Annotated in this window: 50 protein-coding genes and 1 pseudogene (2 of these 51 cut by a window edge); 24 read left to right on the top strand and 27 right to left on the bottom strand. The window is 40.1% G+C overall.

All coding sequences use genetic code 11. The features are described from left to right. Positions 1-228, bottom strand: partial view of an urease accessory protein UreF gene (locus I8751_RS16005; RefSeq protein ID WP_214440133.1) — the 5' portion only. It extends 462 nt beyond the left edge of the window; the window shows 228 of its 690 coding nt (coding positions 1-228); the start codon lies at positions 226-228; the stop codon falls past the left edge of the window. Next, entirely contained in the window at positions 206-649 is a 444-nt protein-coding gene (gene ureE / locus I8751_RS16010; RefSeq protein WP_214440134.1) for an urease accessory protein UreE, read from the bottom strand. Before ureE ends, I8751_RS16005 begins: the two co-directional genes overlap by 23 nt. A 91-nt stretch (positions 650-740) precedes the next feature. Here ureE and I8751_RS16015 point away from each other — a divergent pair, with 91 nt between their 5' ends. From I8751_RS16015 to I8751_RS16030, 4 genes are all read left to right on the top strand, one after another. Continuing rightward, a complete protein-coding gene (locus I8751_RS16015) occupies positions 741-980 on the top strand; it encodes a hypothetical protein (protein WP_214440135.1) in 240 nt (79 codons plus the stop codon). Beyond that, positions 977-1,366, top strand: a complete 390-nt coding sequence (locus I8751_RS16020; protein ID WP_214440136.1) for a type II toxin-antitoxin system VapC family toxin — start codon at positions 977-979, stop codon at positions 1,364-1,366. The genes I8751_RS16015 and I8751_RS16020 overlap by 4 nt, the downstream gene beginning before the upstream one ends. 182 nt (positions 1,367-1,548) lie before the next feature. Beyond that, entirely contained in the window at positions 1,549-2,916 is a 1,368-nt protein-coding gene (locus I8751_RS16025) for an NAD-dependent succinate-semialdehyde dehydrogenase (protein ID WP_214440137.1), read from the top strand. A 164-nt stretch (positions 2,917-3,080) separates the two neighbouring features. Continuing rightward, a complete protein-coding gene (locus I8751_RS16030) occupies positions 3,081-4,724 on the top strand; it encodes an acetolactate synthase large subunit (protein WP_214440138.1) in 1,644 nt (547 codons plus the stop codon). Between the two features lie 305 nt (positions 4,725-5,029). Here I8751_RS16030 and I8751_RS16035 read toward each other — a convergent pair whose 3' ends face one another. Continuing rightward, positions 5,030-5,221 (bottom strand): hypothetical protein, encoded by a 192-nt coding sequence (locus I8751_RS16035; RefSeq protein ID WP_214440139.1) that lies wholly within the window; start codon positions 5,219-5,221, stop codon positions 5,030-5,032. A 380-nt stretch (positions 5,222-5,601) separates the two neighbouring features. Between I8751_RS16035 and thrC the strand changes: the two genes are divergently transcribed. From thrC to I8751_RS16050, 3 genes are all read left to right on the top strand, one after another. Further along, positions 5,602-6,693 (top strand): threonine synthase, encoded by a 1,092-nt coding sequence (gene thrC / locus I8751_RS16040; RefSeq protein WP_214440140.1) that lies wholly within the window; start codon positions 5,602-5,604, stop codon positions 6,691-6,693. Between the two features lie 192 nt (positions 6,694-6,885). Beyond that, the gene (locus tag I8751_RS16045) at positions 6,886-8,199 is read left to right on the top strand and encodes an ABC transporter substrate-binding protein (RefSeq protein ID WP_214440141.1); all 1,314 of its coding nucleotides are present in this window, start codon (positions 6,886-6,888) and stop codon (positions 8,197-8,199) included. A gap of 148 nt (positions 8,200-8,347) precedes the next feature. Then, positions 8,348-8,767, top strand: a complete 420-nt coding sequence (locus I8751_RS16050) for a helix-turn-helix domain-containing protein (RefSeq protein ID WP_214440142.1) — start codon at positions 8,348-8,350, stop codon at positions 8,765-8,767. A 110-nt stretch (positions 8,768-8,877) separates the two neighbouring features. On the opposite strand, the gene I8751_RS16055 is transcribed toward I8751_RS16050, so the two are convergent. The 3 genes from I8751_RS16055 to I8751_RS16065 form a co-directional block, all read right to left on the bottom strand. Further along, on the bottom strand, positions 8,878-9,645 hold the full coding sequence (locus I8751_RS16055) for a phycobilisome rod-core linker polypeptide (RefSeq protein ID WP_214440143.1): 768 nt from the start codon (positions 9,643-9,645) through the stop codon (positions 8,878-8,880). Positions 9,646-9,887: 242 nt separating this feature from the next. Then, positions 9,888-10,430 carry a hypothetical protein gene (locus tag I8751_RS16060; RefSeq protein ID WP_214440144.1) on the bottom strand — a complete coding sequence of 181 codons (543 nt, stop codon included), beginning with the start codon at positions 10,428-10,430 and terminating at the stop codon, positions 9,888-9,890. 1 nt (position 10,431) lies between these two features. Then, positions 10,432-11,055, bottom strand: a complete 624-nt coding sequence (locus tag I8751_RS16065; protein WP_214440145.1) for a phycobiliprotein lyase — start codon at positions 11,053-11,055, stop codon at positions 10,432-10,434. Between the two features lie 404 nt (positions 11,056-11,459). Here I8751_RS16065 and I8751_RS16070 point away from each other — a divergent pair, with 404 nt between their 5' ends. The 7 genes from I8751_RS16070 (at position 11,460) to I8751_RS16100 (ending at position 16,441) form a co-directional block, all read left to right on the top strand. Then, the gene (locus tag I8751_RS16070; protein ID WP_214440146.1) at positions 11,460-11,627 is read left to right on the top strand and encodes an NblA/ycf18 family protein; all 168 of its coding nucleotides are present in this window, start codon (positions 11,460-11,462) and stop codon (positions 11,625-11,627) included. A 234-nt stretch (positions 11,628-11,861) separates the two neighbouring features. Then, complete coding sequence (cpeB, locus tag I8751_RS16075; protein WP_214440147.1) at positions 11,862-12,416, top strand: globin family protein; 555 nt, start codon at positions 11,862-11,864, stop codon at positions 12,414-12,416. A gap of 92 nt (positions 12,417-12,508) precedes the next feature. Then, complete coding sequence (locus I8751_RS16080) at positions 12,509-13,003, top strand: globin family protein (RefSeq protein WP_214440148.1); 495 nt, start codon at positions 12,509-12,511, stop codon at positions 13,001-13,003. Positions 13,004-13,232: 229 nt separating this feature from the next. Then, a complete protein-coding gene (locus tag I8751_RS16085; protein ID WP_214440149.1) occupies positions 13,233-14,495 on the top strand; it encodes a HEAT repeat domain-containing protein in 1,263 nt (420 codons plus the stop codon). A 113-nt stretch (positions 14,496-14,608) separates the two neighbouring features. Beyond that, entirely contained in the window at positions 14,609-15,217 is a 609-nt protein-coding gene (locus I8751_RS16090) for a HEAT repeat domain-containing protein (protein ID WP_214440150.1), read from the top strand. A 100-nt stretch (positions 15,218-15,317) separates the two neighbouring features. Continuing rightward, positions 15,318-15,848, top strand: a complete 531-nt coding sequence (locus I8751_RS16095) for a globin family protein (protein WP_214440151.1) — start codon at positions 15,318-15,320, stop codon at positions 15,846-15,848. Positions 15,849-15,952: 104 nt separating this feature from the next. After that, a complete protein-coding gene (locus tag I8751_RS16100) occupies positions 15,953-16,441 on the top strand; it encodes a globin family protein (protein ID WP_214440152.1) in 489 nt (162 codons plus the stop codon). A 137-nt stretch (positions 16,442-16,578) separates the two neighbouring features. Here I8751_RS16100 and I8751_RS16105 read toward each other — a convergent pair whose 3' ends face one another. The 9 genes and pseudogenes from I8751_RS16105 to I8751_RS16140 all read right to left on the bottom strand — a co-directional run bounded on the left by I8751_RS16105 (position 16,579) and on the right by I8751_RS16140 (position 27,076). Next, complete coding sequence (locus I8751_RS16105) at positions 16,579-18,207, bottom strand: purple acid phosphatase family protein (RefSeq protein ID WP_225894188.1); 1,629 nt, start codon at positions 18,205-18,207, stop codon at positions 16,579-16,581. Between the two features lie 188 nt (positions 18,208-18,395). Continuing rightward, the gene (locus I8751_RS16110) at positions 18,396-18,941 is read right to left on the bottom strand and encodes a 5-formyltetrahydrofolate cyclo-ligase (RefSeq protein WP_214440154.1); all 546 of its coding nucleotides are present in this window, start codon (positions 18,939-18,941) and stop codon (positions 18,396-18,398) included. A 499-nt stretch (positions 18,942-19,440) separates the two neighbouring features. After that, entirely contained in the window at positions 19,441-20,532 is a 1,092-nt protein-coding gene (locus I8751_RS16115; protein ID WP_225894189.1) for a serine/threonine protein kinase, read from the bottom strand. 221 nt (positions 20,533-20,753) lie between these two features. Beyond that, a complete protein-coding gene (locus tag I8751_RS29680) occupies positions 20,754-21,302 on the bottom strand; it encodes an ankyrin repeat domain-containing protein (RefSeq protein ID WP_225894200.1) in 549 nt (182 codons plus the stop codon). Positions 21,303-21,485: 183 nt separating this feature from the next. Continuing rightward, a pseudogene (locus I8751_RS29685) lies at positions 21,486-22,184 on the bottom strand (serine/threonine protein kinase); the annotation flags it as partial. A gap of 305 nt (positions 22,185-22,489) precedes the next feature. Next, a complete protein-coding gene (locus I8751_RS16125) occupies positions 22,490-23,440 on the bottom strand; it encodes a GDP-L-fucose synthase family protein (protein ID WP_214440155.1) in 951 nt (316 codons plus the stop codon). A 23-nt stretch (positions 23,441-23,463) separates the two neighbouring features. Beyond that, positions 23,464-24,543, bottom strand: coding sequence for a GDP-mannose 4,6-dehydratase (gene gmd, locus I8751_RS16130; protein WP_214440156.1), 1,080 nt, complete (start codon positions 24,541-24,543; stop codon positions 23,464-23,466). Positions 24,544-25,089: 546 nt separating this feature from the next. Continuing rightward, positions 25,090-25,821 (bottom strand): sugar transferase, encoded by a 732-nt coding sequence (locus I8751_RS16135; protein WP_214440243.1) that lies wholly within the window; start codon positions 25,819-25,821, stop codon positions 25,090-25,092. 103 nt (positions 25,822-25,924) lie between these two features. Then, on the bottom strand, positions 25,925-27,076 hold the full coding sequence (locus I8751_RS16140; RefSeq protein WP_214440157.1) for a glycosyltransferase: 1,152 nt from the start codon (positions 27,074-27,076) through the stop codon (positions 25,925-25,927). Positions 27,077-27,359: 283 nt separating this feature from the next. Between I8751_RS16140 and I8751_RS16145 the strand changes: the two genes are divergently transcribed. After that, positions 27,360-28,298, top strand: coding sequence for an NAD-dependent epimerase/dehydratase family protein (locus I8751_RS16145; RefSeq protein ID WP_214440158.1), 939 nt, complete (start codon positions 27,360-27,362; stop codon positions 28,296-28,298). Here the strand turns inward: I8751_RS16145 and I8751_RS16150 are convergent. From I8751_RS16150 to I8751_RS16165, 4 genes are all read right to left on the bottom strand, one after another. After that, on the bottom strand, positions 28,295-29,713 hold the full coding sequence (locus tag I8751_RS16150) for an aldehyde dehydrogenase family protein (protein ID WP_214440159.1): 1,419 nt from the start codon (positions 29,711-29,713) through the stop codon (positions 28,295-28,297). The two genes, I8751_RS16145 and I8751_RS16150, sit on opposite strands and share 4 nt — an antisense overlap. A gap of 35 nt (positions 29,714-29,748) precedes the next feature. Then, positions 29,749-30,792 (bottom strand): nitrilase-related carbon-nitrogen hydrolase, encoded by a 1,044-nt coding sequence (locus I8751_RS16155; protein ID WP_214440160.1) that lies wholly within the window; start codon positions 30,790-30,792, stop codon positions 29,749-29,751. Between the two features lie 104 nt (positions 30,793-30,896). Beyond that, positions 30,897-33,575, bottom strand: coding sequence for an ATP-binding protein (locus I8751_RS16160; protein ID WP_214440161.1), 2,679 nt, complete (start codon positions 33,573-33,575; stop codon positions 30,897-30,899). Positions 33,576-33,810: 235 nt separating this feature from the next. Beyond that, a complete protein-coding gene (locus I8751_RS16165) occupies positions 33,811-34,248 on the bottom strand; it encodes a response regulator (protein ID WP_214440162.1) in 438 nt (145 codons plus the stop codon). A 741-nt stretch (positions 34,249-34,989) separates the two neighbouring features. Here I8751_RS16165 and I8751_RS16170 point away from each other — a divergent pair. Further along, a complete protein-coding gene (locus I8751_RS16170) occupies positions 34,990-37,398 on the top strand; it encodes an exo-alpha-sialidase (protein ID WP_225894191.1) in 2,409 nt (802 codons plus the stop codon). Here I8751_RS16170 and I8751_RS16175 read toward each other — a convergent pair. The 3 genes from I8751_RS16175 to I8751_RS16185 all read right to left on the bottom strand — a co-directional run bounded on the left by I8751_RS16175 (position 37,390) and on the right by I8751_RS16185 (position 41,387). Next, the gene (locus I8751_RS16175) at positions 37,390-38,730 is read right to left on the bottom strand and encodes an oligosaccharide flippase family protein (protein WP_214440164.1); all 1,341 of its coding nucleotides are present in this window, start codon (positions 38,728-38,730) and stop codon (positions 37,390-37,392) included. The two genes, I8751_RS16170 and I8751_RS16175, sit on opposite strands and share 9 nt — an antisense overlap. A 192-nt stretch (positions 38,731-38,922) precedes the next feature. Then, positions 38,923-39,978 (bottom strand): acyltransferase family protein, encoded by a 1,056-nt coding sequence (locus I8751_RS16180; RefSeq protein ID WP_214440165.1) that lies wholly within the window; start codon positions 39,976-39,978, stop codon positions 38,923-38,925. Between the two features lie 146 nt (positions 39,979-40,124). Next, positions 40,125-41,387 (bottom strand): glycosyltransferase family 4 protein, encoded by a 1,263-nt coding sequence (locus I8751_RS16185; RefSeq protein WP_214440166.1) that lies wholly within the window; start codon positions 41,385-41,387, stop codon positions 40,125-40,127. Positions 41,388-42,317: 930 nt separating this feature from the next. Between I8751_RS16185 and I8751_RS16190 the strand changes: the two genes are divergently transcribed. The 5 genes from I8751_RS16190 (at position 42,318) to I8751_RS16210 (ending at position 49,086) form a co-directional block, all read left to right on the top strand. Further along, positions 42,318-43,250 (top strand): WecB/TagA/CpsF family glycosyltransferase, encoded by a 933-nt coding sequence (locus tag I8751_RS16190; RefSeq protein WP_214440167.1) that lies wholly within the window; start codon positions 42,318-42,320, stop codon positions 43,248-43,250. Between the two features lie 456 nt (positions 43,251-43,706). After that, a complete protein-coding gene (locus tag I8751_RS16195) occupies positions 43,707-45,887 on the top strand; it encodes a GumC family protein (RefSeq protein WP_214440168.1) in 2,181 nt (726 codons plus the stop codon). Positions 45,888-45,916: 29 nt separating this feature from the next. Next, a complete protein-coding gene (locus I8751_RS16200) occupies positions 45,917-46,522 on the top strand; it encodes a serine O-acetyltransferase (RefSeq protein ID WP_214440169.1) in 606 nt (201 codons plus the stop codon). 57 nt (positions 46,523-46,579) lie between these two features. Further along, positions 46,580-47,803, top strand: a complete 1,224-nt coding sequence (locus tag I8751_RS16205) for a glycosyltransferase family 2 protein (RefSeq protein WP_214440170.1) — start codon at positions 46,580-46,582, stop codon at positions 47,801-47,803. An 8-nt stretch (positions 47,804-47,811) separates the two neighbouring features. Next, positions 47,812-49,086, top strand: a complete 1,275-nt coding sequence (locus I8751_RS16210) for a glycosyltransferase (protein WP_214440171.1) — start codon at positions 47,812-47,814, stop codon at positions 49,084-49,086. Positions 49,087-49,130: 44 nt separating this feature from the next. Here the strand turns inward: I8751_RS16210 and I8751_RS16215 are convergent, their stop codons facing one another. Continuing rightward, on the bottom strand, positions 49,131-49,997 hold the full coding sequence (locus I8751_RS16215; RefSeq protein WP_214440172.1) for a beta-1,6-N-acetylglucosaminyltransferase: 867 nt from the start codon (positions 49,995-49,997) through the stop codon (positions 49,131-49,133). 153 nt (positions 49,998-50,150) lie between these two features. Between I8751_RS16215 and I8751_RS16220 the strand changes: the two genes are divergently transcribed. Next, positions 50,151-51,341 carry an O-antigen ligase family protein gene (locus I8751_RS16220; protein WP_214440173.1) on the top strand — a complete coding sequence of 397 codons (1,191 nt, stop codon included), beginning with the start codon at positions 50,151-50,153 and terminating at the stop codon, positions 51,339-51,341. 162 nt (positions 51,342-51,503) lie between these two features. On the opposite strand, the gene I8751_RS16225 is transcribed toward I8751_RS16220, so the two are convergent. Next, positions 51,504-52,559 carry an acyltransferase family protein gene (locus tag I8751_RS16225; protein ID WP_225894192.1) on the bottom strand — a complete coding sequence of 352 codons (1,056 nt, stop codon included), beginning with the start codon at positions 52,557-52,559 and terminating at the stop codon, positions 51,504-51,506. Between the two features lie 632 nt (positions 52,560-53,191). Here I8751_RS16225 and I8751_RS16230 point away from each other — a divergent pair. After that, positions 53,192-54,193 carry a glycosyltransferase gene (locus tag I8751_RS16230; protein ID WP_214440175.1) on the top strand — a complete coding sequence of 334 codons (1,002 nt, stop codon included), beginning with the start codon at positions 53,192-53,194 and terminating at the stop codon, positions 54,191-54,193. Between the two features lie 75 nt (positions 54,194-54,268). Beyond that, positions 54,269-55,354, top strand: coding sequence for an acyltransferase family protein (locus I8751_RS16235; protein WP_214440176.1), 1,086 nt, complete (start codon positions 54,269-54,271; stop codon positions 55,352-55,354). A gap of 38 nt (positions 55,355-55,392) precedes the next feature. On the opposite strand, the gene I8751_RS30075 is transcribed toward I8751_RS16235, so the two are convergent. From I8751_RS30075 to I8751_RS16245, 3 genes are all read right to left on the bottom strand, one after another. Continuing rightward, on the bottom strand, positions 55,393-55,524 hold the full coding sequence (locus I8751_RS30075; RefSeq protein ID WP_263973511.1) for a hypothetical protein: 132 nt from the start codon (positions 55,522-55,524) through the stop codon (positions 55,393-55,395). A 558-nt stretch (positions 55,525-56,082) separates the two neighbouring features. Next, entirely contained in the window at positions 56,083-57,078 is a 996-nt protein-coding gene (gene ilvC / locus I8751_RS16240) for a ketol-acid reductoisomerase (RefSeq protein WP_214440177.1), read from the bottom strand. 464 nt (positions 57,079-57,542) lie between these two features. Next, on the bottom strand, positions 57,543-57,671 hold the final stretch of the coding sequence (locus I8751_RS16245; RefSeq protein WP_214440178.1) for a hybrid sensor histidine kinase/response regulator. 1,398 nt of this gene lie beyond the right edge of the window; 129 of the gene's 1,527 nt are visible here — the last part of the coding sequence; its start codon lies off the right edge, out of view; it ends in the stop codon at positions 57,543-57,545.

Raw genomic sequence — 57,671 nt, forward strand, 5'->3', positions numbered from 1 at the left:
TTTTGCAGATTCAGCGGCTCGTACCATCACCGCCGCTTCTAAGCGAATTGCTCCATAATGTAGTTCTGCTGCTAACCAGTGTTTGAGACTTTTTTGATTAGCGATCGCACCATTTTCTACCAGTGTTTCTAATCCTTCAGAATAACTATATGCTCCCACGGGTAAAGCTGGACTAGCCAACTGCAAAATACTTAAAAAATGGCTATCAGTGAGCATGATGTTGTCCATAAGCGCCTAATTCTGGCTGAAACGGTAAATTTTCTGCTGTGATTTCTAATCCCAATTGTTCCAGCATTGTTTGTAAAACAGCATCGTTTGCTAAACGTAAATAGCCGGGCGTAATTTCTAGAGGTACATGACGGTTTCCTAAATGGTATGCTGCCCGCATTAATAACAACGGTGTTTGGGCAAAGACAGTTAAAACGGGTTCTGGTTTGGCAATAATTCTAATTAAGCTGCTATTACTTTCATCTTGTAAAATATCGCCATCCCGTAAAACCGTTCCCCTCGGTAAACGCAAAAACACAACTTTACCATCCTCCGCCTCAAAGCGATGACGAGCGCGAGTCCGTTCTTCTGCTGTGAGTGCTAGGGTCAAAATAACCGATGCATTAGGGTTTGGTGGTTGACGTTGGGTCAAAGTCAGCATGATTGATAAGATTAAAATGGCAATTTGTGTATGGATGAATTTTAATCTACTTGTAGTGAAGACTGAAAACTCAGCCTATTTGTGTTGAAATATGAATGCTCATAAAATAGAAGTCGTTTTAACTGAAGATGGAACTTTGACGCTACAGGGCTTGCCCTTTCATGCGGGAGATGCTGTGGAAGTAATTATTCTGGACACTAAAACTCCACAGCATCCAAAAGCAGTGCCTAGCCAAGCAGAAAAAAATCTTTATCCAATGCGCGGTAAGGTAATCCGTTACGATGATCCAACAGAACCCGTTGCCTTATCAGATTGGGAAATTTTGCAATGATCATACTTGATACCCATATCTGGGTTTGGTGGGTTGACGATAACTCAAGACTGACTAAAAAGTATCGGGAGTGGATAGAAGAATATCAATCTCAAGGTTTGGGAGTAAATATTGTTTCTTGTTGGGAAGTCGCCAAATTAGTGGAAAAAAATCGACTGGTTTTTTCTTGTTCAATTAATGAATGGTTGGCAACAGCTTTGAATTATCCAGGAATACAATTATTAAATTTAACCCTGCCAATAGTAATTGATTCAACTCAATTAAGTGGATTTCATAGCGATCCTTTTGACCAAATTATTGTGGCTACAGCCAGATTTTATGATTGTCCTTTGTTAACTGTTGATGCGAAAATTCTTAACTATTCTGGCGTAGAAGCACTTTCATAGCGATTTTTTAGTAATATATACTTACATTTTTGTATAATTTAATTCAATTTAAATTGCGAAAATTTAATATTAAGAAACCAAGCCTTGTCCAAAAGACTAGAATTTGGATGGTAGCTTCCAAAATTAATGTGTGTAACACTAAGGAGCTACCTCAAGCTATTTTTTAACGGGAGGTCAGGGCAATGGCTATCGCCACCATTAATCCCGCCACTGGGGAGACGCTCAAAACCTTTGAGCCACTCAATGATACAGAAATTGCCGCTAAATTAGATTTGGCTGGTAAAACTTTTGCACAGTACCGCAAGACTAGTTTTTCTGAGCGATCGCAATGGCTGCAAACAGCAGCAAACATTTTAGAGCAAGAAAAGGCAGACTTTGCCGAAATCATGACTCTAGAAATGGGCAAGCCGTTTAAAGCAGCAATCTCAGAAGTAGAAAAATGCGCCCTCGTTTGTCGCTATTATGCCGAACATGCTCCTGGTTTCCTGGCTGATGCCAGTGTAAAGACGGATGCAAGTCATAGCTTTGTTCGCTATCAGCCACTAGGTGCAATTCTCGCAGTCATGCCGTGGAATTTTCCCTTTTGGCAAGTTTTCCGTTTTGCTGCACCAGCATTAATGGCGGGAAATGTCGGTTTACTAAAACATGCTTCTAATGTGCCGCAGTGTGCTTTAGCAATTGAAGACATTATCCAACGGGCAGGTTTTCCCAAAGGTGGATTTCAAACTTTGTTAATTGGTGCTGCCAAAGTTGCCGATTTAATGGCTGATGAGCGAATTAAAGCTGCCACCTTAACAGGAAGCGAACCAGCCGGTGCTTCTTTAGCTGCTGCTGCTGGTAAACAAATCAAAAAAACCGTTTTGGAATTGGGAGGAAGTGACCCTTTTATTGTGTTAGCAAGTGCTGATTTAGAAGCAGCAGTTGTCACAGCTACTACAGCAAGGATGTTGAATAACGGGCAATCTTGTATAGCAGCAAAACGTTTTATTGTCGAAGAGGCGATCGCTGATCAATTTGAAAAATTGCTTTTAAATAAATTTCTGGCGCTAAAAATTGGCGATCCCATGCAACCAGACACCGATTTAGGCCCACTAGCAACCCCTGATATTCTTCAGGATTTAGACCAACAAGTGCAATCTGCGGTTAATAGTGGGGGTAAAGTCCTCACAGGGGGACATTCTTTAACAGATCGTCCTGGGAACTTTTATCCACCGACCATCATCACAGATATTCCCCAGGATAGTGCCATTGCCCAAGAGGAATTTTTTGGCCCAGTGGCGCTATTATTCCGAGTTCCGGATATTGATGCTGCCATTAAACTCGCTAACGCCACACCCTTTGGCTTAGGTGCAAGTGCTTGGACAACTAATAACCAAGAACGCGATCGCCTAGTTGAAGAAATCGAAGCAGGCGCAGTATTTATCAACAGCATGGTTAAATCCGATCCCCGATTGCCCTTTGGTGGCATTAAACGTTCTGGATACGGCAGAGAGTTGAGTATTCAAGGCATACATGAATTTGTCAATGTTAAGACTGTGTGGGTGAAGTAATTTGGAGTTGTTAGTTGTTAGTTGTCAGTTGTTAGTTGTTAGTTGTTAGTTGTTAGTTGTCAGTTGTCAGTTGTTAGTTGTTTTTCTTCTGACCACTGACTACTGACCACTGGCTACTGACCACTGACCATTAACTACTAACTTGTCGTTAGTGAGAAAATCAAATGAATACAGCAGATTTACTAGTACAGTGTTTAGAAAATGAAGGGGTGCAATATGTTTTTGGACTCCCTGGCGAAGAAAACTTGCACGTTTTAGAAGCACTAAAACATTCTTCTATTCAATTTATTACTACTCGTCATGAACAGGGTGCAGCATTCATGGCGGATGTCTACGGTCGGCTCACAGGCAAAGCCGGAGTGTGTCTTTCTACTCTTGGCCCTGGAGCCACAAATTTAATGACTGGGGTTGCGGATGCCAACCTTGATGGTGCGCCTTTGGTGGCGATTACTGGGCAGGTGGGAACAGATAGAATGCACATCGAATCTCACCAATATTTAGATTTGGTAGCAATGTTTGCCCCTGTAACCAAGTGGAATAAGCAAATTGTTCGACCGAGTATTACACCAGAAGTTGTACGAAAAGCATTCAAGCGATCGCAATCCGAAAAACCAGGTGCAGTACACATCGATTTACCAGAAAATATTGCCGCTATGCCTGTAGAAGGCAAACCTTTGCTTAAGGATAATAGCGAAAAAACTTATGCATCTTTTGCTAGTATTCGGGCAGCATCAGCAGCAATTTCCCAGGCAGTTAACCCATTAATATTAGTAGGTAATGGAGCAATTCGCGCTCAAGCTAGTGATGCCGTGACGCAATTTGCTACCCAAATGAATATTCCTGTTGCCAATACTTTTATGGGCAAAGGTGTAATTCCCTACACTCATCAATTAGCTTTGTGGTCAGTAGGTTTACAGCAAAGAGACTTTATTACCTGTGGTTTTGATAATACAGATTTAGTAATCGCTATTGGCTATGATTTAATTGAATTTTCTCCGAAAAAATGGAATCCCGATGGTCAAATTCCCATAGTGCATATTGGGGTAAGTCCGGCAGAAATTGATAGTAGTTATATTCCCTACGCAGAAGTAGTGGGAGATATTTCTGATTCCCTCTATGAAATCTTAAAATTAGCAGACCGCCATGCTAAACCCAATCCTTATGCAATCAGCTTAAGAGCTAACATACGTGCTGATTACGAAGAACACGCTAATGATGATGGTTTTCCTATTAAGCCGCAAAAGTTAATTTACGACTTGCGGCAGGTGATGGGCCCTGATGATATTGTGATTTCTGATGTGGGCGCTCATAAAATGTGGATTGCCCGTCATTATCACTGCCATAGCCCTAATACTTGTATTATTTCTAACGGCTTTGCCGCGATGGGTATTGCGATTCCTGGCGCTTTAGCAGCAAAACTCGTTTATCCTAACCGTAAAGTTGTTGCTGTGACTGGTGATGGTGGCTTTATGATGAATTGTCAAGAATTAGAAACTGCCTTGCGTGTTGGAACTCCCTTTGTCACTTTGATTTTCAATGATGGAGGTTACGGTTTAATTGAATGGAAACAAGAAAATCAATTTGGTAAAGGAAACTCAGCATTTGTGCATTTTGGCAATCCTGATTTTGTCAAATTAGCCGAAAGTATGGGTCTAAAAGGCTATCGTGTCGAATCTGCTACTGATTTAATCCCCGTACTTAAAGAAGCTCTTGCTCAAGATGTACCTGCTGTCATCGATTGTCCGGTAGACTACCGCGAAAACCACCGCTTTACACAAAAAGCAGGGGAATTAAGTTGTGAAGTGTAGTCAGCACTAAGTGACTGACAATATCTGCAAGTCGCGACAATACAAAAAACCAAACCTAACCAAGTGGAAGTTGTTTGTGTTGCCGCGATTTTTAAACATTAAAATTATATTTAGTTTCTGATGTAATTACACAGATTTATTAAGTTAGCTTTCTACAAGTGTAGCGACCGCCAAGCTCACAGATAAACTGTGCTAATTATTACAGTCTTCAATGATGGTCAAACAAAACCAACATTTTGATATAGTAGTCCCCTACTAAAATTTAGACTGTAACAGCCCTGGCGATCGCGCTTTGAGAAATTAAATTATTTCTCTTCACTGATGGCAGCTAAGCGTTGCTCTTTGAGGTTTTGTAATTGCTGCAACAGAGAGTCTACCTCTGCTTGCAGGTGTCTCAGCTTAACTTGCTGATCGTCTTGATAACCAGAATTGGTCAGTTCATTTACCCAGAAAGTCTGGGATTGGCGTTCACAAACACTAGATGAATAAGTAGGCATCGCTCAATTAATCTACAACTCAACTCACACCATTAGTAAACATTATACTAATGCAAGTTTAAGACTCGTTAAATGATTGTATACTTTCAATCACTTACTCTAATAGGTTACGGGTGTTGTCATAAGTGACGGCGATTGTGTTGCTTGTGTTCCATTTGTAACCTCCTGTTGGTGAAAGTCAGTTCTGCTTAGCGATTATGATAAACTGACATTTTACACAAAATAAAAACTGCAAGTTAAGACACCTGCAATAAAAGAGATAATATTCTTCTGAAATGAAGAGCTTAGAAAATGGGAACAGAAAACAAGAAATTTACTTTCTTTAACTATTTCCCATCCTGCCCTAATCCCCAATCCTTAGTGAAAAACTGTTAAATACTGTGACTGTGAGCTTGTCTGTTGCTAAATCTTATCGCCAACCCTGGCCTGGGCTGATAGAAGCCTATCGCGAGTACTTACCTGTTAGTGAAAAAACGCCTGTTGTAACTCTGCTAGAGGGCAACACTCCTCTAATTCCGGTGCCAGCGATCGCAGAACGCATTGGCAGACAAGTAAGTGTGTTTGTGAAATACGATGGTCTTAACCCCACTGGTAGCTTCAAAGACCGGGGAATGACTATGGCGATTTCTAAAGCTAAAGAAGCTGGGGCAAAAGCAGTAATTTGTGCTAGCACAGGCAACACCTCAGCAGCCGCAGCAGCTTATGCTAGGCGTGGGGGCATGAATGCTTTTGTACTGATTCCCGATGGATATGTAGCCCTGGGCAAGTTGGCACAAGCCTTGTTATATGGCGCAGAGGTATTGGCAATCAAAGGTAATTTTGACCGAGCATTAGAAATTGTGTGCGAAATGGCTCAAAGCTATCCCATAACTTTGGTGAATTCAGTTAATCCCTACCGCCTAGAAGGGCAAAAAACTGGAGCCTTTGAAATTGTTGATGCCTTGGGTAATGCTCCAGACTGGTTGTGTATCCCGGTAGGTAATGCGGGAAATATCAGCGCATATTGGATGGGGTTTTGTCAATATCATCAATTAGGTAAATGCGATCGCCTACCCAAAATGATGGGATTCCAAGCAGCAGGTGCAGCCCCCATTGTGAATGGCAAACCGGTAGCTCATCCTGAAACTATAGCCACAGCGATTCGCATTGGCAACCCAGCCAGTTGGGAAAAAGCGATCGCAGCACAATCAGCAAGTCAGGGCAATTTTCACGCGGTGACTGACACAGAAATTCTAGATGCTTATAGGCTTTTAGCATCATCCGAAGGTATTTTTTGTGAACCTGCCAGTGCTGCTTCTGTCGCCGGATTGTTGCAAGTTAAAGACCAAATACCTACTGGAGCAACGGTGGTTTGTGTCCTCACAGGCAATGGTCTAAAAGACCCAGACACAGCCATTAAGTATAGTGAAAGTCAATTTCAGCAAGGTATTGAGGCGGAAATCAAAACAGTAGCCGCAGCAATGGGATTCTAAGAGTGTTATGGGCGAATTAATTAAATTACTTTCAAGGAGGAACAAGCGTCAGCCGTACCCCTGTGCTTAAGCAAGCTAACAAGAGCGTCTCCGACAGCACAAGGGCTACGCCGACTTGTAGCTTATGGCGTTGCTACCTAATTCATCCCTTTAACCTTTACCCTTGACCCTTTACCCCTCTTGTTTATGGGCATGGATATTATTGTTTTTCTATCCCAAATCAAAAGTTGGTTCCACTATGTTGGGCGTATTTTACTTTTAGGTTTACTCCTAAGCTCATGCTTACTATTTTTATCTGGTTGTCAAGTTACATCCCAAAAGGACAATGGAGTTATTCATCTGACACTTTGGCAGGGAATCAATCCCCCTGCAAATCGGGATGTCTTTCAAAAGCTGGTAGATAAATTCAATCAAACCCATCCGGACATCTATGTAGAATCTATCTATGCAGGTCAGCTTGACCAACAGTTGCCTAAAGTTTTAACAGCAGTTGTGGGTAATGTACCTCCAGATCTGTTGGCGTTTTACCCTCAAATTACAGGTCAGTTTGTAGAACTAGGAGCAATTAAACCCTTAGAAGATTGGCTGGAGAAATTACCAATTAAATCAGAAATTTTCCCTAATCTTTTTGACGAATTGAAATTTGATGATCATATTTGGTCAATCCCACTCTATACAGGTAATCTAGGTGTTTTTTACAGACCTAAGCTGTTCCAAGCAGCAGGTATTACACAAATACCTAAAACGTGGTCAGAATTGCGGGAAGCTGCTAAAAAACTAACTATAGATCGTGATGGTGATCATCGCCCCGAACAATATGGAATATTGCTACCTTTAGGTAAGGGAGAATGGACTGTTTTTTGTTGGTTTCCCTTTTTATTTAATGCTGGCGGAAACATATTAACCAACAACCAGCCGAATTTAATGGATAAAGGAGCGATCGCAGCTTTGCAATTTTGGCAAGACTTCCTACAAGATGGTTCAGCCATGCTTTCTGCTCCAGAGCGAGGTTATGAAGAAGATAGTTTTCTTGCAGGTCGAGTTGCTATGCAGATTACTGGCCCTTGGACATACATCATGAAGTCTAATGTTGATTATGATGTGTTTCCTATACCTGGAAATGTTGAACAATCCACAGTAACCGCTGGTGGAAATATTTATTTAATGAAGACCACGCCAGAAAGAGAGCAAGCAGCACTCAAATTTTTAGAGTATGTTTTGAGTCAGGAATTCCAAATAGAGTGGAGTGTAGGAACGGGTTTTTTACCAGTAAATACCAAAGCTGCTCAAAGTGATGCTTATCAACAATTCATCAACCAACACCCAGTTCTAAAAGTATTTTTAGACCAAATACCTATGGCACGCGCTCGACCAATCACTATTAAATATAACCGCTTATCTGATAGTCTTGGCAGAGCGATCGAGGCAACATTATTAGGTGAATCTCCCCAAAAAGCTCTTCAAACATCTCAAGAGCGTGCAGAGCTATTTTGGAGTGAAAATTAAGTAAGTGAGTAAAACTAAATTTAAAATATACTCATTGAGAGTTTAACTACCTGAAAATTACTGTAAATCCCGGAGGTATTTCTGTTATTGTAAATAAAATATTCGACAGCTTATCCTAGATACATCCGTATCCCATTGATACTGAACAATGCCAGCAAGGTTGCAAATAAAATCTGAAGATTGCTCCCCTTTGGGACGGTTAATTCTTCAACATTTAGAAGATGAGGCTATCAGCATGAACCGTCTAGCGGAGTTGTCTGGGATTCCTCAACCCAGGCTGAGAGGAGCCTGCTTTAAGGGAACCTGTCCCACACCTGAAACCTTGAGGAAACTGGCTAGAGCAATGGGTAAGCATCACTTAGAACTTTACACATTGGCTTATGAAGGAAGGATCGAAAATCTCCCGGAAGATGCCAATGATAACTCTCTGGATATGCTCATGAGGGAAATGTTTGAGACTGCTAGAGAGATGGGATTAACTCCTCCTACAATCCGCCCTTCTAAAGCCAAAATTCGCAAAGCACTTATGGAGTTAGGGTTTCGCTCTAAGAATGAAGAAACTGCCTGATCCACTAAAGTGAGGATTTAATACAATTGGAGCTTGGAGGTGGGAAATCATTGACTTCTCACTTCCAAGCTCCAAATTCTAAGGTTTACCCTTAAACTAATAAAGATTGCCTAGTTTACTCCAGACAACTTGCGATAAGGTACAGATTGCGCGATATCAATGTTTAGCGCTGAAATCTGTTGAGGTGGGTTAACTCGTGGGTTGATACTCTGTGCCATATCGAGGAACAGAGATGGATTACCCGCTTTAGGCTGCTTGTCTTGAGGGACGTAGCTGCGAACGATGGTTTGCCATACAATCTGTGGGAAGCCAAACTTGCCACGATAGTATTCGTCGTAGCGTGGAGACTTGATGTTGAAAGGTCTTTCACCCTCAGTCCGTCCAGGTAAAACTCGACGGCGCTGGTAGGGAAGGGTGTCATAACCGAAGGCTTCTAGGTATTCATCGCTGTTAAGTAAGTCATCGACAAAACCTTTAAGACCTTTTGTGGCAACGACGATAGACCAAGCAAGTTTTTCCCGGTTATCGTAAACGTCACGACCAAGTACTCGTTGTACTGTCTGCTCTACAAAACGATAGTTACTGTTAAGATCGTAGAAACTACGCTTATAGGTATTAGACAGTAACAAGCCACGAATAAAGTCTCTAACAGTGATTTGACCACTGCGAAGTTGGGACTCTAGAAAACGTTCGCGATCCGCAGCAAAGGCATGGAAGAAAATCTGACGATATGCCGCTTCAATCAGATCGTCCAATTCAGTAGGGGAAAGCAGGTTTTCTGTGGAGTAGACCCTGGGTTGTTCTTCCCCTGGAACTTCGTACCCGACAACACGCTGATTCTGAGAGGATGGGGAATACTCTAAAAGAGGAATTGCCACGCCGAAAAAACTCCCTTTCCTTACAAATTTTTTAGATAATTAATCACAATCATAAGGTTAAGAGGTACTTTCATTCGATTTGGTTTAATGAAGCGTTACATAAGTTAATTTGAGTTTCATCTTTGAGGGCATGGGGCATTGGGAAAAAGGGGTAAGGGGGAAAGGGTTAAAGAGTTTGTTTTTTCATCCCTTACCCTTTACCCTTTACCCCTCTTGTTGCTCCCCTGCTCCCCTCTACTTCTTCATCCCCGCCAAAACGCCAGTGGATCTTGGGTAGGACGACAGTAGGGATAAGACCGTAAGCTAGCTTCCATATCAGGTTGATAAGAGGGGGGTGCGATCGCTAGCCCCAAACACAGGTGTGCTAAAGATTTAGCGAACTCTTGGTGATGACCAGGAAAACCAGCGTGAGCATGGGCATATTCGTGCATAACCAGCCCTAACCAGTCTTCTGGTATTACTCTTCCCACATCAATCAGGATGGTAATTGGGTCTGTTTTAAGATTACAAAGACCATCAATTCCAAAAGATTGCGCCAGGGGAGCCGCAAAAATTTGAATTGCACACTGTTGCCAAGGATGAAAACAGTCGTGGCACGCCTGAAGACAGGCGTTGAGTTCGGCGTTAACTGCATCTATATGATTAGCAATCCAGGTACAGATGGGAATGCGTTTGTCTAGGTCATAAACTACATCCACCATCTCTGGATCTAAAGCCAAGCTACGAGCGCCATATAGGTAATCTAACCCACGGGTAAAAGGATCGGCACTGGTTGTGATCAGCAAATTACCAGCCAAAGAAGGACAATGATTTTGTCGGTTCAGCAGATTTCTGAATCTGCTCAGGGGTTAGGTTTGAGAGTTCAGCTTCATTCTCAGCACCGGAATCATCTGCAATCCGGAATTCAGTGCAGAATGTGGCGGTACTGAAACCTCCAAATCGTTTAACTGTGCTAGTTCGCATCCGTAAACTTGGGCTAGCAAACCAGAACCGTTCGATGGAACTCATGGTTTCGTACTCGGTCGTTAACACTAACCCATTTTCCTCATCCATCTCATAGCGACCTGCAACAGGGACGATTTCGGCATAGCCTCTTTCCCTTAGCAGTGTACCTTGTCGCCCATCACTGGTATCTGGTACTAATGAAAACACGGTAGAACCTTCGTGGTTTTCTTCGTCTCTATCCCATCCCATTGAGCCGTGCCAAGTTACAAAAGCTCCACCGATCGCTAAACTGGGGTCAAACTGATGAAGTTGGCAAATCTCAATTATTTGCGGATCATCGGCAGCGAGAGCTGTGATCTGAATTTCTGATTCACCCTTTTCAGAGCGTTTGAAGGCTAGATGGTGCGTGGTTCTTTGCGATCGCCACTTGCCAGTACTGAGTTGAAAGAACTCCATTGCATCCATAGATTGAAACCTGACTCCTATCAGTGATATTTCCTGGTATTCAAAATTGAGTAACTCTACCCTTTACATCATAAAACTCCAAACTGAGTTGCGAGTAAAGATACTGAACAGGGGAGGCAGAGGAGCAACAAAAGGGGAAAAGGTGAGCCAGCGCGGTCTTGGGGGTTTCCCCCATGAGCGACTGGCGAACCCCAAAGGGGTTAAAGGATAAAGGGTAAAGGATGAAGAAATAAACCTTTTGCCCTTCTTACCCATGCCCAATGACCAATGCTCCGTGCCCTATACTTAATTCTTTTATTCGGAAACGTCTAAAAGTGTCTACTTGTCAAGTATGTGTTACTTTTGTTAACCTAGGTTAGGAAGTTGAACGAGGCAATATTGCGAAAAGCAGGAGAGTAGACAATATGGACATTCCAACAAAATTGAGCTTAGAGCAAAGTTTCAACCTTAAGGTTTACGAAGAACAAGTAAAAGGGTTGAGTCAAGAGCAAGCACAGACCTTTCTCTTGGAAGTACTGCGACAACTAATGATTAAAGAAAATGTGATTAAGCATCTGCTCAAGCAAGTTTAGTCCTGCTTCTCAGTAATAAGCGCAATCTACCCTCAAGCAGTTCCTCCCTTGGTTTGAATATTCAGCATTATTGCCCCCAGTCTGGCTTATTCCGATTGGGGGTTGTTTTATGTATGTTAAGGATTGTTGCTTTGTTTCTCATAACTGAGACTGAAGCACCCGTCATCTTTTATGTTCTATATCGTCGTAGTCAAACGACAGGCGACATCCTGATTTATTAACAAGGAGAGCTCAATGCTTGATGCTTTTTCTAGAGCCGTAGTCTCGGCAGATGCCAGTACTTCCGTCCTCAGCGGTGCTGATATTTCTTCCCTGAAGGGTTTTCTTGCTGAAGGCAACAAACGTTTGGATGCTGTAAATGCGATCGCAAGTAACGCTAGCTGTATCGTTTCTGATGCTGTAGCTGGAATGATCTGCGAAAACCAAGGTTTAATCCAAGCTGGTGGTAACTGCTACCCCAACCGTCGCATGGCTGCTTGCCTGCGTGATGCTGAAATCGTTCTACGTTACGTCACCTATGCGCTACTTTCTGGTGATGCTTCCGTCCTGGATGATCGTTGCTTGAACGGTTTGAAAGAAACTTATGCTGCTCTTGGCGTACCCACCACCTCCACCGTGCGTGCTGTTCAAATCATGAAGGCTAGCTCTTTAGCCCACATCAATGACAGCAATACCGAAGCTAACGGTGGTAAGCGTTTCCGCAAAATGGGTTCTCCCCAAGGCGATTGTTCTGCATTGACCTCTGAAGCAGCTAGCTACTTTGATCGCGTTATTTCTGCTCTGAGCTAGTCCTCAACAGAAATAGTTGAGTGAGAGATTTAAAATCAAAACTCAAAACGATTACCGAAACGTTCTGATAACATCCATTCGGAGATATAAGCATGAAATCAGTTGTTACCACCGTGATCGCGTCTGCTGATGCAGCCGGTCGCTTCCCCAGCTCCTCTGATCTAGAATCCGTTCAAGGTAGCATTCAGCGTGCTACAGCTCGTCTAGAAGCAGCTGAAAAACTAGCTAGCAACATCGATAACGTAGCCAGAGAAGCTTACGATGCTGCTATCAAGAAGTATCCTTACTTGAACAGTGATGGCGAAGCTAATTCTACTCAAGTTTTCAAAGACAAGTGTGCGCGTGACATCAAACACTACATGCGCCTAATTCAGTACAGCTTAATTGTTGGCGGTACAGGCCCTCTTGATGAGTGGGGAATTGCTGGTCAGCGTGAAGTTTATCGTGCTTTGAACTTGCCAACTGCTCCTTACGTTGAAGCTTTGAGATTTGCTCGCAATCGTGGTTGCGCTCCTCGCGATATGTCTGCTCAAGCATTGGTTGAGTACAATGCTCTTCTCGACTACGCAATCAACTCTCTATCATAGTTGAATTGTAATTTCGTTACAGGGTAAGATTCCTACCCTACAAGCCTAAAGGTTCTTGGCGTGTTGCTTTACCTAAGTTAAGGTTAAGTACTGGCAAAGAATCTTCAGGCTTGTTTTTGTGTCAATGTCTGAGATAAATATCCATAAAGAAGTATTCTATACTTTTATACCTCTAACAATAAAAAATTATCATAAGCGATCGCGGTTTGTTACTGACTACTAAAACTATATGGATAAACGCTTTTTTAATCTTTTTAATTTAACAGAAGACGAAGCCATTACTCTTTTAGACACGCCCCAAGAGGAGATAGATGAAGATGACTCACGCTATATCGCGGCTTCTCATTTGGTGAATTTTCCAACGGAGCGTTCAATTGATGCCTTGATGCGTGCGGTGCAACAAACTGACCCTTCGCTGGATAACCGGATTGTGCGACGGAAGTCGGTGGAGATCTTGGGAAGGTTACAGGCAAAGCAAGCCTTAAGCGTTATTCGCACCTGTTTAGCAGATGAAGATTGCTATACCGTAGAAAATGCTGTTTGGGCGATCGCGGAAATTGGCACCCAAGACTCAGATATCTTAGAAGAAGTTGCCCAACTGCTGGATAAACCAGGACAAACATATCGGGTAATTATCCATACCTTGACAAAGTTAGATTACCAGCCTGCACTGGAGAGAGTCCGCAAATTTATAGATGCCGATGACGCACCGATAGCAAGTGCGGCCATTTCCGCAGTCTGCCGATTTACTAGAGACTATTCTCAGATGGGTAAGGTGGTGGCGCTGTTGCAACACCAAAATGTATTTGCCCGTCGGTTATCTATCCAAGATTTGATCGATGCTAGATATTACGATGCCATTCCTAATATTGCGCGGTGTCCGGTATCTATTATCTTTCGGTTGCGGGCAATTCGGATGCTAGCAGAAGTTGGTATTTCTACAGGAGTGATTGCATACACCACAATTCAACCTTATTTAGAGCAAACATTGCGCGACCATCCCCAAGATTTGGATTTGGTACACAGCTATGATCAGCTACCAACTCTGCCATTTCTGGTGCGGGAGTTGTATGAAACAGACTTTGGGCGTTGTTATTTGGCAACCAAAACTATTCTTGAAAATTACGCAGATACTGCACCCGCCGCACTTTTTGCCACATACAAAGAAGAAGCTCACAGCGACTATGGCGCACATTTTCATGTGATCAAGCTGTTCGGCTGGCTTAAACATGCCCCTGCTTATGATCTGTTGGTGGAAGCATTGCACAACCCCCAGCCGCAGTTTCAAAAATCTCGCGCTGCTGCTGCGATCGCCCTTAGCGAAATAGGCGATCGTCGTGCTATCCCAGAACTGCAAAAAACCCTACAAACCAAAATCTGGGATTTAAAGTATGCCACATTAATGGCATTAGAAAAACTCGGTGATACCAGCAATCGTGAACTCGCCGCTAACGATCAAGACTGGTTGATTAGAGAAAAAGCTAGAGAGTAGAGAAAAGGTGAAGCAGGGAAAGCAGAAGGCAATAAGAATCAATTACCAATGCCCAATGCCCAATGCCCAATGCCCAATGCCCATGCCCAATGCCCCATATTTTTTAATTTCTGATGACTCAAGACGAACTTTTTCAACAACTCAAACATCCCAACCCCAACCTCCGGGAACGGGCGATGCTAGAACTAGCTGAAATTCAAGATGAAACTACTATTCCTCGACTGATAAGTATTCTTGGTGATGAAGATGTCACCTATCGACGGGCGGCTGTTAAAGCATTGGGAGTTATTGGCCCAGATGCTACTGTTCCCTTGGTTGAGCCACTATTGAATAGTGATAACGTGACTGTTCGAGGCAGTTGTGCCAAGGCTCTAGCCCAAATTGCCGTTAACCATCCAGATGTTCCTTTTCCGGCTGAAGGTTTGCAAGGATTAAAAACTGGACTCAATGATCCCAACCCCATTGTCAATATTGGATGTGTCATGGCTTTGGGTGAGATTGGTACCCCCGCATTGGACATTTTACTTGAATCTTTGGAAACAACAGATAATGTGGCTCTGGCAGTGACGCTCGTCAATGCCCTTGCTACCGTCGGTGATAGCAGAGGAGCAGACGTACTTACAGCAATTGTTAATGATGAGTCTGCCGACTCTTATGTGCGGGAATCAGCCACAAGTGCATTATCGCGTTTGGAGTTGGTGAACAAGTATAAGAGAGGCTAAATACAGATATAGTTGTTTGAATTCTGCTGATTTTGTTGCTCATAAATCAGGTAAAAAATCGAGCATTGCTGAGAGTTTTGTTAAATATAAGGAGAGTTCAATGCTAGATGCTTTTTCAAAAGCCGTAGTGGCCGCCGATGCAGGCGGAAAGTTTATTGGTGGTACAGATTTAGATGCCCTTAAATCGTTTATTGCTGACGGTAACAAGCGCCTCGATGCTGTGAATGCGATCGCCAGCAATGCCAGTTGCATCATCACTGACTCGGTTGCAGGAGCTGTCTGTGAAAATGAGGGTTTAACTAGTGCAGGGGGTGGTGTTTATACCAATCGCAAGATGGCAGCTTGCTTGCGCGACGCTGAAATAATTTTGCGCTATGTAACCTATGCACTTTTGACAGGTGATGCTTCCATTTTGAGCGATCGCTGTTTGAACGGTTTGAAAGAAACCTATGCGGCTTTAGGTGTACCTACCCCTTCTACTGTGCGTGCGGTTCAGATTATGAAGGCTTGTGCAATTGCTCATATTAATAACACTGCCCAACGCCAAGAATCGTTTACTTTTGGGGATTGTTCTGCTTTTGCAGCTGAAGTAGCTAGCTACTTCGATACTGTTATGAGTAGCATTAGCTAGCTGGAATTAGGATTTACGCAAGAACTCTCTGAAACTCCTATAACTTCGTGCCCTTCTCCCAAGGGGAGAGGCTAGCGCCAATGCGTCCTTTGCGGTTCGTTATTATGAAATCAGTTTTAACTACGATTGTGACAGCAGCTGATCAAGCTGGGCGTTTTCCTAGCATCTCTGATCTACAGTCTGCTCAAGGAAGCTTGCAACGGGCAACTGCTCGTATGGAAGCAGCAGAAAAACTGGCAAGTAACTTTAAAACAATTGCTCAAGAAGCCGTTGATGCAATCTACAAAAAGTTTCCTAATGGCAGTGGTCGGGATATTGATGCGGCAACTCAAAAAAACAAGTGTCTACGTGACATGATTCATTATCTGCGGTTGATCAATTACTGCCTAGTTGTTGGTGGAACTGGCCCTTTAGATGAGTGGGGTATTGCTGGGGCAAGGGAAGTTTACAGAGCTTTGGGAATTAATACTGCTACCTATGTTACTGGTTTGATTTTTTTGCGCGATCGCGCCTGTGCTACTTGTAATATGTCTCCCCAAGCTTTAGTAGAGTACAAAGCCTATTTCGATTACCTCATCAACTCTATGTCATAACAGCGATCGCTGTTCGTAGCTAATACAGCACAGCGGAAATAAGCCAACTATAAAAAATGTCTGAAGCCCCTATTAACAGTCAATAACGAACTACGAATTACGAATTACGAACTAACTACGCGTAGCGTCACTAGGTGCTATTTCAACTCAAATTCATCAAACTTTACTACCTCTGAGTCGGGTTTGCGGGTATCAAAACGATAGCTACTTACTAACCCTGTACCTGTATCAAAGATGCTAAAAACTGTGATGTCGTTACTGGCAATATAAGGTATTGGCTGACCATCCTCGCTTAATAAGGGGTCAATTGTCGGTATTACTGGTTCCAATCCATTAGGATCACCAAGTGTTACATAATCTTCCTTGTACCCAAGTGGCACATCTCGCTTTCTGTTACCCCAAGCTGCACCATAAGTATTGCCGACATTAGATGTTTCTAGAAAATGCACCCCGTTAGGATTAATAAAGCGGTTCCACAAATGGGAATGCCCGTAAAATACTAGTTGCACATTAGCCGCTTCTAGTAAAGGCACAACATCGCGGATAATATAATCTTTGTCCTTGGGATATTCGTAACGTACTGCTTTGATTTTGCGATCTTCATCACGTTCAATTATCTGCACTGGATCGGTATAAGCAGGGACGATGTTATCACCCAGTGTGTGTGGCGGATGATGGAACATCACAACTTTGTATTTTGCCTGTTTAAATTCTGGGCTGTTAAGTTCTGCCTCTAGCCAATTGTACTGCTTGCTGCCTTTAGTGATTGGCTCATAAATAATCTGTCCATAACCCCAATTCTCAGGATTATTTAAATCTTTCTCTGCTTCTCTGTATCTACCTGTATATTTCGGATCTAAGTTAGGAGTCCGCCACATATTTGTGATGTACAATACTACCAAACGCACATCACCAAAGCTGACTGCATAATATTTTTTGCCACCCTCTTGACTTTTGGGTAGAGTGAAAATTTCTTCGTAGGTATCGGTATTAAAAGAATTATCTATAAGTGATTTACCGCTATACAACTTTTGAGCAACCGCACGGGGAATCGTATCATCAAATTCATCATTTAAACTTGTCTTTCTAGCCAACCGTCCCATCACTTCATGATTACCAATGGCCGTAAACATGGGAGCATGTTGAATTATTTGACCCCCAGTGTAGATTGTCTTAACGCCATTGTGTTCCATTTCATATTTGGCACGACCCTGTAAACCGGGAAATAACGCGCCGCCTCGATGATCATCAAACCATTCTGAAGCGCGATCGCTAACATTAATTAAATCACCAGCGAACCACACTCCATCAACTTGTCCCACTGTCTCCACCACTTTTTGCAGATTTGCCGCTGTCATCGGCTTTAATTGATGGTCAGAGGTCAGTAAAATTTTGAGTGATGTACCTGTTTTAGGACTAGGTGCGAGGGTAAAAACATCACTGCTAATATTCTCCCCATCTTCCCGCACACTCATCACCCGATAAGGAATCCGCACCCCAGAAGTTAACCCAGTTACTTCTGCTTCGTGTCGCCAAATGTCACGTTTAAAAGGCTGTTTGTATGTTCGGTTTGCTACTCGCGATTGTTGATCTTCGCGTGTACGACTCAGTTTAGTTGTGCTTGCCCGGATAGTTTGACTAAGTTTTTCCCCATAATTAACTATGTGTTTATTACCAGAAAACTCGGTAAACCATACTACTCGCACTGAAGTTGCAGTTGGCAGTTGCAAAAATGGGTCAGTCAGCAATTGGGGTGCTGATTTCATAGTTGTTTGCCCAAATGAACGCACGCTGAACAAGGTAAGGCATAGAAAAAACAGAAGTAGAGGCGTTAGCAGTTTGTTTTTCGCCATGATCACTCTGAGTATTACAAGCCTGCGTTATTATACAGTGACAAATTTAAACGGGGGTTAAGCAAAAAACTGACTTGCTGTTAACTTGTTGCGGATAACAATTATTTCAATCCAGTTTCGGTACACACAATTTTCAAAGGTTTATCCCAAGGGTCAATGGGTAATTCAGGTAAATAGGCAAAATCAAAAACAATACCGATGGTAGATTTATTTTCCCAATCAGCAGCAGCTAGCAAGCGATCATAATATCCTCCGCCATAGCCCAAGCGATATTTTTGATAGTCAGATGCAACACTGGGGACAAGAATCAAGTCTACTTCCCCAGGATCTAAGATTGGGGCTGTGGGATGGGGTTCAACAATTCCGTAAGCGCCGATTTGCACAGAGTCGTTAGATGTCCAGAGATGCCAAGAAAGGGAGTTACCAACGCAGCGAGGAAATCCCCAACGATATTTAGTATGTGCAAATAGTGAACTAATATCTGGTTCTTGGCGAAAACTGAAATAAGCAAGTATTGTTTTGGCTTGGGTAAATAAAGAGGATGTTTCCAGGTGCGCGCAGATGCGATCGCTTTTTTCTCTCCACTCCGAGACAGGCATTGATTGCCGTCTTTCGAGAAGCGATCGCCGTAGTTGTATTTTTTCCATTGTTTAATGAGTTAGTTGAGAACAAGTCTAGCCGTTTACTTGGGTGCCAATACCATTGAAATTACCCCTTCAGCAAACAGAAGGACAGGGTAGACAGACTCTCTTTCAGCAAACAGAAAAACCTAACCCTAGCTCATCACTTACCAGATAACGAAGACAGTTTATTTTGAAGCCAACAATGCTGTCTACTATAGTTTCTTATCTCGCACACCAGCCATTCTTTCTCTTGCCGCGTCAAGAATGCACCAAATTTAAAATGTTTCTTTTTCTTCCCATTAAATATCATCAAATGTCTATCTATATCCCAACTCAATTTACGAAAACAATAAAAAATTAAGATGTTAGAAAACTTGTAATTGGTGTTATTTTTGAAACTCACACTAACAAGATGTGACTTGTGAAGTTTTATTTTTTGAATACACCAACCAAGTAACCATCGTTCCAGGCTGATATAGTCCTGGTCAATTTGTAAGATATTGCTAGATACAGAATTCAGAAATCAAGGAATGACTGGAGAGCAAGTTTTGTAAAATAAAAGTAAACATAAATTCAATAACAAAAATGCTACAATAGGCATCGTTATTAGTAAATAATGCAGTATTTCAATAAACAGAATCCAATAAGTCAGCCCAAAAACACCAATAGAAACTATAGAAAAAAATAAAACGAGAAAACTATAGTTGTTGTAAAAAAAACTTGGTGGTATTTTGACAATTAAATTATTCTCAGTTGCGTTGAAAATTATATGACTTTTCTGTGGTCGCTGGGGTATACGTGCTGTTTGACCTAATAATATTGCTAAAGCTACCTCTGCTGAAGAAAAACGGTCAGCACTGACTGGTTCTAACATTTGTTCTAACCAGTTTGCAAAATCATTAGAAATATTAACGTAAGGGCGGAAATCAATTTTAAGTTTACGTTGTGGTAAATCAGTGGGTGATTTCCCCATCAACAAAAACAGTAACGTTGTTCCCAAACCATATAAGTCAGTAGAAGGGAAAGCTTGGCCACGAAACTGTTCTGGTGCCATATAGCCGAAAGTTCCTACCACTGTACTGCCATTAGACATACTATTATGATACGTATCTGTTACTGCTCCAAAATCTACTAGGAATAACTTTTTATCATCAGAAGCGAAAATAATATTTTGCGGCTTGATATCACGATGAATAACTGGCGGTGTCAGTGAGTGTAAATAAATCAAAATTTCTAGAATTTGAATAGCTATTTGTTTAACTCTTTCTTCATCAGGAAACCAGCCATTTTCTACTAATGTTGCGAGAGAAGTTCCAGGCGCTAATTGTTGAACAATGTAAAAAGAACGGTCAGAGTTAGTATCTAGTTGAAAATAATCCAAGTAGCGAGGGATTGCTGGATGTTTGAGTTGAGAAAGAATTTTTGCTTCTCTTTCAAACAACTCCATCTTTTTCCAGTCACTCATGCGTCGCAATGATAAAACTTTCAGAGCTACTTGTTTACCGCTTTCTAAGTCAACGGCTGCATAAGTAATACCAATTCCACCTTCTCCTAATTTACGTAAAATACGATATTTGTGATTGATAATTTCTTCAGCTTGGTGCAATATTTTCATGTTTTTTAAGTGCTATTTTATTAGATTTGCCGCTAACTGACTATAAAAAACTAATTACATATTGTCCCATACTGTCTAATTAGTATCTATTAGTGAAGGGAAAAAACTCTTGAAGTTAAGAACAAAGATTTAAAGATTCTTTATCTGTTAGTTGCATACTTTCGGTAGTTCTCTTTTCTCCCCTCTGCTTTTTTGCAATGAAGTATATAACAATAAGACAGTCAGGGTATATTATTAATTTCTTGAAATCTCATCATCACTTCCCAATGTTCTTTTTGTTGCGCGTGAGTTCTGCCATCTTTATTCTTGGTATTGACATCAGCACCATTAGCAATCAGCAATTTTACTACGTCTAGATTACTGTGGAAATATAGAGGAGTATTGCCATCGTTATTCTTAGCATTAACATCGGCACCATTGGCAAGCAGCAATTTTACTACGTCTAGGTCACCTCGCCAATGTAAAGGGGTACTGCCATTGTTATTCTTAGCATTAACATCAGCACCATTGGCAAGCAGCAATTTTACTACGCCTAGATTACTGTGAAAATATAGAGGAGTATTACCATCTTTATTCTTGGCATTGATATCAGCACCATTGGTAATCAGCAGTTTTACTATCTCTAGGTTCCCTTGTTCTGCTGCTAAATGTAGAGGAGTATTGCCATAGATGTTCTTGGCATTGATATTAGTGCCTTGGACAATTTGCTGTTTTACTATATCTAAGCGGCTTTGTTTTACTGCTACGTGAAGTATATTATTGCCAGGCATACCCGTAAATCCAATGCTGTTTAAAATGTCCAACTTATATGAATTCAACAGGTTAATAGTTATCACAGCACCAACAGTAGTAACAGCAGTAATAGCGACTCCAGCTATTTTGTTCCACGGAATATAGACATTCGACTTTACAGTCAGCTTTCGTTTGCCCTGCAATACTTCTAAGGCTTTTTGTGCCGAAGGGAAACGATCTTCCGTATCTGGCTCTAACATTTTCTCTAGCCAGTTGGCAAATTCTTTACTAATCTGCACGCGGGAACGAAAATTAATTTTTAAACCATCACTCTGCAAATCTGTGGGGGAACAGTGTGTCAAAAGAAATAATAAAGTTGCTCCTAAAGCATACAAATCAGTAGCAGGTGAGGCTTGCCCGCGAAACTGTTCGGGAGCCATATAACCATAAGTTCCTACTACTGTACTTCCACGCATAAAAGTTGTGTAATAGGTATGTTGTACAGCCCCAAAATCTACCAAAAATACTTGTCCATCGTCACGGCGAATAATATTTTGCGGCTTGATATCTCGATGGACTACAGGAGGCTTGAGTGAGTGCAAATAAACCAAAATTTCTAATATTTGTATAGCAATGCGCCGCACTTCATCTTCACTGGTGCGCCATCCACTTTCCACCAAAGCCGCCAGAGTCTTACCTTCTGCCAGTTGCTGGGCAATGTAAAAATAATGGTCTTCGAGGGCTTCTATCTGAAAATATCTTAAATATTGAGGAATACCCGGATGATTGAGTTGCGAGAGAATTTTTGCTTCTCGCTCAAACAACTCCATCATTTTCCAGTCGGTCATTCGGTGCAGCGATAAGGCTTTAAGAGCCACTTGTTGAGTGCTTTCTAAGTCTTGAGCAAGGTATGTCGTTCCACTTCCACCTTGTCACAAAGTATCTAGAATCCGATACTGATGGGCAATTATATCTTCCTTCTGGTGCAGCAGTTCCATCCGGCTTTAATTTTGTGTTGAGGATAGTGATAATTATATACAACACCTTCTTCTCCGTAGATTCCAGGTTTGTTGTTAATCTTATGGGGACAGGCGATCGCTATCATCATAATGAGATAGCTATAGCAATGCTTGAAGAAAAGGGATAATGCTTATCACATCAACTATTAACCACAAAGATACTAAGTATCTTTGTGGTTATACTCTGCCTAAATCAACTTAACTAACTAAACAGAAGCAGCGTTTTGACGATACCAGTCAATTGTATTCTTTAGCCCTTCCCTGAAGCCCACCTGAGCATTGAAATTAAAGGCTTGCTTGGCCCGTTCAGTATCTAAACACCTACGGGGTTGACCATTAGGTTTGTCAGTTTCCCAAACAATTTCACCATCAAATTCCATTAGTTCGCAGATGAGGGTGATTAAATCACGAATGGAGATTTCATAACCCGTTCCCAAGTTAACTGGTTCAGAGTCATTGTAAAATTGAGTACCCATGACAATTCCCCGCGCTGCATCTTCTGAATACAAAAACTCGCGGGTAGGGCTACCATCACCCCAAACAGGCAGTTCTTTTACTCCTTGAATTTGTGCTTCATGAACTTTGCGAATTAACGCTGGAATAACGTGGGAACTTCTGGTGTCAAAGTTATCTTCAGGGCCGTATAAATTTACTGGCAATAGATAAATACCATTAAAACCATACTGCTGGCGATAAGATTGCAACTGGACTAACAACGCTTTCTTCGCAACTCCGTAAGGCGCATTAGTTTCTTCTGGATAACCATTCCAAAGGTCATCTTCTTTAAAAGGCACTGGCGTAAATTTGGGATATGCACAGATTGTGCCAACACAAACGAATTTTTCTACTCCTGCTTGATGGGCAGCGTGAATTAGCTGGGTTCCCATGATCAAGTTGTCGTAGAATAACTCTGCTGGTTTTTCGCGATTGAGACCGATACCACCAACGTGAGCTGCTAAGTGGATAATAATGTCTTGCTGGTCAACTGCGCGCTGGCAATTTTCCCAAACACGTATATCATATTCACGCGATCGCGGAACTGTAATCTTCGCAATGTCAGCCCCAGCTTTACACAGTTGATCTATCACCTGACGACCCAGGAAACCTGCTCCACCAGTAACGAGAATCCGTTTATTTGTTAGTTCTAAGGCGGTCATTTTCTTATCCTCTGTGGTGTAAATCAGAAGTGGAGAGCGCCCAGTTCTTGACGAGTAGTAGCAATATCACGAGGTATGGAGGAACCATTGCCGTTGGGTAATGTATGACCCAACGCCTGTAGGTCTGCTTCTACCATCAGGGCTACAAGCTCCTTAAAGGTTACTGAAGGTTTCCAGCCCAACTTCTGTTGTGCCTTGGTAGGATCGCCGATTAACAAATCCACCTCAGCCGGACGCAGATAACGATCATCGAATTCTACATGATCTTGCCAATTGAGATTTACATAACCAAACGCCAGTTCTAGAAATTCGCGCACTGAGTGCGTTTCACCAGTAGCAATCACATAATCGTCTGGCTGGTCTTTTTGTAACATCAGCCACATTGCTTTGACGTAATCTTTGGCATAGCCCCAATCACGCTTGGCATCAAGATTGCCCATAAAAATTGTTTTTTGTTTACCAGCCACAATTCTGGCAACTGCCCTAGTAATTTTGCGGGTTACAAAAGTCTCACCCCGCCGTGGTGATTCATGGTTAAAAAGGATACCATTGCAAGCAAACAAGTTGTAAGACTCACGATAATTAACTGTTTGCCAGTGGGCGTAAACTTTAGCACAAGCATAAGGACTACGGGGATAGAAAGGCGTTGTTTCGCTTTGCGGTACTGCTTGTACTAAGCCATACATTTCTGAAGAACCTGCTTGGTAGAAACGCACCTCAATGCCGGTACGTCTTTGGTAGTCCCGGATTGCTTCTAAAAGCCTTAAGGTTCCCATCCCTACTGCATCGACAGTATATTCTGGTGAATCAAAGCTTACTCTGACGTGGGATTGAGCGCCCAGGTTGTAAATTTCTGTAGGCTGGACTTCTTCTAAGATGCGTCGCAGCGTTGTACCATCTGTCAAGTCACCATAGTGAAGCAGCAATCGCACTCCCTCTTTATGAGGGTCTTCGTAAATATGATCGATGCGGTCTGTATTAAAAGTAGAAGTCCGACGAATAATCCCATGAACCTCATAACCTTGCTCTAGCAAAAACTCACTCAGGTATGAACCATCTTGACCAGTAATACCAGTAATCAACGCTCGCTTGTTTTGGGTCATGCTCAATTATCCCTTGTTTTCTTGGATGAAATAGTCGCACTGCAATTGATACAACCTAGCAGCTAATCGCTAAATTGCCTAATGGGAAACCTACGGGTCTTAATTGATTGATACAGAAGTTTTCCGTAAATAAATATACTCAATAATAAATTAATTTAACAAGTCAGCCACTATCATCTCAACATTAGATTATTGAGGCATTTGGTATAAAATTTTTAATCTTTGCCAAAACTTTATATAGGCTGAGTTTTTGTTAAGACTGAACTAACTCAAAATTTGGAATGAACTGAATCCTAATTTTGTGTCCTATGCCAATGCCGAGTATATGTAAATTGTCAGGCAAGTCTGTTTGTTTTCAGTGCCCAGTGGTAAATAGTGTGGATGTTCTGGCGCTATAATCAACTGCTTGCTGAAAAATTTGTTTTTAGCGCAATGAGGTAAAATCAACAGTCCATAGGACAACAAGCCGGAAGTTGTCTTTTGACTTATCCGTAGCGGCGCTAGGGGCATAAACTGCCCCACATAAATAAAGGTTGAGTTTGTTGTTTAGTATGCTCCGTTATTTTTGGGGATAATGACCACATCAATCGTTTTCAACATGATCCATAAATCGAGCCAAAAGTTTCTAAATTTCACGTAATGCAAGTCTATTTGAACTCTTCGGGGGTAAGGAATGTCATTACGTCCCGAAACTTGCCACAATCCAGTTATTCCCGGTCGAATCGTTAAAATATGCTCGATATGGCAACCATATTTTGGTAATTCTTCTGCGACTAGAGGACGCGGCCCGACAACACTCATGTCTCCTTTTAAAACGTTCCAAAATTGGGGAAATTCGTCCAAGCTAGTAATTCGTAAAAAGCGACCAATTTTTGTAATGCGGGGGTCTTGTTTGAGCTTAAAACTGCTCTCAAATTCTTGCCGCAACTGGGGCGATGTTTCCATCATTTGCACTAGAACCTCATCCGCATTGCTCACCATTGTTCGGAATTTTATACAATTAAAGGGCTTGTAGTTTTTACCCACCCGTTCTTGGACATAAAAAATCGGGCCTTCTGAGCTTAAAGCAATCAGCAGGGCCAAGATTAAATAGACGGGGAAGAACAAAATTAACACCAACAGCGAAAACGTTATATCGAACAGTCGCTTGGCAAACTCTCCGTTTAAACCCTGAAAAGACAAACCTTTGGGTTTGACTCTGGGCATTTTTGTTTTTTGACCACGCTTTAAGAAAGTACGCGATCGCTTGCCGGAGAGGAGTGAGCTCTGGGCAGTCATCATACTCCTTAATAATCCACACCACACATAGTCCCAATCTTAAAGCCAAAAGGAGGTGCTTCTGGGGGGAAATTGCCAAAAGCCTATAAAACAATTACAAAAGTCAAGACCTTTGTGTAAGTGATGGTCTTTGCTCTTGGCAATTGTTTATAAAGTCCAGATAGCGCTGTGCAAAGATTTGCGGCGAAAACTGGGCGACGTGCGATCGCAAATACTCAGGATTAATCGAATCTTGATACATTTCAAATTTTTCTACTGCCTCCACTAAAGCTGCTTCTGTTTGCATCTTGAAGAAGATGCCTGTCCCTGTATCCACACAAGAGCGCAGATCTCGCACGGTTTCTAAAGCACCCCCTGCACCATAGGCAATCACCGGAGTACCACAAGCTTGTGCTTCCACTAAGGCAATGCCAAAATCTTCACAAGCTGCATACACAAATGCCCTAGCTCTGGCCATATATTTTTTTACCATATCATCAGGCTGCCATCCCAGTATTTTGATATTAGAGTTGGCTATTTCACGAATCTTCTTCATTTCACCTCCTGTACCAATGATCACCAATGGCCGTTGCAATTGATTAAAAGCTCTGACAATTAGAGATACCTGCTTATAACTTACTAACCGGGAAACTGTCAGGTAAAAATCCTCCTTTTGAGGAAAAAAAGGAAATGTCTCAATATTCACTGGCGGATAAATGACTGTTGCTTCTCGTCGATAACAGCGCCAAATGCGGCGAGCTGTATGGTGCGAGTTGGCAAGGAAATAATCAACGCGATTCGCACTCAATACGTCCCATTGACGCAAACGATGCAGCAAATAACGAGTTACCCATCCAGCCATACCATTTCCTAGCTTGCTTTGGCGTAGATAATCAAAGGTTAAATCCCAGGCATAGCGCATGGGACTGTGACAGTAGCAAATATGCAACTGTTCTGGAGTAGTCAAGACTCCTTTGGCTACAGCGTGAGATGAAGACAAAATGATGTCATATTGCCGCAAATCTAGTTGCTCAATCGCCAGTGGCAATAAAGGGAGATATTTTTGGACACCATTACGGACATCAGGCAAGTGTTGGAGAAACGTTGTGCCAATCTGACGTTGATATAAATAACTTTCACAATTGCTGGATTCAAAGTCAATCAGCGCATATAAATCGGCATCAACATGATTCAGAATTTCTTGGACAACTAGTTCTGAACCTCCAGTGGCCTTAGGTGTCAGCCACTCATGAACCAGAGCATATTTCAAGGGCACAGCTAACTTTAATGAGGTAGAAAATACGTAAGACAGCGTGAGGTTAACTGAAAAGTTTCCCTTTGATATTAACGAACGGGAAGCGCCCCAGGTTAAACCTAAGACGTAATTCTTTTCCTAGAGGTTCCAGAGGGATGCTGCAACCTGATAACCTCAGATAAGGTATTGGGGAGGCAGTACTTTGGGCGGGCAATGCCCGGCTTGTAGCAACTGCCGTCATTGGAAAAACTCTTCCCTCATCTCTAGCCTTTTTACAAAAACTGAAAATAGGAATTGAAAATTTATGCGAATTTTAATTATGGGTGGTACTAGGTTCATTGGTGTCTATCTGACGCAACTGCTGGTGGAAAAAGGACATGAGGTCGTGCTGTTCAATCGTGGTAAGCGTCCTCTACCTTCTTTACAGGGGGTAGGACAAATTATAGGCGATCGCACTGACCCCACCCAGCTAAAAGAAAAATTATCCTCGGAAAATTTTGATGCTATTTTCGACAATAACGGACGAGAGCTGACAGATACTCAACCACTAGCAGAAATTTTTCAAGACCGCGTGCAACACTTTGTTTACATGAGTTCTGCGGGAGTGTATCTCAAATCTGACCAAATGCCCCATATTGAAGGTGATGCAGTAGATCCTAAAAGTCGCCACAAGGGTAAGCATGAAACAGAAGTTTACTTGAGCCAACAAAGATTGCCTTTTACTTCCATTCGCCCAACGTATATTTACGGACCGCGCAATTATAATGACTTAGAAAGCTGGTTTTTTGACAGAATTGTACGTGATCGCCCAATTCCCATTCCTGGTAACGGGTTGCATATTACTCAGCTTGGTCACGTCAAAGATTTAGCCCAGGCAATGACTCAAGTTTTAGGCAATCAACAGGCTATCGGACAAATTTATAATATTTCAGGCGATCGCTATGTCACTTTTAATGGTTTAGCTCGTGCTTGTGCTGTAGCTGCTGGTAAATCACCCGATGCTGTAAACATTGTTAACTATGACCCAAAAAAATTTGATTTTGGTAAGCGCAAAGCTTTTCCAATGCGGGTGCAGCATTTCTTTGCCTCAGTGAATAAAGCTACAACAGAATTAAATTGGCAACCTGAGTATAATTTGATTTCTGGGCTTAATGATGCGTTTGAAAATGATTATTTAGCCAATGCACGAGATAAAGCTGAGGTAGATTTCTCTATGGATGAGGAGATTTTAAAAGCTTATTAACCCTGATCAAACCACCAAGGATCGCTACTAGAATTGGTTTTAATCAAATAAGCTTTCTTTCGCATGAATCGTTTTAGCGCTGCTGGCCCCATACGCGAACCTCCCATACCGGAGAATTTAAAGGCGTTTTTCTCGCCCTCATGCATAATTGCAGTGAGAGCAGCATCATTAATGCTAATTGCACCAGCATCTATTTGATGGGCAACTGCTAGTGCTTCTGCTTCCGATTCGGCAAACACAGCAGCACTTAGCCCATAAATAGAGTCGTTTGCCAAGTACACTGCTTCTTCCACTGTGGGAAAAGACATTACTGGCATAATGGGGCCAAAAGTCTCTTCAATCATCAATTTCATCGAATGATTAACCTGAGTAATCACTGTAGGACGACACCACCAACCCCCGCCTAATTCTTCAACTTTACCGCCGCAGTGAATTACTGCTCCTTTTTCAACCGCATCTAAGATATGGTCACTAATAATTGCTGCTTGTCTTTCGGCAATGATGGGGCCAATTTCTCCATTTTCAACTGTGGGGTAGGCTAACTGAAGACGATAAGCCTTGGCTACCAGTTGATGATAAAACTGTTCAAAGATCGATTCAGCAACGTAAATTCGCTCAATCGATAGACATGACTGTCCAGTATTGACGACTGAACCCCACAAAATTGCTGAGGTGGCTAATTCTAAATTGGCAGATTCTAAAACGATCGCTGGGTCTTTCCCTCCTAATTCTAAAAAAGCCGGAATAAAGCGTCTAGCTGCGACCTCTGCCACTTTTCGTCCTGTCGCCACACTACCTGTAAAACAAATTAAATCGACATTTTCGACTAAGGTAGCACCAGTTTCGCCTGCTCCCTCCACAAAACCCAGTACATCACGCAATATGGGAACAGTATTAAGGGCGATAATTAACGGCGCTACAAAGCGGGGAGCAATTTCACTGGGCTTAATAATCACAGCACAACCAGCCAACAAAGCTGGAATGGCATCAATTGTAGACAGCAACAATGGAAAATTCCACGGGCTAATTACCCCAACTAAAGGGTAAGGAACTGATTTTTGTTGTAATGCTATAAAAGGAATGGCCGTGTTTTTTGCAGAGTCTTGCAGCAAGTCTGGCGCTAAAGCGCACCAACGATCAATGCTAGAGAGAAAAGAGTCTATTTCTAGTAATGAGATGGATAATCTTCCCGTATCATTGACTAAAGCTTCTGTAAGCTGGTCGCGCCCAGACAATATGGCTTGCTTCCATTCCTGTAAAGCTTCAATTCTACCTTCTAAACTCATCTGATACCAACGAGTTTGCGCTCTGCGGGCGCGGTTACATTGCTGTGCCAGTAGTTTCGGGGGCGGTGGGATAATTACATAGTCAAGTTTTCCTGTCCGGGGATTTCGGACTTCTATTGGTTTAGTCATTGGTCATTTCCATTCCCTATTCCCCATTCCCAAATTTAAATTATCCCCAGTTTAGCTAAGCGTTCAATAGTTATTTGTTGTGTTTGTATGAAGTGTTTGCGGTCTACTTCTTTTTCGAGCATGGTGTTTGCCGGGTAAAATTGTGATTGACTGTAGCTTTGGGCGTATAGTTCAAACCGTTGCCGTGACAGTAAATTATTTAACCCTGGACGACGGCGATCGCGGCGTAAAGCTACTAAGTCAATTTCTGCAAAAGCTGCCATACTTTCACCTGTAGCGGTTTGCGCTAAAATAATTCCCCGATAGTCAATAATTTTAGAACCACCATCAGCAGAGGCAATGGGGATAGGGATATTAACGATACCTGCGGTATTGGCTGAAACTACGTAAGCCATATTTTCCACGGCACGAGTAATTTTAGCTGCATCTTTAGGCGCTAACGTCTGGCCATAAACTTCTGATGTGGAGTGGAGAAAAATTTCTGCTCCTCGCATTGCCAAACACCGCGCTACTTCTGGATATAAAATTTCTTCTGATGCCAATGCTGCTAAATTACCAATAGCTGTCTTTGCCACCGGGAAAACTCCCTCTAAGCCATAGCAATCGAGATATTTATCCCAGACATCATGGGGTGTAGGAGCAAATAGAGAATTTAGTCGTCGATATCGCAAGACAACCGATCCAGAAGGATCAATCACAAAACTTGTTTGAAAGTATAACCCCACAAAATTAGGATCAAGTTCGTAGGCATTGCCAGCTAAAAATATCTGATGCTTTTGGGCAATTTTAGCAAGTGCCTCATACTCAGCACCATTCATTTCTAAACAAGCTTTTTCTGCCCAGCCTGCCAAAGAATCTCCCATCGGAAAACCTGTGAGGAAATATTCTGGCAATACAATTAAACGACAGTCCAAACCAATGAAAGCAATACTAGCGGCAATTTGTTGCTCTAGACGGCTGATAGAATTTCGCATCAGCAAACGAGCTGCTTGGCGATCGCTTGCTTGATTGACTGCATGACATGTAACTTGCAGTGCTAAGGCACGGAATGCGTTGAAATGATCAGTCTGCTGAACCATTATTTGCCTTTGCTAGGTTGAAAATTAGCATTGCGATCGCATTTAGGTGATTACTAGAAAATTCCAAAAAATAAATTATCCAATTTATTCAGATTTTATTTTTCTTACTCTCCTGCTTCTTGTTCTTGATGCTCTACTTGCTTCCACGGTAATGTCACTGTAAATCGGCTACCTTTATCAAGTTGACTGTAAACAGCCACGCTACCACCATGCAATTCTGCAATCTTCCGCACTAGGGATAATCCTAACCCTGTACCCGCATAGCGACGAGTATAAGAATTTTCCACTTGAACAAAGGGTTGAAATAAATTAGGCAGATTTTCTGGTTCAATACCAATGCCAGTATCTACAACGCTAAAGTAAATTCGTTCTTGTGTGGCAACTGGTTGAACCTCTAACCAAACTTCACCGCCTTCTGGAGTAAATTTGACTGCGTTACTCAATAAATTGATCAGCAATTGCTGCATCCGGCGCTCATCAACTTGAATTGTTCCTATATTTTCAGGGATTTGGGTGCTAAGTTGAATATTTTTCTGAAATGCCAATTGTTTAACGAAATCGAGACTAGAATCACACAATTTTTGAATAGATGTAGGAGTGATTTCCAATTCCATCTTGCCTGATTCAATTTTGGCCAGGCTAAGCATGTTATTAATCAGTTCCAACAAATGCTGACCACTGTGTTCTACAGTGCTGAGAGATTGACGTTGCTGTTCGGTTAACGGCCCAAATACTTGATCTTGAAGTGCTTCTGTAATTCCCAGAATAGAGTTGAGGGGAGTCCGCAGCTCATAACTCATATTCCCCAAAAAGTTACTTTTGGCACGGTTGGCAACTTCAGCAGCTTCTTTAGCTTGACGTAGAGCAACTTCTGCTCGTTGGCGATCGCTGACTTCTAAAGTTAGTGCGACAAAATCAGCAATTGCTCCCACAAAGTTTTGCTCACTCAGTTCCCACTGACGTGGGGTTTTCACTTGTTCGTGAAACACCATACCAACAACTTCACCCCCAGCCAAAATAGGAGCATCAATCAAAGCCACAATGTTTTCTGGTTCTAGTAAATCATCCCAAAATTCTTGTACTCTTGGGTCTTTGCGAGTATCAGAGACGGTAATGGTACGAGCAGATGCTAACGCCTGAAAGTAGACAGGATAATCTGCTCGGTTGCGTTCTAGTCCAGAGGAATGTTTGTTTTGGCTACTTTCGTAGAGGTCTACACATTGCAATTTAGTGCGTTTGCTGTTAAAAAGCCAGATACTAACTCGCTCTACTAATAAAGCATTGGCGGCTTTTTCGGTAATGAATTTACAGGCTGTTTCCAAATCTCCATTAGCAACTGCTCTGTAATTTGCCAGTTCTGCTAATGCGAGGCTGTGTTGGCGCAGTCGCCGTTCATTATGGATACGCTCTTGAATTTCTTGTTGTAATTCTTGATTGCGTTGCTCAATACGCTGCTCTAGTTCTTCATTGGCCGTTGTGAGTGCAGCAAAGGATGTTTGCAACTGCTGTGTCATTTGATTAAATGATTGAGCCAATACTTCCAATTCTGCTATGCCTTGGACAATGACGGCTGATTTTTTTTCCTTGCCCAAACTTTTAGTCGTGGCTTTGACTGCTAAAGCTTTTGCAGCAATATTTAAAAGCATCACAGGTTGGGCAATCCAACGAGATAAGAGAATTCCTAAGACAGCAGTAAGTGCAAAAGCTGCCAAGCACAGCAAAATAGTAATTTGGGTATGGCGATTGATTTGCTCCATGAAGTCTGCTTCTGGAATCACCACCGCAATTATCCAATCTACATCTGGTTTGCCCCTAAAAGGTCTGACTTCTAAAAACTGCCGTTGTCCTCGAAACGAAAATTCTAGTTGCTGTAAACTTTGGATGCGGTTCAGATTGCCAAATTTGCGGGACAAGTATTCAGATGTAGCTTGAGTTAAAGAATTACTACTTTGAGATACAGCTACCCTGCTTGGTAGACCATTGTTAATACGGATAGGTTCTTCCCCTGTAGAAGATGCCACCAACAGTCCCGATGGCTGCATAATCACAATTTGTCCCGATTTACCTACCTTGATATTTCGCAGATCATCTCCGATTTTTGATAAACGCGTCAAAGTGCTATTGACTCCTAGCAGTTTACTTTGAGAATCATAGATAGGTTCATTAGCACTGAGTAACAGCGTCTTATCTGTGGGGGGTATAAAAATTTGACTAAAGCCAAATCTGCGATCACTGACTGCGGTTTGATAAAACGGACGCGATCGCGGATCGAAATTTTTCATCACTTCTGATAATTGGGTGCGTTTACCTCGATTATCGATTTTGTAGGTGTAGAGTTCGTAGTTGTTAGATTTACCAGCTTTTTTGACTAAAAAATTGTCATTACTGAGCTTTTCTACTGATAGATGTTCTCGTTGCTCATTGCTAATAGCAATCGCAACAGCAGTGGGAAAAATTTCCAATTGCTGCGTCAAGAATGGTTCCCATGCAGTGAGATCCTGCATATTTACTAGCCCCAACTGTAAAGCAGTCTGGTTGCCATGCAATACTTGACGAGGGGTAGAGAAAAAAGTCTGCAAATTCTGATCTACACGGTTAGCAATTTCCCGCCGCAATTCGCTGGAAACTTCATTTATTGCTTTGTGTCCATTAAGGAATGATAAATATCCGATTAACCCTACAGCCAGGGAGATTGTCAGCAAAAACGGCACTACGAGGACACGGCTGAGAGGTACGCCTTTTACCAGGGGCAAAAGCCTATTCTTACTAGGTTTTTGCTTCATCTGCTTGCTTTTCTCCCATGTTCAATTGCTTTTAGTATTTTGAGCATGGTTGGTTGCACCTTTGTCAAGCTGATCGCACCCATAATATTCATTCCTTAATCAGGTATATCTGCTTTTAGTGTTTTCCAACACTCACCTAAATACTAATTCGTAATACTCGTCAAAGGTGAGAAGCAAGTGACGTAATTTAGATACACAGAAAAAGGCTTGAGATCAGGAGTTAATAACCGCGTCATTACTTGGGTGGTAGTTTGACAGTCAGAAACCAAAAATTTTTGATCACCTGCATGATTTCCATCCACTGCTCAAAGTTAACTGGTTTAATTATGTAGCTGCTTGCAGCTAGGTCATAAGCTTTAATCATGTCTTCTTCAGATGGGGAAGTTGCCAGTATCACTACAGGAATTCGTCTGAGATTTACATTAGTCTTAATCTCTGTCAATACTGACCATCCGTCTTTTTTGGGCAAGTCCAAATCAAGTAGTACCAGATCCGGACGAGGTGCTAATGCATATTTATCTTGCTTCAGTAAAAATGCCATTGCCTCAACCCCATCTTCAACCACATTCATGTTAATCAAGATTGTGCTGTCTTTTAAGGCGATACTTATAAGTTGAGCATGATCATGATTGTCTTCTATTAACAGAACCTCCATTGGTATTAATAATGTCATAATATTTACAATTTTTAATAAAGTATTTTACTTCCTGGGTATAGTACGGAAAACTAAACCAAGTAAAATTATGTTATCAGCTTGATACTTGCTTTACATCTAACTATAGATGTAAAAAATCACACCTATCTAAACCAAAATCTTAATTTTTTTGTGTCTCAGGTCTAAGACTAAACGAGTAATACATTGATTAAATCAAGTTAGTAACATTCTGAAATACCTACAGGTAGGACTTCCTCCATAATTGAACCTAGACTGTCTAATTAGTATTTTTGAAAATGAAGGAAAAAAGGTGGGGAGGCTAGGGAGATAGAGAAAAATTAAACAATAACTATTTTTCACTCTCCCAGCTTCTTTGAAATAAAGGATATAACAATAAAACAATCAGGGGGTAGACAATACTGAGCTTAAGTTGTCGCCAACCTGAAGAATGTGGGTTATAAAGAAATCTCCAAATATCTAAGACTAAAAAAGCGATCGCTCGTCATACATCTTGAAAGAGCGAAAATTTCGTGACACTAATTGTTTGCTGATTCAGTTGTGAAGAGTCGATTTGAATCATCCACTTAGATTTGTCAGTAGATCATTTTGCGGAATATCAATTCAGAGTGCCACAGTATGAATGTTCCATATCGCCCAATAATTCCAACACATTTAATCAAAAGATTCCGATTTCCACTTTTGTTCGGATTCACAGTATTAATCTTATTCCTATTTTCGGTGACAGGAATACTCTCTGTAATGCCTTACCAATCAAGACAGTTGTTTGATTGGCAGAGTGTGAATACTCAAGGTATGGGTTATGTGACAGGGTTAGCGATCGCTCCATCATCACCTTATGATGTCTATGTTCGCACAGATGTTGGTGGTGCATATCGGTTCAACGACCAAAATGACCAATGGCTTCCCCTGATGGATATGTTTAATTCCAACTTTTCGGGAGGGGGAATCGGGGTAGAAAGCATCGCCATTGATCCTCAACAACCGCAGCGCGTTTATGTAGTAGTCAATCGCAATAACTTGAGCTTCCAGGATACTGATGGCAAGAAAAAATACAAGTATACTGGCGAGGTAATGGTTTCTGAAAATAAAGGAGCCAGTTGGCAACCAACAGGTTTAGGTGAAAAAAACGTCTATGTTGGCCCCAACCAAGCTTACCGTTCTGATACAGGTGAGAGATTAGCAGTTGATCCCAATCAGTCTAATTTGCTTTATTTTGCCTCTCGCAGAAATGGTCTTTGGAAAAAGGATGGTCAACAAGCATGGACTCAAGTTTCCAATGGCTTACCTGCTCCTAGTAGCTTGCCACAATATAAAAAGCCTGACGGTTCTGACAATCCAGATATACCTGGTTTTACCTTTGTTGGGTTTGACAAAAACAGTGGTAAACCTAATAACCCTACCCAGAAAATTTATGTTGGGGTTCATGGGAGTGGTGTTTGGTGCAGTACTGACGGCGGTAAATCTTGGACAAATATTGCTGGTGGTATAGATCCATTACGCAGTGCGATCGCCTCTGATGGAACTTTGTATGTTAGCTTCGGCACATGGGGGGGAAATGGTACTCAAACATCTGGTGCAGTCCGCAAGTACAAAAACGGCGCATGGACTGATATTAATCCTGACGGGACTAACAGATTCTATTCAGCTGTAACCGTCCAAGCAGACCAACCAAATACAGTGATGGCCATCTCCGATCGCAATGTCTATCGTTCCACAAACGGAGGTACAACTTGGAATCAGCAGACTATGCAGATGGGCGCTTATGATGCTAACAATCCCCAAGATCATGTAAATTTCTCTGCGCCTCCTTATTATCAGTCGTACTCCGCCACAGGTGCAGCAGCAATTGCCATCGATCCCAGTAACCCCAAACAAGTTTGGTGGACAAATGGCTGGGGTGTGGCGCGAACTGATAATGTTACAGCTGCTACCCCAACTTATAAATGGCTGATGAAAAATCTGGAGGAACTCGATGCAAACATGGTGCGCGTTCCTCCCAAGCCCAAGGCCAAAGGAGGAGCCGATTTATTGAGTGCTGTACAAGATATGATTGGCTTTCGTCATCTAGACCGTAAACATATACCATGCAACAAGATTAACCCAACAAACATTCCCATCAATCCTGCCTATAAATGGGCAAACCCCGATTGGCAGGTTTATCCTACACCATTTCCTCATGTTGCTGGCGCGACAGGTATGGATTATTCTTATAAAAAACCTGACTATGCTGCATTTGTAGGCTTCCACCAGTGGCAAGGTTATTGGCCAGTCTATGGTATGACTAAAGATAACGGTCAAACTTGGCAGGCCTTCGATTCTATTCCTAAAGAAACATTTTGGAAATCGGACAAATCTGGTCAGGAACAGGCTATGCCAATCGGCGGTCAGATAGCCATGTCCCCCACTAATCCGCAAAATATGGTCTGGGCACCTACTTGGGGAACCTGGCCACACTACACCATCGATGGTGGTAAAACATGGAAGTTGACTAACAATCTAGACCATCCATCTCCACCGAGTCCCTATGACCCCAAGAACAACGAGCATACACATTACACAGCCCTACCCAAATCTTGGCCTAATACCATTTCTCCGTGGGTGAATACGTATATATTGGCAGCAGATCGCCAAGACCCACAAGGACAAACTTTCTATTATTACGACGGTTGGACGTTTTACTACAGTAAAGATGGTGGTGCAAATTGGCAAAAAGGTGCATCGGGAAATTTGCCTACATGGCTAATTCGTCCAGCAATTGTTCCGAATCCCACAAAAATGGGTGATGTCTGGATGAGTTTTGCTCGCAACCCTGAAGATATCAATGGTAATAAATTATATCGTTCTCTTGATGGCGGCAAAACTTTTAGTATTATTTCATCGGTAGATAGCTGCGAGTTAATTGCCTTCGGTAAGGGTTCCTCAAATACCAACCCGTATATCTACATTTTCGGTCGTGTTGGTGGCGCGAATCAAGACACAATGTACAAATCTCAAGATATGGGTAAAACTTGGGTGCCAATCAGTAATCCTAATATATTGCAATTTCCTGGGTTGACTTATATAGAAGGTGATATGCGATCGCCAAATATCATTTATGCTGCATTGGCAGGTCGTGGCATTATGGTGGGCGAACTTACATCAAAATAGCGCTTGAATTGGCAGCCCAAATCCTAAGTAATTTCTAATAGTTAGAAATACAGTCAATATACCAATAAAAAAAGCAGTAATCTGAAGGTCTTGAGTTAAACAAGAGAGTTTTTCTTGCCAAAGCCCATAGAGGTTAACTAGATATAAAGGCAAATCACTCACTGCAATCAAGATAATTGCTCCGACTGTACCAAAATAGAAAAACATTAGGGGTAATCCCAAGCCAATGACCACAAACCCTGCTAAGTTACTTTGGGCAGTATACAAAGGTTTGCCAATTGCCAATAAAGCCGGACTAATAGTGTAAAATAATACGGAAAACCAAATACCACAGGACAAAATTGGCATCATCCAAGTTGCATCTGCATACCTATTGTCATAAAGTACAGCGATAACTAAATCGCCAACAGTCACTAAAGCTGCTAATGATATTGCAAACCCAATTAATATCATTTGACGTTGGCGAAGAATCTTAATTCGCAAACTTGATCTTGGTAAGTCAATTTGGTTGGAAATTGCTGGAAAAATAACTCTGTGACTAACAGTTTTAATAATTTCGCGGGGTATACCTGCGAGAGTATAAGCTACTGTATAAACTCCTAATAATTTAAATGAAAGTAATTTAGCGAGAATTAAGCGATCGGCTTGCTCGTTTAAAAATGTTAATCCTGTTGCTAGAAATATCCATTTACCGAAAGATACGATTTCTTTAAGTGCATCTTTGTCCCAAGCAAAACGGTTGGAATATTTGGGTATTAATAAATAGCTACCTAGCATTCTATATATTGCTCCTGCTACTACTCCAATAGCTAGGGATATAATGCTGGGATTTAAGTAAGCTAAAATCAGTAAGGTAGTTAGTGTTAATACCTGTACAACGAGTTCAAATACGGTATATCTGCCTAAGTTGATCCGACGATGCAGAGTATGTATGCTAGTGCAACTAAATCCGTCAAAAACTGAGGATAATCCCACGATGGGAATTAACCACAGCAGGCGATCGTCATTGTAGAATTTTGCCATTGGCCAAGCTAGTAGTAGGCAAAATAGCCAAAGTGCTAAGCCACGAAGTACGGCTAATGTCCAGGCGGTATTTAAAAAAGCTGGCTCATCACCACGTTTATTGTTAACAATACTTTGAGCAATACCAATGTCTGAGAATAATTCGATACCAACTCTTAGGGTGTTGGCTACAGCCATCAGACCAAAAAACTCTGGTACTAATAGACGAGTTAATATCAAGTTGCTACCAAACCGCAGAACTTGGCTACTTCCATAACCTGCTATTGTCCAGATTGCTCCACGGATAGCCAGTTTTTTCAAAGATGTCATAATTATTTCAAATTCGGTGGAATAATGCACTTATTTAATGACATTAAAACAAGACAATAAAGTCATTAAATAGTTTTTAAAGTAAGCATGAAACTGATTTGCTCTCGAATGGAATTACTCAGCTATTAAAAGTTTAATTGATGATACTATTTGTCTATTAAGTCGCCCCTAATTAAGCTACTAAACTGCGGTTCATACAACAATGCTCTTTTTCTTCAGATTTTTGAGTGTAAACATGTATGGAAATTCTAATTTTAAGCAAATCATACTAAGGGCAATGGGAGCGTAAATACCAATTGTTGTTCCTAAAATAAAATGGATGACTGGTTCTGTAACACCAAATATTTTTTGGATCACAATGCGTAAAATAGACGCAGCAATGGTGTGAGCAACAAAAATTTCTAGAGAAAATATTCCCCAGTTTTTGACTGATGATACAAGATTGAACTTGTCCAGTAAAACTGCCAAACTAATTGAAGATCCAATTCCAAATATTGCCAAAAGAGGAATTGCAATTAAGTTTTCTGCAAGTTGAAGTTGAACTGCTAACCCAACTACAAGATATCCTGTTAAGGTCATCAGTAGCAAGGTATAAGGCTTAGTTCTGGCAATAAATGATGTCAAGACACCACTACCTATAACTGCCCCTAGAGCAAAGTAAATTGCATGGCGACGAAATAAATACGATACGCCCCAAGGGCCGAAGCTGACATCTAAGACATGCAAACTGTAAAGCAAAATCGAAAAAGCTAAAAATAAAACTGGAGATAGTTTTAGCTTATTAAAGATTCCATAAACCAAGAAGATAGCAAATAGAGTATAAAGGAACCAAAACTGCATGATTGGCTCATAACCAATCTTTAAAATATCGCTAAGTGAGGATGGCTTGTTGGTGTAACGCGATCCTACAGCTTGAAATATACCTTGTAATACAGACCAAATGAAATAGGGATAGGCGATTGTATACAACTTATCTAACATAAAACTGTTCAAAGGTTTAGATAGCGATCGCTGTACAAACAAACCTGAGATAAAAAAGAACAGAGGCATGTGAAAAGCATAAATCCAACTATCAACAAAGTTCAGCAGTGTAGTTGGTTGCAATATAGAACTGTTTACTAGTCCGCGAAGAATGTGCCCAACCACAACTAAAAAAATGCCGATTCCTTTGGCATAGTCAACCCAATATAATCGTCTCTGCATTAAAGTATTTGAATGAATTGGTTTTAAAGATTCTTCCTGAGTCATAAGAATATTTATGTAATCAAAGTTTTAAGGGTATTTAAGCTAATTAACCAAGATTTCGGTTAATTGCAGAAATTTAACTTTAGTCATAGCTGTTGCTAGGTAGTTTAGGACATAAGCTGTTTTAAAATCCTGATACCAAGAGACTTTTAAGCCTGTTTATTTTTCTCTATTTCCTGTCCGCTGCTATAGTATTGAAACTTTGGAGATTTGTGATTTTCTCGAAACAAATTGATCAATTTGCTTGCTTCTTGCGCGATATTATGCATATCTTTTACAGAAGCATGTCCAGCTTTACCCATTTGCTCAAGTTTATCTGGGGGAAATTGTAGTACTTGATGCATGGCTTCTGCTAAAGCTTCCACTGAACCTGATGGTACAAGCCATCCGTTAACTCCCGGTCTTACCAGTTCAGGAATTCCAGCAATATAAGTACTAACAACTGGACGCTCTAATGCCAAAGCTTCCATAATTACTACAGGTAGTCCTTCTGCAAAGCTAGCTAGAATGAAAGCCCTAGAGTTCATAATATATTTTTGAACCTCAGCACCACTAGCCCAACCAGTAATCTTGATGTGCTGTTCTAGACCATAGTTTGCAATTAAAGTTTCTATTTCCGGTCTCAAAAGACCATCACCGACTAAAGTCAAATTACACTGCAATCCTTCAATTGCTAGTTGCTTGACTGCTTCTATTAATAGTAGTTGTCCTTTTTGTTCACAAAGGCGACCGACACATACTAAGTTTGGCTCTGATGTAATTGCTGTCGTAGGACAATTTAAAAAATAATTGTCCACACCACAGCGAACCACATGAATCTTTTTCCATTGTTGATGGTCACACCAACGATAAAGCTGACCTCTACTAAAGTTACTAATAGTGACAACAAATGCAGCTCGATTTATCTTCTCCGTAAGAGCTAAACTTTTGGGTTGGTCAAATTCCTCTGGGCCGTGAACTGTAAAACTATAAGGAGGCCCACCTATCGCTTGACATAACATTGCTACAGTGGTTGGATTGGTTCCGAAGTGAGCGTGTAAATGAGTTATCCCTGATTCATGAAACCAATTCAGCAAAATACAAGCTTCAGCTAAATATATGATGTGGTAAAGAATACCTCGATTGGAAGACTTACCAATTTTAAGAGCCAAAAATAAACCTCTAAGCCAAGGAATTGGTCTATTTATGGCAACCTTGAATAGGTTAAGCAGCAAACCTAGTATGCCTACACCCAAAACTATTCGAGTTTTCTGTAATTCCAGTTTGTCCTCTGAATCAACCAATTCAGATTCGCATGAGCGAATGGAAAAACGTGACACTGATAGACCGCTAGCCTCAATTGCTGCAATTTCACGTCGGATAAAACTGTGGCTGACTTTAGGATATTGATTAACCAGATATGCAATTTTCATGTTGACTTTGAATGCATTAATTGAACCTGTTTATGGCCACAGGGTATCTGAAAATAAAATTTGGAATTTTGTCAAAATTAAAAAATATACAAGTTATTTGCACGTTAGCTTAAACCAACATGAAGTAAACCAAAGTCAAGGAAATCATACAGTGTTAAAGTATTTCTATTTATAACCTGTTCAGATTACATACTGCGCTTACTACTTAATTAAGTAGTGAGTACAGCTTCCTGAAACAAATATGACACTAACACAAGATTTTTGCAAAGTACATTCAATGAATATGTGTAAATTTTATCTATAGATACGAAGTTGTTTTTGAAAATTACTATAAAGATTACCTTTTAAATTATCTTCAAAACAACCTAAGCAAAGACTGAAAAACAAAGCCTACTAAAACTTTCAGAGAATTTAATCGATAATTTGAGAGACAGTAGTATTCCACTTAGCAATAGTACAAAGAATAACGCAGATGTTACCGTACACATCAGTAATAATGATCTAAAGAGGAAAAAAACATTGTTTTAGATGGCTATTTGCATCTTCTTAAGAGGGTAATTTAGGCAAATGAGTAATCTACTTTCAGCACTAATACCAAACCTTTTCTAGTTTTCATAGCACAATTTATCATGGTATTCTTTACAACCTCTTTAAGAATATTTTCGGTATTTACATATTAATTTCATCTTAACTTTATATTAACTATTTGCAATTACTGAAAAAAAAGTTATATTCAACTTTAGTATTAAGTAAATATACACAATTCAATTCAGTCATCAACTTAACCTGCGGTTTGCAGATTGTAGTAGTTTAACCTGATTTTATTTCTTGTTCAGTGCATATTGTTGGTTATCTATAAAGCAAAACTACTAATTTGGCTAGATTCCGTAAAAATTTTCCACTTAATTAGCAATTATTTTGACAGTGGTTATGAGACAAGTGAAGGTGCTAAATGTATCCATCAACAACATCACAATGACTGAGTTGTTAGAAAATTTACAGTATGGTGGTGTTGTGTTTACACCTAATGTAAATCACGTTATGCAATTGCAGAAAAATCCAGATTTTTATTATGTTTACAAAGAGGCAGACTATATAGTTTGTGATAGTAAGATCCTGATGTATGCAGCTTCTTTCTTGAATATACGAATTAAGGAGAAAATTTCGGGGTCTGATTTATTCCCAGCTTTTTATAATCATTACAAACATGATGAAAATGTCAAAATATTTTTGCTGGGAGGTGAAGCAGAATTAGTTAAGACTGCACAACGAAAGATTAATGCCAAAGCCGGTCGAAATATAGTTGTAGCAGCCCACTCACCTTCGTTTGGATTTGAGAAGAACGAAGAAGAGTGCCAAAATATTGTCAATATGATTAATTCTTCAGGAGCTACAGTTCTAGCAATTGGTGTAGGCGCTCCTAAGCAAGAAATGTGGATTTCTAAATATAAAGGGCAACTTAAGAAAATCAAAACATTCTTAGCTATTGGCGCAACTATTAATTTTGAGGCAGGAAATTTCCAGCGATCGCCAAAATGGATGAGTGAAGTTGGAATAGAATGGTTACATAGGCTACTAAGCGAACCTCAGCGGCTTTGGAAGAGATATCTTTTTGATGCCATCCCATTTTTATTTTTAATATTGCAACAAAAGTTCCAACTTTATGAAAATCCTTGGTCAGTAGTTAAGCAACATCAACTTAATAAACGGGACTATGGGACGTTTTCCAAAGCAGGTCACAAAAAGGAGAACATGATCGCCATCAACACGTCTTTAAGCATGAACCCGGAAAAAGAAGAAGCTTTACAAGAACATATCCAGGCGATCACTAAAATCCTCTACGAGGATAGCCCTACCAAATAGTCAACAACACTCACAGGGATTGAACAAACTATCCATAGCCAAATGCATAAATATGTCATGCCTGAAGTCGAACTTTACTTGTCAAAACGATTACAAAAGCAGCTATAGTATACTGCTAACAAGCTAACAATCTCTAGCATCATACTTGCAGCAGCTAAAAAATAAAAATTCAACATACTTAGTTAATAAGCTGTAGTTGTTTGTGAAGAGTTTTTAGGAAAGTGTAGAAAACCCTGGTCTATTCCTTAAAAGATTTGCTAAGTTATTAGACATCTTAACAAAAGTAGTTTTTGCAACATTATGAATAAAAGGTAAAAAAATAACTTTTATCTCTGCTTTTATCCATAAGCCTTGTTAAGGCTGATGCTGCAAAAATTATATATAAGTTAAGTTATTCAAAGTCAAAGCTTATGAATATCTCTAACTACCCATTTATCCACAACTTAAGTAACTTTTATGGAGATTAAAAATTATTCCGAAGAAATAGATGTTCAAAAGTATTGGCTAGTTCTGAAACGTCGCTGGTTAATAATTTCAGGAGTATTTACAGCTTTTGCAACATTAGGTGTGGTTAATTTTCTCATCCAACCACCTACATACGAAGCAAGTGGTAAATTACTTTTTGAATTGAATCGTACTTCATCTCTTACAGGAGTCGGAGAAAAGTTAGGAAATCTGGAATCAATTGGATCTAACCCTCTAGATACACAGGCTTTACTAGTACAATCTGTGCCTGTTTTACAAGAGGTAATCGATACTCTCAAGCTCAAAGATAAAGATGGCAATCCTCTTGATACCGAGTCAATTGCAATCAAGGTGGAAACAATTATCGGAACTGATGGGCTTAAGGTTTCTTATGTATCTAAAGAGCCAGAAGTTGCGAAAGAAGTAGTTAATCAAGTAATGAAATCTGCTGTTGCTAATAACATTTTAAATAACCGTTCCAAGGTAATAGCAGCAGGTAAATTTCTAGAAAAACAGGTACCACAGGCTAAAAGGGAATTAGATCAAGCAGCAGAAGCCTTACGTCAATTTAGATCTCAAAATCGAATTGTCGACTTGGAAGAAGAGGCGACAGGAACAGTAAAATCTATGCTTGCTATTGATGACGAATTAAATAATACTCGCCTTCAAATAGCAAACTTGAACACACAAGAGCAACAAATACGTCGTCAATTACAGCTATCAGCAGATCAGGCTTTAGATGTTACCTCATTAAGTCAAGTATCTGGTGTACAAGAATTATTAGTTGAACTGCAAAAAATTCAAACTCAGCTCACAATTCGACAAGCAAGCTTCACCGATGAAGATCCAAAAGTAATTGATCTCAAAAGTCAAGAAGCTGGTTTACGAGATTTATTGCAAAAACGAATTGCCGAGTCATCAGGATCTCAAACAAGAATTGAACCTGGAAAATTGCAAATAGGTGAAATCAAGCAGAATTTAGCTTCAGAGTATGTCAAACTCCAGTCACAACGTTTAGGTTTAGAAAGCAAGTTACAATCTATATCTAGTATCAAAAATTCTTACAATCAGAGGGCTTATGCTCTGCCAAATTTAAAGAAAATTCAAGGAGAATTAGAACGAAGATTATCACTAGCGCAAAAAAATTATGAAAATCTTTGGACTAAATATCAAGAAATAAAACTTGTAGAAAGTCAAACTATTGGTAATGCACGCATACTGCAATATGCTGAGGTAGGACGCGATCCATCTGCGATGAAAAAGAAAATCCTACTTTTAGTAGGTGGAGTATTTGGCGGCTTACTGCTTGGGGTAGCGACTGCCTTCTTAATTGATGTACTTGATAAACGAGTTAAGACTTCTAAAGAAGCAGAAGAACTTTTTGATCATAATTTACTAGGATTAATTCCAGCTTTTAAAATTAAAAAACCATCTCAATCAGAAGCTTTAACCTTAAAACGAATCTCTCGCCGAATTATTGTCGAAACATCTCCTCGATCAGTAATTCACGAATCATATCAAATGCTTCAGGCAAATCTAAAATTCGTTAGTTTAGATAAAAAAGTTCGTACAATTGTAGTCACAAGTTCTGTTCCTGGAGAAGGTAAATCAGAAGTTTCTGCTAATTTAGCAGCAGTAATCGCTCAGACAGGACGACGAGTGCTGTTAGTTGATGCAGATATGCGCCGGCCGTCTCAACATCATCTTTGGGGCTTAATTAACACTGTAGGTTTAAGTAATGTCATAGCTGGTCAAGAAGAATTGTTTGATACAGTGCAACAAATTACTCCTAATTTATCTGTACTTACAACTGGAGATCTACCGCCTAATTCTCTATCTTTGATCGATTCAGAGCCTATGCTCACTTTGATTGATACATTATTCCAGAAATATGACTACGTTATTTTTGACACTCCTCCTTTAGTGGGGACTGCTGATGCAGCAGTTTTAGGCAAAATGGTAGATGGAGTATTAGTTGTAGTGAGACCTGACGTTGTAGATACAACGAGTGTTAATGTCGCCAAAGCCCTCTTATCTCGTTCTGAAGCTAATATTTTGGGCATCATTGCTAATGGCGTTAATATCAAGCAAGAGTCACCTAATTACTTTTATTACAACAGTTTACACCCGGAACAAAAGATTGAAAAGGTAATTACTGTACCATTATCCTAAAACTATTAGAACAGAAACTTAATTAGATTATGAGTACACCATTGGAGTTGAGAGTAGATATAGGGGAAATACAATTGACTACTCTCAATCTTTGGCAACAAATCAAAGAAGATTGGATTGCTCATGGACGAGATTGGACTAAACCAGGATTTAGAGCAGTAGTCGTTCAGCGTTTTGGAGTCTGGAGGATGAAGATTCAACCTAAGCTTCTGCGCGCACCCCTTAGTATTCTCTATCGGATGTTATATCGTAAAGTCCGCAACACTTATGGAATTGAGCTACCTTATACTGTTCAACTTGGTCGCCGGGTGATTATTGAACATCAAGGAGCGATTGTAATTCATGGGTACTGTGCAATTGGTGATGACAGTATTATCCGCCAAGGTGTTACTTTGGGGAACCGCTATTTAGACCGTCCATTCGATGCACCAAAGTTGGGTAAACGTGTCAATGTTGGTGCTGGTGCAAAAATATTTGGTGATATCACTGTTGGAGATGGCGCAAATATTGGTGCTAATGCCGTAGTTCTGTGTAATGTTCCAGCAGAAGCAACAGCAGTTGGCATCCCGGCAAAAATCGTCAATTACTCCCAGTGCGATCGCCAACTGGAAACTAATGAACTTAGTCAATTATAAAAGCTTTGTATAACTATAAAAATATCTAAACCAAGTAAATAATTACAGGTATAACTAATGGCTATGAATCCATACTTGGTTCTAGGAATTGATGGTGTTCTGATAGTAAGCGCATTAGGTTTACTAGTTCTAAGTTTAGTTCTTTTTGTAGAATGTATTGCGGCCTTGTTTCCAGTTCCTTCTCAATTTAGTGAGAATAATTGGCAAAATACAAAAGTTACAGTATTAGTCCCGGCACATAACGAAGAAGTTGTAATTAGTTCAACACTCCTAAACATCAAATTACAATTACAAAAACAACACCATTTAGTTGTAATTGCTGATAATTGTAGTGATGCGACAGCAGAAATTGCTCGTGCAGCTGGTGCTACAGTGATCGAGCGTCATGATCCTCTGCTTACAGGTAAAGGATACGCCTTAGATTATGGTTTGCGATTTCTAGAGTCAGAGCCACCTGATGTTGTTGTATTTGTTGATGCTGACTGTAAAGTTGAACCAGGTGCGATTAAAAAATTAATTCAGTATGCGATCGCCACAAAGCGACCCGTTCAAGCTACCTACCTAATGACAAAGGCTAGTAATTCTAGCCCAAAAGAATCAGTGTCAGCATTTGCCTTCAAGGTGAAGAATTTAGTTCGTCCTCTTGGGTTAGCTCAACTAAAAATGCCTTGCTTACTCACTGGTACAGGTATGGCTTTTCCTTGGTCTGTAATTCGTTCTGTTGATTTAGCCAGCGGTTACATTGTTGAAGACATGAAACTCGGCTTAGATTTGACTATAGCCGGATATGTACCAGTGTTTTGCCCCCAAGCTTATGTGACTGCACTATTGCCACAACAAGCACAAGCAACTAAAAGTCAAAGAACTCGTTGGGAACATGGTCACTTGAAAACTCTACTGACTTACGTTCCTGTGCTACTCAAAGCATCAGTAGCTCAAAAAAGGTTAGATTTGTTGATCAGCGCTTTAGATATGTGCGTGCCGCCTCTATCTTTGCTGATTTTTATCTGGTTATTGCTAATGGCAATTTCTCTGGTGTTTGCAGTCTTGACAGCACTCTGGATGCCAGTAACTTTTTTGTCTACAGCAGGTTTGTTTCTGCTGATTGCGATTCTTGGAGCTTGGGTTAAATTTGGGCGTACCGACTTACCTTTACAAGAACTTTTAACGGTTCCTTTTTATATTCTCTGGAAAATCCCTATTTATCTCAAATTTTTGGTGCAACCTCAAAATAAGTGGATTCGTACAGAACGCGACTCAGTGAATATTTCAGAGCCATAATTAATCTTATGAAAAAAGAAATTTTATTAGTAATGCCTGTTCCGTTTCGGACAGTAGAAGGGCGTTTAGGATTTGATGATCAAACTTGTGAGGGTTTGGTACGCTGGGCAGAAAACTTTGATCGCGTTGTCATGGCTTGTCCTGTGATGCCAGAAGACATTGCTGCAAACAGCAAGACTTCAATGACATGGCAGGCGATCGCTGAGTTGCCTTGTGCAGATAGACTAGAATTAATTCCATTACCTTACGCTTATAAAATTCCTGAATTTATTAAAAACTATCAACCCATAAGTCAATTATTAAATAAAAAAATTCAGGAATGTCAGTATCTTTGTTTTGCCCTCAGTGGAGTTGTCGGAGATTGGGGAGCGATCGCTTGTCTAGAAGCCATCAAGCTTAAACGTCCTTATGCCATCTGGGCAGATCGTGTTGAATATGAAGTTATCAGTCGAACTTTATTAAAAAAAGAGTCACGCAAGAAAGTACCATTCAAGCGTCTTGTCAAAGAGCTATTGATTACGCTACCTTTGCTCAAACCCTATCAGCGATATCTGATTCGCCACTCTCAGTTGGGTCTTTTCCAAGGACAAGATTGCTATAGCGCATATTCATCTTTCTGTAAAACCTCTTATTGTGTATATGATATCCACACAAAAAAGTCAGATCAGATTGATGCTTCCAGTCTTGAGTTGAAAATTAAATCACTATCAAATGATCAACCTTTGCTGATTTGCTATGTAGGACGAGCCGCACAGATGAAAGGCCCATTTGATTGGCTGCGAGTCATACATTATCTCTGCGAGGCTGGTGTTAATTTACAAGCTACTTGGCTTGGGGATGGGCCGCTTCTTCCAGATATGAAGTCACTCGCTGATGAATTGGGTATTGCTGATCGAATCCACTTGGCCGGATTTGTTGATGATCGGAGCCGAATTTTGTCAACGATGAGAAAACATCATATCTTCCTATTCTGTCACAAAACTCCAGAATCGCCTCGATGTTTAGTTGAGTCTTTAGTTTCCGGTTGTCCTATTGTTGGTTATAGCAGTCCCTATTCCGAAGGGCTTTTATCGGAACATCAAGGTGGTGCATTAGTGCCAATGAATAATTGGCAAAAACTAGCTGAATTGATAGTTGAACTCAACTCAGACCGAACAAGATTAAGTGAGTTGATTTTTAAAGCTGCACTATCTGGTCAACCCTTTGATGAACAAGCAGTATTTCAACATCGAAGTGACTTAATTAAGCAACATTTGTTCCCAAAATTTGCTGGTATGCTCTAATTAACTTTGTAAAACTAGACTTGATTCGGTTCAAGTCTAGTTAATCATTTAGCAGATATTCCTAGTATTTTGTGGTCAATTAAATCTAATATTTCTGGATCTCTAGTGATATCAAATTTCCTAGCAAACAACTTTGGAGAATTTACGAGGGTATTGAAGTAACTTTTATCTATAATTGCTGGAGGTGTGGGATTAGCATTCTCCCAGTCAGCATACTTGAGATCATCGTTGACAATATAATTTTTGAAGGGAGAATTGGAGACAATGGTCTGAAAAAAGTTTTCATCAGGAATAAAAACATATTTAAAGTAGTTAACAAAATTGGGATTGTTAATAATGAAGTTATTAATATAATGTATGCACTCTCGTGATAAACACCACCACTGAGAGCCACCATAGGCTTCTAAATTTGAAGGAAATCTACGCTTAAGGGTGAAATAAAAATGTTTACCACGAAGACGAAAATGCCAGTATTGCACTCTATTTAAAGCCTGATAGCATCCATCTTGATTAGTCCACCTATTTTCAGATTTTAAGGCAAAAGATTCTATAAACTGCTTACCTTCTGATTTTTCTAAAAATTCTTTAATTTGAGTATTAGTTTTAATTAAATAATCTTGACCTGACAGGAGAATTGTATAATCAAAAGCTATATTTGATTTAATTAATTGTCTTATACCTTCAATAGTTGCCTGGACAATATTAAAATTTCCCCAATAACAACTATATCGTTTTAAAAAATGAACATTTGTGATGTTCTTAAGTTGCTTTACTAGATGATTGTATATCTTGTCATTTGCTCTTCTATCAATGTGAATGAAAAAGGATGTATCTTCATCTTGGAGTCGAAGAATCAAACGTACCAATTGTTCAGGATTCTTGTGTGCCAGAATTATATAAGCAATTTTCATAATGATCTATATTTTTGATTTTTATAACATACCTTTTACATGAATCCATATTTTATGTTAACAAATCTATATATTTACAAAAATGCATAGATACAAAAAAAGTTTCATACAATATAATAAATAAATTTTAATCGCATTCTCTATTTTTTTATTATGAAAAAATTTCTCACAATTGTCGAAAACTTTTTCGTTGTTTTAAGCTTAACCTTTTTTACAGGAGGCTTAGTTGTTCCATACAGCATACTCACATTAATCCGGTATTTTATCTGGGTAACTGTTGGGATTGTAATTTGCGTTCAGTGGAAGAAGTCTCTTTTTATAGCCAGTCGAAATATACTACTTTGTATATTAACGTTGATAATTTTATTGTCGTTTATCTGGTCACTTTTTCCAGTATTTACACTTAAAAATTTGCGTGAAGTTTTGCAAATGACCATGTTTGCTTTATATTTTGCAATGCGATTTAGCTTTAAAGAGCAGGTCAAACTAATTACATGGACATTTACTATAGGAATTGTACTGAGTTTATATTATGCCCTAGCAATACCTTCTATTGGTATACATGGGGCAGATCACCCAGGGGCATGGAAAGGAATCTATGATTATAAAAACACTTTTGGCAGCATGATGGTTTTAAGCTCATTAGCATTCTTTTTACTGCCTATTGAGAAACCAATACATTATTTCTATAAGTGGGCGGGTTTTGGTGCATCATTAGTTATGATGGTGCTTTCAACTTCAAAATCTTCTCTTGTGATTTCTTTGCTTCTGATATGTATGTTGTGGATATATCGTAATTTTCAGTGGCGGGGAAAAGTTAGCATAGTTTATTTAAATATTGCAGTTTTAATAATTGCATGTATTACTACAGTAGGTTTAACAGAATGGGTGTCTATTGTAACTGGTCTAGGAAAAGACCCCACCTTAACTGGACGGACAATTATTTGGGATGTAGCGTTAACTAAACTCCAGGAAAGCCCATTGCTAGGTTTTGGACGTGGTGCATTTTGGGCACCAGGAAGTAGATATGCGATCGCATCTGGTCAAGCAGTGGCAGTTGGTTTCATACCACCTCATGCCCACAATGGTTTCATTGATTTAGCTTTAGATGTTGGTTTGATAGGTTTATTATTATTTCTAATTAATTTCGCCATAACCTATTTTCGGGCATTGAATAGGGCTTACGCAGCTCAAAACCCAGAAGATATTTGGCCTTTAGCTTTTCTAATGTTTTTGGCAATGAATAACATGACGGAAAGTTATCTACTACGTTTATCTAATATTTATTGGGTTTTATATTTAACAATCGCTTTATCTTTAAGCCAAAGAAGGCAAAGCGAGTAGGAATGGTTAATGCACAGTTTTGTAGCTGAGTCCACAAGCTAAATTGCTAATTGAAATATAGCGATTCTCACATTTGTGAGGTACAAATTTATCCGCGTTCATCTGCGTCCATCAACGGTTAATTATTTATGCTTGTACCTCACCCAGTTGGAAACCGCTATATTAAGATAACTTTTTGCGTATCTGTATTACTGGAAACTCTATAAACTTGTAGATGGCATAAGCTAATCCAAATGAAATCAATAAAGAAATTCCTCCTTGGATTACTTTATTAAATTGGGGCAGATACATATAAACAGCATAAATAACAGTGTGATGTACAAGGTAAAGCGAATATGAGAGTACTCCAATAAAACGCATCCACTCTAAATTTAGCAACTGGAATAATCCCCAATTTGGAAAACGAATAGCGGTAACGAATATTGGATATAAAGCAATTCCTTGAATGGTATAACGAAAAGTTTCTTGAAATTCAAAGGAGCGATATAAAAAGGAAAAAAGCAGTAAGACAATTCCTATAGGCAGCAAAAATTGCTTCCATAGTCTATTAGACCAAGACTGAGAATCCATCATTGGATTACCATTAACTGCTAAGGCACAGCCAAATAATATGCTATCCATTCGGGTATCTGATGCATAAAAGGTACGACTTGCATCTACTCCAAAGCCGTAAATTAGAATACATCGCCACAACAAGACAGCTAAACACAGTACCCAAAAAACTAGCATTTGCTTTTTAGGACTCAAATGCAGTTTACGTAAAGCTAAATAAAGGAAAGGGAAAAGCAAATAAAAATGTTCTTCGACAGCAAGAGACCAATATACACCACTGCCGATAGTTGTTCCCCCACCGACAAAAATTGCATAATAGTTGGCATAGTGCAAAGCTTGAGATAATAAAGCTGGGAGGTGAATTTGCCCTTCAAGGAATCCTAAAAAAGTTAAGGTTACTCCTAACAACAACACAAAATAAAATGGAGGTAAAATACGTAATATTCGTCTAAGATAAAAACTCTTAAAATCAAGAGTTTGATAGCGGTCATACTCTCGTCGGAGAATAGTTGTAATTAAGTAACCGCTGAGAAAGAAAAAGACTGTTACACCAAAGCCTCCAGGAACAACCTTGCTCAGCCCCGCATGAGCTAAAAAAACAATTAAGAACGCAACAGTTCTCATCCCATCAAGGGATGGTATATAAAATTTGGATGAAGTGCCCATTATATGTTTAAAGTTACTCAGTTTCAAAACTATAATGATTCGATTTTACAATTACCAAAATAGATAATTGAAGCACTGACTTTACGGCTTTATGGTTTTGATATCAAAAATTATTGATTTCTTAATTGTCATGTTAAAACCACTTCTCGTAAAGCCTAAACAAAGCAAACTAGTGGTATATTTGTGGCTGCAAATATACGGGCAGTAGTTTTTTCAATTAATTCAAATTTTACTCGGTGTAGAGTTCGATGTTGGTATTTTTTTCGACTTATATTTGAAATTATATTTAGATCTTGATGAAGATAATATAAAGAAACTAGATATTATTACAGACTACTCTGGTGATATCAGTTAATATAACTAGAGAGTAGTTGTTTTTTGACAAAAAGTTGAAATATTGAGATAGTCTTGTATGTAGTGTTAAATTTATGGTTAATACCTAATGTTTGTGAACTACAGTCCATAAATTATTTATTTTTGATATCAAACTCAATAATTAACGAAGGCAAGTTGATTGTATTTGGAGTTTTCCCCCAGAGTTTAGACATTGCTAACTAAAAACTTTCCAAACTTATTTTTATCAACTACTGCTTTATTTGAACGGAATATTGAGGAGTGGAGGAGGTCAGAATTTGCAGCCAGTTGGAATAGTTGTGATCGGACGAAATGAAGGCGATCGCCTTCATGATTGCTTAATATCAGTGATCAGTGAATCAGTAACAGTTGTTTATGTAGACTCTGGCTCCACCGATGGGAGTTTAGCACTAGCTCAATCTTTAGGTGTCCATGTAGTAAAGCTTGATTTATCAATTCCGTTTACTGCTGCTCGCGCCAGAAATGTAGGGTTTGAATACTTATTACAAGTAAAATCAAATATTGAATTTATCCAGTTTGTAGATGGTGACTGTCGAGTAGTGGAAGGATGGTTAGAGGTTGCTGTGGGTGAATTGCTTGCCCAACCAGAGGTTGTAGTGGTGTGTGGGCGACGGCGGGAAGAGTTCCCCACTTACTCGATTTACAATCGCCTGTGCGACATCGAATGGGACACTCCCCTTGGTGAAGCTAAAGCTTGTGGTGGCGACTCAATGATGCGGGTGAGCGCACTCAAAAAAGTTGGAGTATTCAATCCTACTCTGATTGCAGGCGAAGAGCCAGAATTGTGTGTGCGGCTGCGTCAAGCAGGCGGCAAAGTTTTACGTATAGATGCAGAGATGACACTGCATGATGCTCAAATAACTCATATAAGTCAATGGTGGAAGCGATCGCAACGCGCAGGTCATGCTTATGCTGAAGGATCTTGGCTACATGGTTACAGTCCTGAGCGCCATTGGGTCAAAGAAAGCCGAAGTATTTGGTTGTGGGGTTTACTTGTACCAGTACTAGCTATTGCAAGTGCATGGCTAACTTCCGGTTTGAGTATCGTTTTTCTAGTGATGATTTATATCTTGTTAGTGTATCGCATATACCAAAGTACTCTACAACGTGGACTGAAATCAAAAGACACGTTTCTTTATTCCCTATTTTGTGTAATGGGGAAATTGCCCCAAGCGCAAGGACAAATCCAATTTCACATTTCCCGGTTGCTCAAAAAGCAACGTACTTTAGTCGAATATAAAAAAGTAACCTCAAACTAAACACCATTTTATTTTGAAATATTTTGCACTGCTATTTACGGAAGTATCTACAGACTTTTTGTTCAGAGGTAAATCATGAAACAAGGTAGCCCATTGGCACCCCTTACTGAAAAATCTTCTAAAGTCCGTTTTTATTTCCTTGATGGGCTAAGAGGCATCGCTGCATTGTGGGTTCTTCTGTATCATGCTGAGTCAGGCAATCATATTACTCAATTAAGTAAACTTCTACCCGATTGGATTGTAGTTATAGTGTTCAAATGGGGACATTTGGGTGTATCTATATTTTTTGTATTAAGTGGTTTCGTAATTGCACATTCGTTACGGGCTAAGAAGATTAATTTAGCCTATTTCAGTAATTTTACTTTAGGCAGATTTATCCGGCTTAGTATACCTTATTACGTTTCAATCGCTTTAGTTCTGTGCTTGGAGGTTGTTGCGTCTCAAGTTAAAGGCGAAGTACTGGTGCTACCATCTTTAGGAAATCTTTTAGCACATCTACTGTATCTTCAAGAAATTCTGGGATTAGATCAGATTAATACTGTGTACTGGACACTGTGTCTGGAAATGCAGTTTTATTTGATCTTTTGCTTATTGTTAGGTTTATCACAGAAGTTAGATGATTTGAAGAGTGTGAACTCTGGTCGAGCATTAATCTTCGTTCCTGTATCTGTACTTGCTGTTCTGTGTTCACTAAATATCTTCAACAACCATCTCTGGTCTGCATTATTTCTGCCCCATTTGTATAGTTTTCTTCTGGGAGCTTTTGCTTATTGGTCATATATCGATATATTGAAGCCTGTATTCTTCTACTTTTATTGTGCAGTTCTAACGTTTATATCTATCGGTGACAAGTCATTATTCATGTTCACATGTGTGATTGTCGCAGCTGTGTTTTTAGAAGTTGGACGGACTAATCGCCTACAAATTTGGCTAAACTGGCGCTGGCTACAATTTCTCAGTGTGATCTCGTATAGCTTGTACCTTGTGCATAATCCTATTACTGGTGCGACGTTCCTTACAGGATTTAAGCTACTAGGCCATTTTGTTTGGAGCGAAGCCTTTTTGTTGATAGTTACTATCCTTGTATGTACTCTCTTTGCTTGGATTATGTGGAAATTAGTAGAAAAACCATCCATAGACCTAAGTAGAAAAGTCAAGTGAGCTAATCTTCACCTGGATCTCGAATACCTACAAAAACCTTAATCTGTTGCAGATGTACCAAGAGGATACAGTACATCTGTTTTCTTGCGAGGCGATCGCTTTTTATGTTGGTCAGTGATTAGACGGACGCGATAAAATTCTTTAACTCTTGGATTATACTTTGAAAGCAAAGTAAATTTTTTGACCAATCACTACATTTATTAGAAGACGGGCAGTCTTTTTGACTTTTTAGTTCAGCGATCGCCACCTTGTCCCTAAAATTTAGGAATTCTCTACAATCAACCTTTTTTGCATCTCATATTGAATTTTTATTTGTACCTAAAAATGTAAAAATAAATACAGATTTTTTGTAACACATTTAAAAAAGGTTTTCCACTACATGCTTGAATCGGGATTTACAAACCTAAAAATTTTAGCAGCTTGCATTATAAAAGTCTTAATAAGGTATTTATAGAACGTAAAGGTTTACGTGGTCAAACAATTATTGAACATCCATTAGAACAAATTATACGTATTGATATTCAAGAAAAACAGTTTAAGCACTCTAAGCTTTATCGGGCTGGAATTTTAATGGAATTTGGCAAAAATATCCCCATTAATCCAGAATATAGTGATGAGAATAGCATTCGACATGCAGTTTATAGAATAAATTCATTTCTGAGAAGTTCACAATAATCAGTGAACAGCAAACATCTAACTGAAAACTGTCCACTGATAAGCTATGGCAACTAAACTTTTTTAAGCCAGCTAAACATTGCACGTAAATCTTTACCAACTTCCTCAATCCGATGTTCAGCTTCTTGGCGACGCATAGCGGTAAATCCAGGTTTACCAGATTGATTTTCTAAAACGAATTCCCGTGCAAATTGCCCTGATTGAATTTCACTGAGAATCTTCCGCATCTCTGCTTTGGTTTGGTCATTGACAATTCGAGGGCCACGGGTGTAATCGCCATATTCTGCGGTATTAGAAATACTATCGCGCATTTTAGCTAAGCCACCTTCTACAACTAAGTCAACAATTAATTTAACTTCGTGCAGACATTCAAAATAAGCTAATTCTGGTTGATAACCTGCTTCTACCAAAGTTTCAAATCCTGCTTTAATTAAAGCACTCAAACCACCGCACAACACTGCTTGTTCACCAAATAAATCGGTTTCAGTTTCTTCGCGGAAAGTTGTTTCTAAAATCCCAGCGCGAGTACCACCAATACCTCTAGCATAAGCCATCGCGTGATCGCGTGCCCGGCCGCTAGCATCTTGATAAATTGCAAACAGGGCTGGTACACCTTCTCCATGTTCATAAGTCCGCCGCACCAAATGCCCTGGCCCTTTGGGTGCTACCATCACCACATCCACGTTAGCAGGTGGTACAACTTGTCCAAAGTGAATATTGAAGCCGTGGGCAAAGGCTAACACATTTCCTTCTTCTAGATTTGGTTCAATTTCGTTTTTGTAAATTGTTTTTTGCACTTCATCAGGTAACAAAATCATGATGAAGTCAGCCGCATTAGCTGCATCTGCAACATTTTTCACAGTTAAGCCAGCTGCTGTGGCTTTTTCTACTGACTTACTACCCGGATATAGACCCACAATCACATTCAAACCACTATCTTTGAGATTAAGGGCGTGGGCATGACCTTGGGAACCATAGCCGATAATTGCAATAGTTTTTCCCGCCAAAAGGTCTAAATTGGCATCTTCGTCATAATACATCCGGGCCATAAGAAGCATCTCCTGTCAGCAAGCATTGTCATTTATTGGCAGGCTTTTGATTGTACCCCAAATTGAGGAACCAAAGGAGAAGTGTAAGGCATTGAATTTAACAGAAAAAAGCGATCGCTCTTTACACTTCACTCAAAAATGAGAACAATCGCCCTCCAGCTCAACTATGGAAATGTTAACCAAAGTATGACAAATATCGTGACGTGGCATTCATTTTACCCTCCAAACAAAAGCCCCTGGTAAGAACCAGGGGATTTATCTGTAATATGCCATCGACTCTATTCCTACCTATGAGAATGGCATCTGTCAGACTTTATTGCATCCTCAAAATGCAATTACTGCATAATTTGAATTCTTATTTTGCATAATATGATGAAGTTGAAAGTTTATCCAGCATTCAAGATGAAAGCGATCGCTTCTCATCAATGCAATATACATAGGTGATAGCCCATACAAAGTTACGTTTACGGCGAATTAGTTAAATCACTTAACTTGAGGGTAAACGTCGTCCATCCCTCACTACTTTCTACTTGAATACTTCCTTGCAATTGTTCGACCAACTTCTTTACTATCGCTAGCCCCAAGCCTGTACC

The sequence above is a fragment of the Atlanticothrix silvestris CENA357 genome, from assembly GCF_016056295.1.
Taxonomy (GTDB): domain Bacteria; phylum Cyanobacteriota; class Cyanobacteriia; order Cyanobacteriales; family Nostocaceae; genus Atlanticothrix; species Atlanticothrix silvestris.

Excerpts from the sequence above, each read along its gene's own strand:
- ureE (WP_214440134.1), bottom strand. The coding sequence starts at position 649 with ATGCTGACTTTGACCCAACGTCAACCACCAAACCCTAATGCATCGGTT.
- I8751_RS16015 (WP_214440135.1), top strand. The coding sequence starts at position 741 with ATGAATGCTCATAAAATAGAAGTCGTTTTAACTGAAGATGGAACTTTG.
- I8751_RS16020 (WP_214440136.1), top strand. The coding sequence starts at position 977 with ATGATCATACTTGATACCCATATCTGGGTTTGGTGGGTTGACGATAAC.
- I8751_RS16025 (WP_214440137.1), top strand. The coding sequence starts at position 1,549 with ATGGCTATCGCCACCATTAATCCCGCCACTGGGGAGACGCTCAAAACC.
- I8751_RS16030 (WP_214440138.1), top strand. The coding sequence starts at position 3,081 with ATGAATACAGCAGATTTACTAGTACAGTGTTTAGAAAATGAAGGGGTG.
- I8751_RS16035 (WP_214440139.1), bottom strand. The coding sequence starts at position 5,221 with ATGCCTACTTATTCATCTAGTGTTTGTGAACGCCAATCCCAGACTTTC.
- I8751_RS16045 (WP_214440141.1), top strand. The coding sequence starts at position 6,886 with ATGGATATTATTGTTTTTCTATCCCAAATCAAAAGTTGGTTCCACTAT.
- I8751_RS16050 (WP_214440142.1), top strand. The coding sequence starts at position 8,348 with ATGCCAGCAAGGTTGCAAATAAAATCTGAAGATTGCTCCCCTTTGGGA.
- I8751_RS16065 (WP_214440145.1), bottom strand. The coding sequence starts at position 11,055 with ATGGATGCAATGGAGTTCTTTCAACTCAGTACTGGCAAGTGGCGATCG.
- I8751_RS16070 (WP_214440146.1), top strand. The coding sequence starts at position 11,460 with ATGGACATTCCAACAAAATTGAGCTTAGAGCAAAGTTTCAACCTTAAG.
- cpeB (WP_214440147.1), top strand. The coding sequence starts at position 11,862 with ATGCTTGATGCTTTTTCTAGAGCCGTAGTCTCGGCAGATGCCAGTACT.
- I8751_RS16080 (WP_214440148.1), top strand. The coding sequence starts at position 12,509 with ATGAAATCAGTTGTTACCACCGTGATCGCGTCTGCTGATGCAGCCGGT.
- I8751_RS16085 (WP_214440149.1), top strand. The coding sequence starts at position 13,233 with ATGGATAAACGCTTTTTTAATCTTTTTAATTTAACAGAAGACGAAGCC.
- I8751_RS16090 (WP_214440150.1), top strand. The coding sequence starts at position 14,609 with ATGACTCAAGACGAACTTTTTCAACAACTCAAACATCCCAACCCCAAC.
- I8751_RS16095 (WP_214440151.1), top strand. The coding sequence starts at position 15,318 with ATGCTAGATGCTTTTTCAAAAGCCGTAGTGGCCGCCGATGCAGGCGGA.
- I8751_RS16100 (WP_214440152.1), top strand. The coding sequence starts at position 15,953 with ATGAAATCAGTTTTAACTACGATTGTGACAGCAGCTGATCAAGCTGGG.
- I8751_RS16105 (WP_225894188.1), bottom strand. The coding sequence starts at position 18,207 with ATGAAATCAGCACCCCAATTGCTGACTGACCCATTTTTGCAACTGCCA.
- I8751_RS16110 (WP_214440154.1), bottom strand. The coding sequence starts at position 18,941 with ATGGAAAAAATACAACTACGGCGATCGCTTCTCGAAAGACGGCAATCA.
- I8751_RS16115 (WP_225894189.1), bottom strand. The coding sequence starts at position 20,532 with ATGAAAATATTGCACCAAGCTGAAGAAATTATCAATCACAAATATCGT.
- I8751_RS29680 (WP_225894200.1), bottom strand. The coding sequence starts at position 21,302 with ATGCCTGGCAATAATATACTTCACGTAGCAGTAAAACAAAGCCGCTTA.
- I8751_RS16125 (WP_214440155.1), bottom strand. The coding sequence starts at position 23,440 with ATGACCGCCTTAGAACTAACAAATAAACGGATTCTCGTTACTGGTGGA.
- gmd (WP_214440156.1), bottom strand. The coding sequence starts at position 24,543 with ATGACCCAAAACAAGCGAGCGTTGATTACTGGTATTACTGGTCAAGAT.
- I8751_RS16135 (WP_214440243.1), bottom strand. The coding sequence starts at position 25,821 with ATGACTGCCCAGAGCTCACTCCTCTCCGGCAAGCGATCGCGTACTTTC.
- I8751_RS16145 (WP_214440158.1), top strand. The coding sequence starts at position 27,360 with ATGCGAATTTTAATTATGGGTGGTACTAGGTTCATTGGTGTCTATCTG.
- I8751_RS16150 (WP_214440159.1), bottom strand. The coding sequence starts at position 29,713 with ATGACTAAACCAATAGAAGTCCGAAATCCCCGGACAGGAAAACTTGAC.
- I8751_RS16155 (WP_214440160.1), bottom strand. The coding sequence starts at position 30,792 with ATGGTTCAGCAGACTGATCATTTCAACGCATTCCGTGCCTTAGCACTG.
- I8751_RS16160 (WP_214440161.1), bottom strand. The coding sequence starts at position 33,575 with ATGAAGCAAAAACCTAGTAAGAATAGGCTTTTGCCCCTGGTAAAAGGC.
- I8751_RS16165 (WP_214440162.1), bottom strand. The coding sequence starts at position 34,248 with ATGACATTATTAATACCAATGGAGGTTCTGTTAATAGAAGACAATCAT.
- I8751_RS16170 (WP_225894191.1), top strand. The coding sequence starts at position 34,990 with ATGCCTTACCAATCAAGACAGTTGTTTGATTGGCAGAGTGTGAATACT.
- I8751_RS16175 (WP_214440164.1), bottom strand. The coding sequence starts at position 38,730 with ATGACATCTTTGAAAAAACTGGCTATCCGTGGAGCAATCTGGACAATA.
- I8751_RS16180 (WP_214440165.1), bottom strand. The coding sequence starts at position 39,978 with ATGACTCAGGAAGAATCTTTAAAACCAATTCATTCAAATACTTTAATG.
- I8751_RS16185 (WP_214440166.1), bottom strand. The coding sequence starts at position 41,387 with ATGAAAATTGCATATCTGGTTAATCAATATCCTAAAGTCAGCCACAGT.
- I8751_RS16190 (WP_214440167.1), top strand. The coding sequence starts at position 42,318 with ATGAGACAAGTGAAGGTGCTAAATGTATCCATCAACAACATCACAATG.
- I8751_RS16195 (WP_214440168.1), top strand. The coding sequence starts at position 43,707 with ATGGAGATTAAAAATTATTCCGAAGAAATAGATGTTCAAAAGTATTGG.
- I8751_RS16200 (WP_214440169.1), top strand. The coding sequence starts at position 45,917 with ATGAGTACACCATTGGAGTTGAGAGTAGATATAGGGGAAATACAATTG.
- I8751_RS16205 (WP_214440170.1), top strand. The coding sequence starts at position 46,580 with ATGGCTATGAATCCATACTTGGTTCTAGGAATTGATGGTGTTCTGATA.
- I8751_RS16210 (WP_214440171.1), top strand. The coding sequence starts at position 47,812 with ATGAAAAAAGAAATTTTATTAGTAATGCCTGTTCCGTTTCGGACAGTA.
- I8751_RS16215 (WP_214440172.1), bottom strand. The coding sequence starts at position 49,997 with ATGAAAATTGCTTATATAATTCTGGCACACAAGAATCCTGAACAATTG.
- I8751_RS16220 (WP_214440173.1), top strand. The coding sequence starts at position 50,151 with ATGAAAAAATTTCTCACAATTGTCGAAAACTTTTTCGTTGTTTTAAGC.
- I8751_RS16225 (WP_225894192.1), bottom strand. The coding sequence starts at position 52,559 with ATGGGCACTTCATCCAAATTTTATATACCATCCCTTGATGGGATGAGA.
- I8751_RS16235 (WP_214440176.1), top strand. The coding sequence starts at position 54,269 with ATGAAACAAGGTAGCCCATTGGCACCCCTTACTGAAAAATCTTCTAAA.
- ilvC (WP_214440177.1), bottom strand. The coding sequence starts at position 57,078 with ATGGCCCGGATGTATTATGACGAAGATGCCAATTTAGACCTTTTGGCG.